The organism is Paenibacillus sp. FW507-14B1B, assembly GCF_058781425.1.
Genome location: NZ_JBYSWS010000001.1, coordinates 1,441,491 through 1,499,161, shown reverse-complemented (window position 1 = coordinate 1,499,161; position 57,671 = coordinate 1,441,491). Strand labels below are relative to the sequence as shown.

General features: G+C 44.9%; 52 protein-coding genes (1 of these 52 only partly in view). 51 read left to right on the top strand and 1 reads right to left on the bottom strand.

The window, feature by feature from the left end; genetic code table 11:
- From AC3WJJ_RS07220 to AC3WJJ_RS07050, 35 genes are all read left to right on the top strand, one after another.
- Window positions 1-1,134: the 3' portion of a peptide ABC transporter substrate-binding protein gene (locus AC3WJJ_RS07220; protein ID WP_492539214.1), read on the top strand. Its footprint begins 531 nt before the window's first position; only the last 1,134 of its 1,665 coding nucleotides appear in the window; its start codon lies beyond the left edge, outside the window; its stop codon occupies window positions 1,132-1,134.
- Between the two features lie 193 nt (window positions 1,135-1,327).
- Entirely contained in the window at window positions 1,328-2,260 is a 933-nt protein-coding gene (locus AC3WJJ_RS07215) for an ABC transporter permease (protein WP_422660362.1), read from the top strand.
- Between the two features lie 4 nt (window positions 2,261-2,264).
- Window positions 2,265-3,215 (top strand): ABC transporter permease, encoded by a 951-nt coding sequence (locus AC3WJJ_RS07210; RefSeq protein ID WP_492539212.1) that lies wholly within the window; start codon window positions 2,265-2,267, stop codon window positions 3,213-3,215.
- A gap of 13 nt (window positions 3,216-3,228) precedes the next feature.
- Window positions 3,229-4,224: an ABC transporter ATP-binding protein gene (locus AC3WJJ_RS07205; protein ID WP_422660364.1), complete on the top strand. Its 996-nt coding sequence runs from the start codon at window positions 3,229-3,231 to the stop codon at window positions 4,222-4,224.
- Window positions 4,221-5,159, top strand: coding sequence for an ABC transporter ATP-binding protein (locus AC3WJJ_RS07200; protein WP_492539209.1), 939 nt, complete (start codon window positions 4,221-4,223; stop codon window positions 5,157-5,159). Before AC3WJJ_RS07205 ends, AC3WJJ_RS07200 begins: the two co-directional genes overlap by 4 nt.
- Window positions 5,160-5,317: 158 nt before the next feature.
- Window positions 5,318-6,949, top strand: a complete 1,632-nt coding sequence (gene bshC, locus AC3WJJ_RS07195) for a bacillithiol biosynthesis cysteine-adding enzyme BshC (protein ID WP_492539207.1) — start codon at window positions 5,318-5,320, stop codon at window positions 6,947-6,949.
- An 82-nt stretch (window positions 6,950-7,031) separates the two neighbouring features.
- Window positions 7,032-8,300 carry an adenosylhomocysteinase gene (locus tag AC3WJJ_RS07190; protein ID WP_422660367.1) on the top strand — a complete coding sequence of 423 codons (1,269 nt, stop codon included), beginning with the start codon at window positions 7,032-7,034 and terminating at the stop codon, window positions 8,298-8,300.
- Window positions 8,301-8,520: 220 nt separating this feature from the next.
- Window positions 8,521-8,958 (top strand): division/cell wall cluster transcriptional repressor MraZ, encoded by a 438-nt coding sequence (mraZ, locus tag AC3WJJ_RS07185; protein WP_422660368.1) that lies wholly within the window; start codon window positions 8,521-8,523, stop codon window positions 8,956-8,958.
- A 55-nt stretch (window positions 8,959-9,013) separates the two neighbouring features.
- A complete protein-coding gene (gene rsmH, locus AC3WJJ_RS07180) occupies window positions 9,014-9,967 on the top strand; it encodes a 16S rRNA (cytosine(1402)-N(4))-methyltransferase RsmH (protein ID WP_492539205.1) in 954 nt (317 codons plus the stop codon).
- A gap of 37 nt (window positions 9,968-10,004) precedes the next feature.
- Window positions 10,005-10,406 carry a cell division protein FtsL gene (locus AC3WJJ_RS07175; protein ID WP_492539203.1) on the top strand — a complete coding sequence of 134 codons (402 nt, stop codon included), beginning with the start codon at window positions 10,005-10,007 and terminating at the stop codon, window positions 10,404-10,406.
- 21 nt (window positions 10,407-10,427) lie between these two features.
- A complete protein-coding gene (locus AC3WJJ_RS07170; protein WP_492539201.1) occupies window positions 10,428-12,656 on the top strand; it encodes a penicillin-binding transpeptidase domain-containing protein in 2,229 nt (742 codons plus the stop codon).
- An 86-nt stretch (window positions 12,657-12,742) separates the two neighbouring features.
- Window positions 12,743-14,689, top strand: coding sequence for a stage V sporulation protein D (locus AC3WJJ_RS07165; protein ID WP_492539199.1), 1,947 nt, complete (start codon window positions 12,743-12,745; stop codon window positions 14,687-14,689).
- Between the two features lie 68 nt (window positions 14,690-14,757).
- A complete protein-coding gene (locus tag AC3WJJ_RS07160) occupies window positions 14,758-16,245 on the top strand; it encodes a UDP-N-acetylmuramoyl-L-alanyl-D-glutamate--2,6-diaminopimelate ligase (protein WP_492539197.1) in 1,488 nt (495 codons plus the stop codon).
- Window positions 16,242-17,651 (top strand): UDP-N-acetylmuramoyl-tripeptide--D-alanyl-D-alanine ligase, encoded by a 1,410-nt coding sequence (locus tag AC3WJJ_RS07155; protein ID WP_492539195.1) that lies wholly within the window; start codon window positions 16,242-16,244, stop codon window positions 17,649-17,651. The genes AC3WJJ_RS07160 and AC3WJJ_RS07155 overlap by 4 nt, the downstream gene beginning before the upstream one ends.
- Before the next feature lie 12 nt (window positions 17,652-17,663).
- On the top strand, window positions 17,664-18,629 hold the full coding sequence (gene mraY, locus AC3WJJ_RS07150; RefSeq protein ID WP_422660375.1) for a phospho-N-acetylmuramoyl-pentapeptide-transferase: 966 nt from the start codon (window positions 17,664-17,666) through the stop codon (window positions 18,627-18,629).
- A gap of 2 nt (window positions 18,630-18,631) precedes the next feature.
- Window positions 18,632-20,053: a UDP-N-acetylmuramoyl-L-alanine--D-glutamate ligase gene (gene murD, locus AC3WJJ_RS07145; RefSeq protein ID WP_492539193.1), complete on the top strand. Its 1,422-nt coding sequence runs from the start codon at window positions 18,632-18,634 to the stop codon at window positions 20,051-20,053.
- A gap of 49 nt (window positions 20,054-20,102) precedes the next feature.
- Window positions 20,103-21,200 (top strand): stage V sporulation protein E, encoded by a 1,098-nt coding sequence (gene spoVE, locus AC3WJJ_RS07140; RefSeq protein WP_492539191.1) that lies wholly within the window; start codon window positions 20,103-20,105, stop codon window positions 21,198-21,200.
- 5 nt (window positions 21,201-21,205) lie between these two features.
- Window positions 21,206-22,315, top strand: a complete 1,110-nt coding sequence (gene murG / locus AC3WJJ_RS07135) for an undecaprenyldiphospho-muramoylpentapeptide beta-N-acetylglucosaminyltransferase (RefSeq protein ID WP_492539189.1) — start codon at window positions 21,206-21,208, stop codon at window positions 22,313-22,315.
- A 160-nt stretch (window positions 22,316-22,475) separates the two neighbouring features.
- On the top strand, window positions 22,476-23,381 hold the full coding sequence (murB, locus tag AC3WJJ_RS07130; protein ID WP_422660379.1) for a UDP-N-acetylmuramate dehydrogenase: 906 nt from the start codon (window positions 22,476-22,478) through the stop codon (window positions 23,379-23,381).
- Between the two features lie 16 nt (window positions 23,382-23,397).
- A complete protein-coding gene (gene murA / locus AC3WJJ_RS07125) occupies window positions 23,398-24,681 on the top strand; it encodes a UDP-N-acetylglucosamine 1-carboxyvinyltransferase (RefSeq protein ID WP_492539187.1) in 1,284 nt (427 codons plus the stop codon).
- A 64-nt stretch (window positions 24,682-24,745) separates the two neighbouring features.
- Window positions 24,746-25,513, top strand: a complete 768-nt coding sequence (locus AC3WJJ_RS07120) for a cell division protein FtsQ/DivIB (protein WP_492539185.1) — start codon at window positions 24,746-24,748, stop codon at window positions 25,511-25,513.
- Between the two features lie 198 nt (window positions 25,514-25,711).
- Window positions 25,712-26,989: a cell division protein FtsA gene (gene ftsA / locus AC3WJJ_RS07115; RefSeq protein ID WP_492539183.1), complete on the top strand. Its 1,278-nt coding sequence runs from the start codon at window positions 25,712-25,714 to the stop codon at window positions 26,987-26,989.
- A gap of 57 nt (window positions 26,990-27,046) precedes the next feature.
- On the top strand, window positions 27,047-28,180 hold the full coding sequence (ftsZ, locus tag AC3WJJ_RS07110) for a cell division protein FtsZ (protein WP_492539181.1): 1,134 nt from the start codon (window positions 27,047-27,049) through the stop codon (window positions 28,178-28,180).
- Between the two features lie 261 nt (window positions 28,181-28,441).
- A complete protein-coding gene (spoIIGA, locus tag AC3WJJ_RS07105) occupies window positions 28,442-29,419 on the top strand; it encodes a sigma-E processing peptidase SpoIIGA (RefSeq protein ID WP_492539623.1) in 978 nt (325 codons plus the stop codon).
- 116 nt (window positions 29,420-29,535) lie between these two features.
- A complete protein-coding gene (sigE, locus tag AC3WJJ_RS07100; protein ID WP_422660384.1) occupies window positions 29,536-30,258 on the top strand; it encodes an RNA polymerase sporulation sigma factor SigE in 723 nt (240 codons plus the stop codon).
- Window positions 30,259-30,335: 77 nt separating this feature from the next.
- On the top strand, window positions 30,336-31,118 hold the full coding sequence (gene sigG / locus AC3WJJ_RS07095; protein WP_422660385.1) for an RNA polymerase sporulation sigma factor SigG: 783 nt from the start codon (window positions 30,336-30,338) through the stop codon (window positions 31,116-31,118).
- A gap of 165 nt (window positions 31,119-31,283) precedes the next feature.
- On the top strand, window positions 31,284-31,592 hold the full coding sequence (locus tag AC3WJJ_RS07090; RefSeq protein ID WP_492539621.1) for a YlmC/YmxH family sporulation protein: 309 nt from the start codon (window positions 31,284-31,286) through the stop codon (window positions 31,590-31,592).
- A 96-nt stretch (window positions 31,593-31,688) separates the two neighbouring features.
- Window positions 31,689-32,537 (top strand): peptidoglycan editing factor PgeF, encoded by an 849-nt coding sequence (gene pgeF / locus AC3WJJ_RS07085; RefSeq protein WP_492539178.1) that lies wholly within the window; start codon window positions 31,689-31,691, stop codon window positions 32,535-32,537.
- Between the two features lie 7 nt (window positions 32,538-32,544).
- Window positions 32,545-33,234 (top strand): YggS family pyridoxal phosphate-dependent enzyme, encoded by a 690-nt coding sequence (locus AC3WJJ_RS07080; RefSeq protein ID WP_492539176.1) that lies wholly within the window; start codon window positions 32,545-32,547, stop codon window positions 33,232-33,234.
- A 2-nt stretch (window positions 33,235-33,236) separates the two neighbouring features.
- Window positions 33,237-33,683: a cell division protein SepF gene (locus AC3WJJ_RS07075; RefSeq protein WP_422660389.1), complete on the top strand. Its 447-nt coding sequence runs from the start codon at window positions 33,237-33,239 to the stop codon at window positions 33,681-33,683.
- 8 nt (window positions 33,684-33,691) lie between these two features.
- Window positions 33,692-33,964, top strand: a complete 273-nt coding sequence (locus AC3WJJ_RS07070; protein ID WP_422660390.1) for a YggT family protein — start codon at window positions 33,692-33,694, stop codon at window positions 33,962-33,964.
- A gap of 14 nt (window positions 33,965-33,978) precedes the next feature.
- Window positions 33,979-34,761: a YlmH family RNA-binding protein gene (locus AC3WJJ_RS07065; protein ID WP_492539173.1), complete on the top strand. Its 783-nt coding sequence runs from the start codon at window positions 33,979-33,981 to the stop codon at window positions 34,759-34,761.
- Between the two features lie 201 nt (window positions 34,762-34,962).
- Window positions 34,963-35,457 (top strand): DivIVA domain-containing protein, encoded by a 495-nt coding sequence (locus tag AC3WJJ_RS07060; protein WP_422660392.1) that lies wholly within the window; start codon window positions 34,963-34,965, stop codon window positions 35,455-35,457.
- 444 nt (window positions 35,458-35,901) lie between these two features.
- Window positions 35,902-38,988 (top strand): isoleucine--tRNA ligase, encoded by a 3,087-nt coding sequence (gene ileS / locus AC3WJJ_RS07055; protein WP_492539171.1) that lies wholly within the window; start codon window positions 35,902-35,904, stop codon window positions 38,986-38,988.
- A gap of 220 nt (window positions 38,989-39,208) precedes the next feature.
- Window positions 39,209-39,559, top strand: coding sequence for a DUF5665 domain-containing protein (locus tag AC3WJJ_RS07050; protein ID WP_492539169.1), 351 nt, complete (start codon window positions 39,209-39,211; stop codon window positions 39,557-39,559).
- A gap of 90 nt (window positions 39,560-39,649) precedes the next feature.
- On the opposite strand, the gene AC3WJJ_RS07045 is transcribed toward AC3WJJ_RS07050, so the two are convergent.
- A complete protein-coding gene (locus AC3WJJ_RS07045) occupies window positions 39,650-40,390 on the bottom strand; it encodes a TraR/DksA C4-type zinc finger protein (RefSeq protein WP_492539167.1) in 741 nt (246 codons plus the stop codon).
- Between the two features lie 206 nt (window positions 40,391-40,596).
- Between AC3WJJ_RS07045 and lspA the strand changes: the two genes are divergently transcribed.
- The 16 genes from lspA (at window position 40,597) to AC3WJJ_RS06965 (ending at window position 57,588) form a co-directional block, all read left to right on the top strand.
- Entirely contained in the window at window positions 40,597-41,097 is a 501-nt protein-coding gene (gene lspA, locus AC3WJJ_RS07040) for a signal peptidase II (protein ID WP_422660395.1), read from the top strand.
- Window positions 41,097-42,056 (top strand): RluA family pseudouridine synthase, encoded by a 960-nt coding sequence (locus tag AC3WJJ_RS07035; protein WP_492539620.1) that lies wholly within the window; start codon window positions 41,097-41,099, stop codon window positions 42,054-42,056. The genes lspA and AC3WJJ_RS07035 overlap by 1 nt, the downstream gene beginning before the upstream one ends.
- 121 nt (window positions 42,057-42,177) lie before the next feature.
- A complete protein-coding gene (locus AC3WJJ_RS07030; RefSeq protein ID WP_492539165.1) occupies window positions 42,178-42,333 on the top strand; it encodes an RAxF-45 family protein in 156 nt (51 codons plus the stop codon).
- A 107-nt stretch (window positions 42,334-42,440) separates the two neighbouring features.
- Window positions 42,441-44,435 carry a ribosomal protection-like ABC-F family protein gene (gene abc-f / locus AC3WJJ_RS07025; protein WP_492539163.1) on the top strand — a complete coding sequence of 665 codons (1,995 nt, stop codon included), beginning with the start codon at window positions 42,441-42,443 and terminating at the stop codon, window positions 44,433-44,435.
- A gap of 114 nt (window positions 44,436-44,549) precedes the next feature.
- Entirely contained in the window at window positions 44,550-45,803 is a 1,254-nt protein-coding gene (locus tag AC3WJJ_RS07020) for an LL-diaminopimelate aminotransferase (protein ID WP_492539161.1), read from the top strand.
- A 282-nt stretch (window positions 45,804-46,085) separates the two neighbouring features.
- Window positions 46,086-46,637: a bifunctional pyr operon transcriptional regulator/uracil phosphoribosyltransferase PyrR gene (pyrR, locus tag AC3WJJ_RS07015; protein ID WP_422660399.1), complete on the top strand. Its 552-nt coding sequence runs from the start codon at window positions 46,086-46,088 to the stop codon at window positions 46,635-46,637.
- Window positions 46,638-46,639: 2 nt separating this feature from the next.
- Window positions 46,640-47,551: an aspartate carbamoyltransferase catalytic subunit gene (locus AC3WJJ_RS07010; RefSeq protein WP_492539159.1), complete on the top strand. Its 912-nt coding sequence runs from the start codon at window positions 46,640-46,642 to the stop codon at window positions 47,549-47,551.
- A 117-nt stretch (window positions 47,552-47,668) separates the two neighbouring features.
- Entirely contained in the window at window positions 47,669-48,961 is a 1,293-nt protein-coding gene (gene pyrC, locus AC3WJJ_RS07005) for a dihydroorotase (RefSeq protein WP_492539157.1), read from the top strand.
- Between the two features lie 57 nt (window positions 48,962-49,018).
- Window positions 49,019-50,161, top strand: a complete 1,143-nt coding sequence (locus tag AC3WJJ_RS07000; protein ID WP_492539155.1) for a carbamoyl phosphate synthase small subunit — start codon at window positions 49,019-49,021, stop codon at window positions 50,159-50,161.
- A gap of 1 nt (window position 50,162) precedes the next feature.
- Entirely contained in the window at window positions 50,163-53,369 is a 3,207-nt protein-coding gene (carB, locus tag AC3WJJ_RS06995; protein WP_492539153.1) for a carbamoyl-phosphate synthase large subunit, read from the top strand.
- Between the two features lie 19 nt (window positions 53,370-53,388).
- Entirely contained in the window at window positions 53,389-54,126 is a 738-nt protein-coding gene (gene pyrF, locus AC3WJJ_RS06990) for an orotidine-5'-phosphate decarboxylase (protein WP_492539151.1), read from the top strand.
- Complete coding sequence (gene pyrE / locus AC3WJJ_RS06985; protein ID WP_492539149.1) at window positions 54,123-54,773, top strand: orotate phosphoribosyltransferase; 651 nt, start codon at window positions 54,123-54,125, stop codon at window positions 54,771-54,773. The genes pyrF and pyrE overlap by 4 nt, the downstream gene beginning before the upstream one ends.
- Window positions 54,774-54,957: 184 nt before the next feature.
- Window positions 54,958-55,869, top strand: coding sequence for an ABC transporter ATP-binding protein (locus AC3WJJ_RS06980; RefSeq protein ID WP_492539148.1), 912 nt, complete (start codon window positions 54,958-54,960; stop codon window positions 55,867-55,869).
- On the top strand, window positions 55,866-56,663 hold the full coding sequence (locus AC3WJJ_RS06975; protein ID WP_492539146.1) for a DUF2705 family protein: 798 nt from the start codon (window positions 55,866-55,868) through the stop codon (window positions 56,661-56,663). Before AC3WJJ_RS06980 ends, AC3WJJ_RS06975 begins: the two co-directional genes overlap by 4 nt.
- Window positions 56,664-56,666: 3 nt before the next feature.
- Window positions 56,667-57,260 carry a TetR/AcrR family transcriptional regulator gene (locus tag AC3WJJ_RS06970; RefSeq protein ID WP_492539144.1) on the top strand — a complete coding sequence of 198 codons (594 nt, stop codon included), beginning with the start codon at window positions 56,667-56,669 and terminating at the stop codon, window positions 57,258-57,260.
- Between the two features lie 163 nt (window positions 57,261-57,423).
- The gene (locus AC3WJJ_RS06965) at window positions 57,424-57,588 is read left to right on the top strand and encodes a hypothetical protein (RefSeq protein ID WP_379250027.1); all 165 of its coding nucleotides are present in this window, start codon (window positions 57,424-57,426) and stop codon (window positions 57,586-57,588) included.
- Window positions 57,589-57,671: the final 83 nt, after the last annotated feature.

Genomic DNA, 57,671 nt, shown 5'->3' with positions numbered 1-57,671 from the left:
CTGGAAGTTACACTTGAGAACCCAACACCATATTTCCTAAGTCTAACAGCATTCCAAACATATTATCCGATTCACCAATCGGCGAAAGATAACGATAAATGGGCGACAAAAGCAGATACGATCATTGCGAATGGTCCTTTCAAAATCGCATCGATTACGAAAGGTCAAAAGATCGAATTGGCTAAAAACGACCAATATTGGGATAACAAATCCATCAAACTAGAAAAAGTAGTGATGAGTATCGTAAACAGCTCTGCTACAGAGCTTTCTAGTTACCGTAACAATGAGCTAGACTATGCCGGACACCCTGTAGGAAACATTCCAACAGACCAGCTTCAAGCCGTTAAGAAAGAAATGCCGAACGAGCTTAAAATCAAAGGTATAGCTTCTACTTACTTCTATGTGTTCAACACAACGAAAGAGCCGTTTGACAATGTGAATATCCGTAAAGCTTTTGCTATGGCTATTGATCGTCAAGCGATTGTTGAGAAGATTACACAAGGTGGACAAACACCTGCATTCGGTTTCGTACCTCCAGGTATTAAAGGTGAGAAAGACGAGTATCGTAAAGAAGTAGCGGATTCCTATTTCACAGAGGACCTTGCAGAAGCGAAGAAATTGCTTGAACAAGGGATGAAGGAAAAGGGTTACACTACTTTGCCAGAAGTTACATTGATTCATAACTCCGATGATAACCACAAGAAGATTGCTTTGGCGATTGCTGATATGTGGAAGAACAATCTGGGTGTTAACGTGAAAGTTCAGAACCAAGAGTGGGGCGTGTTCTTGAAGAACCGTACAAACTTGGATTATCAAGTGGCTCGTTCCGGTTGGGGCGCTGACTACAACGATCCGATGACTTACATCGATATGTGGACTTCCGGTAGCGGAAACAATGACACCGGCTTCAAAAATGAAGAGTATGACAAACTTGTAAGAGAAGCATACGCAACTAGCGATAATGCTAAGCGTATGGAACTTATGGCTAAAGCTGAGAAAATCTTGGTTGAGGACAATCAAATTGTTATGCCAATCTATTACTACTCTAGCGTCTCATTGGTTAAACCTTGGATGAAGAACATTAATATCGACTTCAAAGGGGATCTTGATTTTACACGCGCATATGTTGAGTAATCTTAATTAGAGGTTGCGTTTCGGGATATATATGTGGGGAATTCCCTCATATATATCCCGATTTTTTATATTATGTTGACATTGCCAAATCTTGTTTTAATTGGTGGAACTTATAGAATTGATTATTCGTTCTCGTGTTTATTACAATAAAACTAGAATTGAGCATAGAACAATACATCAAGGGGGATGCGGGATGCTGAGGTATGTAGCGAGTAAGTTCTTTTACATGCTTGTATCGTTGTTCATATTGATCTCAGCCACATTTTTTCTCATGAAAGCCATACCTGGTGATCCATTCATGGGGGAAAAGAAGCCGTCGCCTGAAATATTGGCGAGGTTGATGGAGCAATATGATCTGGATAAACCGATTTTTCAGCAGTACACGAAATATTTAGGAAATATCGTACAAGGTGATTTTGGATTATCGATGAAGCAACAAGGTCAAAGTGTAACAGATATTATTACTGAGACATTTGCACCTTCTTTAAAATTAGGACTAATCGCGATTGTTGTTTCGGTTATAGTCGGCGTACTGCTAGGTATGTTGGCAGCCCTCTATCATCGAAAATTAATTGATAATGTCGCTATGATTGTTTCCGTTTTAGGAATTGCAGTCCCAAGCTTTGTGCTTGCTTCCTTGCTTCAATACGTGCTTGGTGAAAAAGCAGGCTTGTTTAACGTAATGGGGTTTGACGGTCCGCTTGATTATGTACTTCCGGTAATGGCACTTGCTGCCCAGCCGATTGCGTTTATCGCACGCTTAACTCGTTCGAGTATGCTTGAAGTTCTTCACTCAGATTATATTAAAACCGCTAAAGCTAAAGGTCTTAACTGGTTCGCTATCATGTTCCGTCATGTTATCCGAAATGGTATTTTACCTGTCGTAACCTATGTGGGTCCCATGACAGCAAATATTATTACAGGTTCCGTTGTTATTGAGCAGATCTTTGGCATCGGCGGTATTGGTAAGCAGTTTGTTGATAGTATTACAAATCGTGATTACACGGTTATTATGGGAATTACTATTTTCTACGGCATCCTGTTGATGCTTGCTCGTTTCTTAACCGATATTGTTTATGTATTAGTAGATCCGCGTATTAAACTGAGTGGCGGGAAGGAGGGCTAACATCATGGCGACAGAACAGACTATACCGCATCCCGCGGCGCAAAACTTAACACCCGAAGATTTTCAAAAAATTGGTGTAGATGAGAAACAATCTGAAGTTATTCAGCGTGAAAGCTTGTCGGCATGGCGTGATTCTTGGGAAAGATTGCGTAAGAACAAGCTCGCCATGACCGGCTTAATTATTATGATCATGATCGTCTTCATGGCCATTTTTGGACCGATGATGGTACATTATGACTATGAAACGAATGATCTCATGAACACGAACATGCCGCCTTCTTCGGAGCATTGGTTCGGTACCGATGATCTGGGACGTGACGTGTTCGTCCGTACCTGGATGGGCGCTCGAATATCCTTGATCGTTGGACTCGCTGCTGCGGCAATTGACCTCATGATCGGTGTCATTTATGGCGGTGTAATGGGTTACTTTGGTGGTCGTGTCGATGAGTTCATGAATAAATTTGCTGAAATTCTATATTCAATCCCTTATCTTTTGGTTACTATTCTGCTTCTGGTCGTATTTGAGCCAAGTTTAGGTACGATCATACTCGCTTTAACGATTACAGGTTGGATTAACATGTCGTGGATTGTCAGGGGCGAAATCATGCAGCTGAAGAACAGAGAGTTCGTGCTTGCTTCTCGTTCGATGGGTGCAGGTGCGCCAAGACTGTTATTCCGCCACTTGATTCCTAATGCACTGGGTCCAATTATTGTTACATTGACGTTGTCTGTACCAAATGCGATCTTCGCTGAATCATTCCTCAGCTTCCTCGGTCTGGGTGTCCAAGCACCGGTTGCATCATGGGGTTCAATGATCAACGATGCACTATCCGGCTGGATGTACTATCCTTGGCGGATGTTGTTCCCAGCTCTCTTTATCAGCTTGACGATGCTCGCATTTAACATTTTCGGTGATGGACTGCGTGATGCGCTGGATCCGAAACTGAAAAAATAGGAGGTGGGAAGGTATGGAACCGATTTTGCAGGTTAAAGATCTCAATGTTTCGTTCCGTGTACGCGGTGGAGAAGTTAAAGCGGTTCGCGGTGTGAATTTTGAAGTCGGCAAAGGGGAGACGGTTGCGATCGTCGGTGAATCCGGAAGTGGTAAAAGTGTTACTGCCCAAACGATTATGCGTCTGATTCCGTCCCCGCCGTCAGAAATTAAAAAGGGAGAAATTATATTCCAAGGACAAAATCTCCTGAAAAAAACAAACAAACAGATGGAAGCGATTCGTGGTAAAGACATCGGTATGATCTTCCAAGATCCGATGACTTCCTTGAATCCTACCATTAAAATAGGTAAACAAATTACAGAAGTACTCATCAAGCATCAAGGTATGTCCTCTAGTGAAGCCAAAAAACAAGCGATTGAAATGCTTAAACTCGTAGGTATTAAAAATGCGGAAGAGCGTTTTAATCAATATCCCCATGAGTTTTCCGGAGGTATGCGTCAGCGTGCGATGATCGCAATTGCTCTTGCCTGTAGTCCGGCTCTACTCATCGCGGATGAGCCGACAACGGCACTTGATGTTACGATCCAGGCACAGATTATGGATGTTATGAAAGAAATGCAGGATCGTCTGGGTACATCGATTATTCTAATCACTCATGACCTTGGTGTAGTTGCTGGTATGTGTGACCGTGTTATCGTAATGTACGCTGGTGAAGTTGTGGAGACAGGAACGAAGTGGGAAATCTTTAAGAATCCACAGCATCCTTATACTAAAGGTCTCCTACGCTCCATGCCTCGTCTGGATCAAAAGAAGGACGAGCCGCTCATTCCGATTATCGGTACGCCTCCAGACCTCATCAAGCCGCCGGTGGGTTGTCCATTCTGCGCTCGCTGTGATGAGGCGATGAGAATTTGTGAACGAATCGATCCGGGTGCAACGGAATTCAGCGATACACATGTAGCGCGTTGCTGGAACCTTCATCCGATGGCACGGGAGGCTGAGACATCATGAAGAGTAACAATCTAATCGAGGTTAAAGGCCTGAAGAAATATTTTGATGTCGGTAAGGGGCAAATCTTAAAAGCGGTAGATAACTTGAACTTCAACATCCGTGAAGGCGAAACGCTGGGAATGGTTGGTGAGTCAGGTTGTGGTAAATCTACGGCAGGACGGACAATTCTCCGCCTGTATGAGCCTACTGCTGGTAGTGTGATGTTCGGTGGAACAGACATCTACAAGTTGTCTCAGAAAAAAATGAAGGCAATGCGCCGCGATATGCAGATGATCTTCCAAGACCCTTATGCATCCTTGAATCCGCGGTTCACTGTTACAGATATCATCGGTGAGGCTTTGGATATCCACGGTATGGCTGGCAGCCGAGCTGAGCGGAAAAAGCGGGTGGAAGAGCTTCTTGATATGGTTGGCTTGAACAGTGACCATGCTACGCGGTATCCGCATGAGTTCTCCGGTGGTCAGCGTCAGCGGATCGGTATCGCTCGTGCACTTGCGGTAAATCCGAAATTTATCATCTGTGATGAACCGATTTCGGCGCTTGATGTGTCGATTCAAGCTCAGGTTGTCAATCTTTTGAAGGATCTGCAGGATCGCCTTGGATTGACATACTTGTTCATTGCCCATGATTTATCAATGGTAAAGCATATCAGTGACCGTGTAGCGGTTATGTATTTGGGTAAAATGGTGGAGCTTGCTGACAGTGAAGAGCTGTATGCGAATCCGATTCATCCGTATACGAAATCTCTTTTGTCTGCAATTCCAATCCCTGATCCAGAGATTGAAGCTAATAAAAAGCGTCTGATTATTGAAAATGATATGCAAGGACCTATTTCCGCAGCAAAAGGCGAAGCAGGTACGATTGTCCTTGAAGAGAAAGATACCGAATTGGTTGAGGTTTCAAAAGGTCACTGGGTGTCCAAAGCTTACGCTTAATAATTTGATAGGTTCTGAAAGTATTAACCGTCAGCCTGAGCGCTGGCGGTTTTTCTATTTTCCTTTGACGGAGAACATCATCATTCGGTACAATCAATATGAGCTTTACTAAAGTAAGTTAACCAAGATAGGTTGAAGTAGAATGGGAGGCATACCTCATGAATATAGTGCCCGAGCCATTATCTGGCGGATCAAGCCTGGCACAAGATTACATGGACCACTATGAACAGGTAAGTGGTTTTTACGGTGGTAATCACCGAGATGAACGAAGCTGGGAGCACCGAGTGAAATGGCTGGACCAGACCGAGGAGAAACGAATTAACCGGAAAGCGCTAACCGCGTGTCTTCGGTTATATAATGAAAGATATAATGGGCATGATGCGGTACATAAATCGCTTGATTTACTGGAGCGAGAAGGTACTCTAGTCATTACAGGTGGACAGCAGAGCGGCTTGTTTACGGGACCCATGCTTGTTGTTCATAAGGCCATTACGATCATACAAGCAGCCCAAGAGGCTGAGAGAAGACTCGGTAGACCCGTTGTTCCTTTATTTTGGATTGCAGGGGAAGATCATGACTGGGATGAAGTAGATCATACCTTTGTTATGGATGCGGAGCTAGAAGTGGCCAAGATTAGAATGGAGCGTGAGGAGGGTCCGAGGACATCGGTTAGCTGTACACCAGTTCATGCAGAACAATGGAATCAAGCTCTTGATGAAATGCAGGAACTGCTTAAAGATAGTGAGTATAAGTCTGAAATAATTCATTTACTTCGCTCAGCAGCAGCAACTTCCACTGGCCTTAGTGATGCATTTGCTCAATTAATGGGGGCGATGTTTGGGAAATACGGATTAATTCTTCTTGATTCTTCAGATCCAGATTTAAGAGTTTTGGAGGCTCCGATCTTTGAACAATTGATTCGTCATAATGACTCTCTAGGTCAATCGTACCAGTTAGCAGCAAGGGATATGACAGGTTTGGGATATGAATTGCAGGCGGATGTTCCCGAGAATGGGGCGAACTTGTTTTATCTACATGATGACAAGCGAATCTTGCTATTTAGGGAAAATGGAGTCTTTACAGACAGAAAAGGTTTGATCTCGTTCTCCGAATCCGAGCTGCTTACAGAACTTTCGCAGCATCCAGAACGCTTCAGTAATAATGTGCTTACTCGGCCGATCATGCAAGATTCTTTGCTACCGGTACTGGGAACAGTATTAGGTCAAGGTGAGATCTCCTACTGGGCTATTACACGTTATGCGTTTGCTGAGATGGGCCTTCAGATGCCGTTAATCTTGCCGCGAATGTCGTTTACACTCGTGGATGCCACCTCTCAGAAATATTTGGAGAAATACGAATTAACATTTCAAGATATACACGTTAACATGGAAGCTAAGCGTCAGGATTGGTTAGCTGGACAAAATGGAATCGATTTGGATGAACGTTTCAAAGAGACCAAAGAGTTGTTCCATCAGCTTTACAATCCTTTGTTGCAGGACATTGCAAATTTGCAGCCCGGACTCGTGAAGCTAGGTCAGAGTAATCAGACGAAAATTTTGGATCAGATGGATTTTCTCCTGAATAAAACCAAAGCTTCGTTAGAACAACAGCACAGTGCCGCGTTGAGACAATGGGATTTTCTAAGCCAGTCTATCGCACCTATGGGTCGACCTCAGGAGCGAGTTTTTAATATTTTCTACTATTTAAATCGATATGGACTAACTCTCTTGGATGATCTGATGAGTATTCCTTATGATGATTCAGGCATTCACCGAGCTGTGTATCTCTAAATTCATTTTCATACAGACACTTATGTAAAAAGCTGGGGTATGATATAGTACTGCATAATTCATTTTTTAGGGAGGCTGTTGTATGAGTTCATCGTCAATTCAGAATAGCGTTATCAAGGATTTGAAACTTGCACCAGAGGGACATTTAAAGATCGATTGGGTCGAGGCGCATATGCCCGTTCTGAATCGAGTACGGAAGCAGTTCGAAGAAGAGCAGCCGTTTAAAGGACTCAAGGTAGCAATCTCCCTGCATCTCGAAGCGAAGACAGCCTATCTTGCAAAAGTGGTTCAGGCTGGTGGTGCCGAGGTCACGATTACAGGAAGTAACCCGCTCTCAACACAGGATGATGTATGTGCTGCTCTGGTAGAGGATGGTATCACGGTATTTGCTAAATACAATCCTGAGCCAGAGGAGTACAAGGAGCTGCTTATAAAGGCGTTAGAAAGCAAACCTGACTTGATCATCGATGATGGCGGAGACCTTGTTACGATTCTTCATGCAGAACGTCCTGATCTGCTTGCAGGGATTCGTGGAGGAGCTGAGGAGACAACAACGGGCATCCTCCGGTTGAAATCACTTGAAAAAGAAGGTGCGCTGAACTTCCCGATGGTTGCTGTGAATGATGCATACTGTAAATACCTGTTCGATAACCGTTACGGTACAGGACAGTCTGTGTGGGATGGGATTAATCGGACTACCAACTTGGTTGTAGCGGGTAAGACGGTGGTCGTTGTAGGGTACGGGTGGTGCGGAAAGGGCGTTGCCATGCGCGCTAAAGGCCTTGGTGCGAACGTAATCGTTACTGAAGTAGATGCGATTAAAGCCGTTGAAGCTTACATGGATGGATTCCATGTCATGCCAATGGGTGAAGCCGCGAAGCGTGGTGATTTCTTTGTTACTGTGACAGGTAACCGTGATGTAATCAGTGGTGAACACTACGATGTGATGAAGGACGGAGCGATTTTATCCAATGCTGGTCACTTTGATGTGGAAGTGAATAAGCCAGATTTGGAATCCCGTTCGAAATCTATTCGCACGGTACGTCGTAATATTGAAGAGTACCATTTGAATGATGGACGTAAAATCTATCTTCTAGCTGAAGGTCGTCTGGTAAACCTTGCCGCAGGTGACGGACATCCAGCCGAGATCATGGACATGACGTTTGCATTACAGGCACTTTCCTTGAAATATGTAAATGATCAATATCAAACAATTGGTAATCGAGTTGTGAATGTACCTTATGAACTGGATGAGCAAGTCGCTCGTTATAAACTAGAAAGTCTTGGAATGGGAATTGATGAACTAAGTGAAACACAGAAATCATATTTGAATAGTTGGGCACAGCATTAAAACGATGCGCTGCAAGGCTTTTTGCTAATATGCATAACCCTTATTTGGATTCGGAAAGAATTCAAATAAGGGTTTTTTTGATGTATCGCATAGACATAGGGGAGAAAAAAACAATAACTTGCTTGAAGGGATTTGATTTGTAATGGCGAATCTATTATCCTAAAGTGGTGGAAAGTGGTGCAAAGTGGGGGATTCGGGGTTAAAGGAGTGAGAGTGCCTGATGTTTATGGGAGAATTTCAGCATAGCATCGACGATAAGGGAAGAATCATTATCCCTGCGAAGTTTCGTGATCTCCTTGGCAGCTCCTTTATTGTAACTCGCGGACTCGACCAGTGTCTCTTTGTATACCCCACTGAAGAATGGGCCATTATGGAACAAAAGCTCAAATCCCTCCCACTGATGAAGTCAGACGCACGTGCGTTTACTCGGTTTTTTTTCTCCGGGGCGACAGAATGTGAATGGGATAAACAGGGAAGGGTAAATTTGCCGGGCAATTTGCGTGAATTTGCGAAGCTCGACAAAGAATGCGTCGTAATCGGCGTTTCGAATCGAGTGGAGATTTGGAGCAAAGAGCAATGGCAGAAGTATTATCAGCAATCAGAAGAAGCGTTTAATGACATTGCAGAGAAGCTGGTCGATTTCGATTTCGACCTGTAACCAATCCGCATGATATCACATGTGGAATGAGTAGACAATTATGGAGGGCTGCAGCTTGTTTCATCACATCACGGTGCTTAAAGAAGAAGCGACAGAAGGGCTGCGCATCAAACCAGACGGTATATATGTTGACTGTACACTGGGAGGAGCGGGCCACAGCTCGCTGATCGCTTCCAAACTGGGTTCAGAAGGCCGCTTGATTGCGCTAGATCAAGATGATTGGGCGCTTAATAATGCGCGCGAGGCTCTGAAGCCTTATGGAGACAGGGTTACTCTGGTCAAGACGAATTTCCGCGATTTGGAGGAGGTACTCCGAGGCGAAGTCGGTCGTGACGAGGATGACCCCGGCCTAGTTGACGGTATTCTGTTTGATTTGGGCGTGTCTTCGCCGCAATTCGATGAAGGGGAGAGAGGGTTCAGCTACAATCACGATGCACCGCTCGATATGCGGATGGATCAATCCGCAGAGCTTACGGCAGCAGAAATCGTGAATGAATGGTCAGAACAAGAAATCGCCAAGATTTTGTTTGAATACGGTGAAGAGAAATTTTCGAGACGTATCGCTAGGGTCATCTGTGAAAAGCGGGCCATTAGCCCCATTCAAACTACTGGTCAATTGGTCGATATGATTAAAGAAGGAATTCCGGCCGCGGCTCGCAGAACGGGCGGCCATCCAGCGAAACGTAGTTTTCAGGCGCTGCGTATTGCAGTAAACGATGAGTTAGGGGCTTTCAAGGATGCTTTACATCAGGCTGTGAGATGTCTGGCTCCAGGAGGAAGAGTATCTGTTATTACATTCCATTCTTTGGAAGATCGGATTTGTAAGCAAATCTTTAACAGTTATATTCCGAAGTGTACTTGTCCGCCAGACTTTCCAATGTGTGTATGTGGTGGTGGCCAAGGATCTCTAAAGCTTGTGAACCGTAAGCCGATCGTACCAAGTGAATCGGAATTAGCGCTTAATCCACGTGCTCGTTCGGCCAAGCTGCGTATCGCAGAGAAGTTATAACACACTTAGAAAAACAAAAACGAAGGAGAATTCAGCCATGGCCTACACACGCGGCAATTTGGCCGTACAAGAGAGACAGAAGGAACAACAGTCCCAATATGTCGAGACAACGACAGTTATTAAACGTCGTTCTCAGCTTCCTAAGAGAGAAAAGCTTCTCTACCTAATGTCCGTGCTGTTTGTGGTTGCAGTGATGGGGTGGGTTGGAATGAGTCATGTGAAGATCTATGATATGAACCGACAAATTCAGAATGCAGACTCCCAGATCAAAACATTAAATCAAAGAATAGACACGCTTCAGGTGAAGAAACAATCGCTCGAAATGGGCATTGCAAAAAAAGCGAAAGAGCTCGGTTATGTACAAGCTGAGCAAGACAATGCGATCCATGTCTCCCCATCAGGGAAAGATGCATCCAGCACTCCGTCGGGACAAAACTAGAATAATAGTGAGGTTGTACCGATGATAAAAAAAATTAAACTGCGTACATTGCTAATAGGGGGAGTGATTACCCTCTTTTTTGCTTTATTGATTGGACGAATTTTCTGGCTACAGGTTATAGACAATGACTTTTGGGCCGAACAAGCTTCGAAGAAATGGAATCGACAAGAGACGTTAACAGCCTCTCGGGGGACGATCACAGATCGGGACGGCGACATTCTTGCAATGGACGCCCCTGCATATACGGTTACGATCAATCCTAAGGTTATTCATGCGAATGGTCTGGAAGATGATATCGTTGATGGTCTAAATCAAGTGTTAGGGAAAAACAAAGAAGCCCTCAGAAAGCTTGTAACAGCCAAAAACGATGAAGGGGAGTATCATACCTATCGTGAAATTCGTAACGAAGGCTGGAAGATGGATGAAGACAAGAGAAATAAGGTTGAAGAACTAAAAAAGAAGCTTGAACAGAAACTCAGAACCTCGGGGCAGGTTGTAGATACCGGAATTACGGTTGTCACCGAGAAGAAACGCTTCTATCCAAGAGATACGATGGCTGCCCATGTACTTGGTTACACGGATCGCCAAGGGAACGCGGTAGCTGGGTTTGAGAAGTATTTCGATGATGAGCTTAAAGGGATTGACGGGTTCGCGAAATATCAGAGTGATAAGAAGGGGGTTAAGGTCCCTTCTGCTGACGAAGTATACCAGCCTGCCAAGAATGGTAAAAATTTTAAGCTGACGATTGATGACACTATCCAGTATTATATCGAGGATGCAATGCGTGAAGCATATCAGCAATATAATCCAGTTAGTATGACGGTTATTGCTGCAGATCCCAATACCATGGAAATTTTAGGGATGGCGAATATGCCAAACTTTGACCCGAATACATATTGGGAATACAATCTGGAGAGCTTCAGGAATCATGCTATTAGTTCCACTTATGAGCCTGGATCTACGTTTAAGATCGTTACACTGGCAAGTGCTATTCAAGAGAACTTGTTCAATCCAAATGCGGAATATTTATCCGGCTCGATCCGCGCTGGAGGAAGAACGCACTATGATATTAAAGCTGGCGGATGGGGACAGATCTCTTATCTAGAAGGTGTGAAGCGATCCAGTAACGTAGCTTTCGTCAAGCTTGGTTATGAAATGCTTGGTAAAGAACGATTGAAAAATTATATTAACGCGTTTGGTTTTAGTGAAAGAACTAATATTGATCTTCCGAATGAGGCTCTCGGACGTATGAATATGGAAAGAGATATCGATATATCGACCGTTCCATATGGCTATGCGGTGTCGGTTACGCCGATTCAGCAGCTCGCAGCGATTTCGGCTGTGGCGAACGGAGGGAAATTGTTAGAGCCTCATATCGTCAAGGAATTTGAAGATCCAAATACCGGTGAGAAAACAAAGATTGAGCCAGAGGTTGTTCGCCAAGTAATATCAGCAGAAACCTCTAGAAAAACAGGCGAATATCTGGAGCAGGTCGTAGCTGACCAAGAAAAGGGTACCGGACATAACGCATATATTGAAGGTTATCGTGTAGCGGGTAAAACCGGTACGGCTGTAAAAGGGGACTATAGTGACCGTTCCAAAGCGGTAGTTTCCTTTATTGGATATGCACCTGTTGATAATCCTAAAATCGCGGTACTCGTCATTATTGACGAACCGAATCAGAAGATTGGCGGCGGAGCCGCAGCTGCACCTGTATTCCAAAAGATCGTATCCCAAACGCTTAAATATTGGGGCGTTCCAAAGACGGAGACTCAGGCGGATAAGGATGACAAAGTGAAAACAGAAACAGCTGATCTGCTCAAAACGCCAGACTTGGCTGGAATGAAGGTAAGTGAGGTCAAAGCTAAGCTGCTCGCTGAGGGATTAACCTTTGAAACATTGGGTAAAGGAAGCACGGTAAAGAAACAGTACCCACCAGCGGGTGCTTCCATGGCAGCTAGTCAGAAGATCTATCTTCTCACCGAGGAGAACACTTCGATGAAGATCCCTGATTTGAAAGGTGAATCTCTGAGGGATGCGATGGAGGTCCTCACCTTAATGAAGGTGCGGGTTAATGTGAAAGGTGAAGGCTACGTTGCAGAACAGAAAGAAATAACCGAAAAAGGTCAACGTGTGGTCTATCTTACACTCAAATCAGCAGCTGACACGGTAAAGGGAGTCAATGATTCAACCGAGTCTGTTGATCAGCAGGAGGATGTAAAGCAAGAAGAGACAGCGCAAGGCGAATAATAGCTTGTTCTAACCCCTGGTTGTCCCGAATACTCATGTGATAAACGTATATCATGAGCTTACGGGTTCGATTGGGGGGATCTTAGTTGAAGGTATCCATGGTTTCTCAAAGACGTAGGTTGCTATGGGCTCTACTTCTGCTATTTGTGTTGTTCGCCGCACTTGTTGTTCGGCTTGCCTATGTTCAGATTGGTAAGGGTGCCGAGTTGTCAGCGAAAGCAGAAGAGTCCTGGCGTCGAGAAATTCCGTTCACGGCAAAGCGTGGAGAAATTCTAGATCGTAACGGAGAAGCATTAGTGACGAATATTAGTACGCCGACCATCATGGCTATCCCGGTTCAGATTAAAGAGCCAGATAAAACAGCTCAACTCTTAGCTTCTTTGCTAGGCATGAAGGAAGCCGATGTGAAGAAGATTATTACGAAACGGGGATCCATGGTTGAACGCCTCAAACCCGGTGGACGGAAAATTACGATGGAGCTGGCTCAGAAAATTCGTGATTTAAAGCTGCCGGGTATCGTTGTTGCTGAGGATAATAAACGATACTATCCTTATGGTGGTCTTGCAGCGCATATTCTTGGTTTTACAGGAATAGATAATCAGGGACTGACGGGAACGGAGAAGAAGTTTGATGATAAGCTAATGGGCATGAATGGCAACATATCTTATCTATCAGATGCTGGCGGCAGGCTGATGCCAGGGTCTTCAGAGAAATATGTGGAGCCTAGAGATGGGCTTAACCTGGAACTCACGATCGACAAGTCCATCCAATCTATTATGGAGCGGGAATTGGATCAAGCCATGGTTAAGTATCAGGCCAATGCGAGCTGGGCGATTGCTATGAATCCGAAGAATGGTGAAATTCTGGCGATGGCTAGTAGGCCGGGATATTCTCCGGGAAAATATAATGATTTCGCACCTGAGATTTATAATCGGAATCTTCCGATTTGGATGACTTATGAGCCCGGATCGACTTTTAAGATCATCACGCTTGCTGCTGCGCTTGAAGAAGGCAAAGTGAATCTTAAAAATGATCAATTCTTTGATGCTGGTGCTGTTGAAGTTGGTGGAGCAAGGCTTCGTTGCTGGAAAAAGGGAGGACACGGAAGTCAAACATTCATGGAAGTCGTTCAGAATTCTTGCAATCCAGGGTTTGTAGCCCTCGGTCAAAAGCTGGGGAAAGAAACCTTATTCCAATATATCCGTGATTTCGGCTTTGGTACAAAGACAGGTGTGGACCTAATCGGTGAAGAGAATGGTATCTTGTTTAAACTGTCGAGAGTGGGACCCGTTGAATTAGCTACTACTGCCTTTGGTCAGGGGGTTTCGGTTACGCCGATTCAACAGGTGGCTGCGGTATCTGCGGCGATCAACGGCGGGAACCTTTATCAACCTCACGTAGCAAAAGCCTGGATTAACTCGGAGACAGGTAAGATCGTTGAAGAGATTAAACCAGAACCGGTAAAGCAAGTTATATCAGAGGGAACTTCCAAGCAAGTTAGGGAAGCGCTGGAGAGTGTCGTAGCGAAAGGTACGGGACGTCCTGCCTTTATTGATGGCTACCGGGTTGGCGGTAAAACAGGAACAGCACAGAAGGTTATTAATGGCCGTTATTCTTCGACCGAGCACATTGTATCCTTTATTGGATTTGCACCAGCTGATGATCCGCAAATTGTTGTGTACACAGCGGTAGATAATCCGAAAGGGATTCAATTCGGGGGCGTCGTAGCTGCGCCGATCGTGCAGAACATTCTAGAGGATGCGCTGCATTATATGAAGATTCCACAGCGCAAGGATCAGCTTGCTCGGGAATACAAATATGGTGAGACACCAACAGTAACCGTACCTAATCTTGTCGGTGCTACAGTTCAAGACTTATATGAAGACCTGAACATGAACTTCATGCTTGCTAAATCGGGTACCGGTGAGGTGGTAATCAACCAAGCACCGAAGCCGGGAAGTCGAGTAGAGCGGGGGTCAACGATCCGGATATATATGGGGAAAGATTCGTCTGAAGATAAGCATGGGCACTAGTCATTAAAGTATCTGCAATAACGAATTAAGATGCTAATGTCAAGTTGTGCACATATGGAGGGATGACGATGAAACTGAACGAACTGACATCCGTTTTAGCCTCAGCTGTTATTTTAGGCAATGCTGAGATTGACATCCTAAGATTGCAGACGGATTCCAGACAGGTTATACCGGGTGATCTGTTTATCTGTTTGCCCGGTCATACGGTTGATGGACATGATTACGCGAGCGAAGCGGAGAGAAAAGGTGCATCCGCTCTTATCGTTAACCGGAAACTAGAGACTACCCTGCCACAGGTCGTGGTCAAGGATTGCCGGTTTGCAATGGCTATACTTGCAGATGCTTTTTACGGACATCCCAGCCAGCGGATGACCGTTGTAGGTGTGACAGGTACGAATGGTAAGACAACAACGACCTATCTTATCGATAAGATCATGAGCGATTATGGTCTCAAAACCGGATTGATAGGTACGATTCAGATGAAGTATAACGGTAAGAAGTTCCCCATGTCGGGAACGACACCAGAAGCACTAGAGTTGCAGAAGAGCCTGAACGATATGCTGGAGACAGGTACGGAGTTCTGCGTGATGGAGGTATCCTCACATGCACTTGAACAAGGGCGGGTGAAGGGCACCGATTTTCGAACCGCTGTCTTTACAAATTTGACACAGGACCACTTAGATTACCATAATTCTGTAGAGGAATATCAGAATGCCAAGGGGTTGTTTTTCTCACGACTGGGCAATGCTTTTGCCAAGGATCCCAAACAACGGAAGTATGCAGTTTTGAATGCAGATGATAAAGCATCTGAGCCATTCACAAAATTAACAGCAGCCGAGGTTATTACATACGGTTTAAACGATAAAGCGGATGTTCGTGCTACTAACATTGCTATAACTGCGAAAGGAACATCTTTTCATGTAGATACCTTTCGCGGCAGTATCGATATATCCTTAAAGATGATAGGCAAGTTTAATGTGTATAACACTATGGCTGCGATTGCTGCTGCACTTCTTGAAGACGTACCACTGCATGATATTAAGAAAAGCCTCGAATCGGTGCCTGGCGTAGAGGGACGGGTTGAAGCCGTGGATGAGGGCCAGCCGTATGCGGTCATCGTGGATTATGCACATACACCAGATGGACTAGATAATGTACTTCGCACGTTACAAGAGTTTGCTCAAGGTCGCATCATAACCGTATTTGGATGTGGTGGAGATCGAGATAAGACCAAGCGCCCGATCATGGGGAGGATTGCTGCTGGCCTCAGTGATATAGTGATTATTACGTCGGATAATCCACGAACGGAGGATCCGCAGCTTATTTTGAAGGATATAGAAGCAGGTCTTCTTACGAACGATGTTCCAGAAGGGCGATATCAGCTTATTGTGGATCGCAGGCAGGCCATAAAAAAGGCTATTGAAATGGCAAGCCCGGGAGATGTAGTATTGATTGCGGGGAAAGGTCATGAGACCTATCAACTGATCGCGGGAAAAGTATTTGATTTTGACGACCGCATCGTTGCAAAAGAAGCGATAAGGGGCAGAAAATTGTGATTCATAAACCATTACTAAGCATCGCCGCTATGTGCGGCGGTGCGCTTACGCGTAAACAAGATGAGGAATTGAAGATTCAAGGAGTATGTACTGACACCAGACAAATACGGAAAGGCTGTTTGTATGTACCGTTAGTTGGTGAACGATTCGACGGTCATGATTTTGCGGCCCAAGCGCTTGCGTCTGAAGCAGGTGCTATCTTATGGCAAGAGGACCATGGCACTCCGCCAGACGGTCCAGTAATTAAGGTGCAAGATACACTCATCGCCTTGCAGATGCTAGCTACATCGTATTTGGAACAGAGTGGAGCCAAGGTTGTAGGTATTACCGGCAGTAACGGTAAAACTACGGTTAAGGATATGGTTACTGCTCTGCTAGAAACGAAATTCAAAGTGCATAAAACACAAGGTAACTTTAATAATCAAATCGGACTTCCGCTTACGGTGCTAGACATGCCGGAGGATACGGATATTGTTGTGCTCGAAATGGGAATGAGTGGGCGACATGAAATCGAGCTGTTATCTACGATTGCACGTCCTGATACGGCAGTCATTACCAACATAGGGGAATCGCATCTGCTGCAGCTCGGCTCAAGAGAGGAAATTGCTAGAGCTAAGGTTGAGATTATCAGCGGTATGAAGCCAGGTGGTCTGCTAGTCTATCATGGGGATGAGCCGTTGATTCCTATGGTTCTTGCTGAGGCAGATACGAAGAAGCCGGATGATCTCCGAACATTTACCTTTGGTACAGGGAAAGATAATGATGATTATCCAACAGGGATGATGTTTCATCCCAAAGGAATTATTTTTACGTCTCATGTGCATTCAGGTGAGGGGTTCAGCCTGCCTTTGTTAGGAAGACATAATGTTGTGAACGCACTGGCGGCTCTTGCAGTAGCTGAGCACTACGGTGTAAGCGATGAGCAGATTCGCGAGGGCCTTTCAGGTCTTCGTCTGACAAGTATGCGTATTGAGTGCATAGAGACGGAGCATGGGGTGACCGTACTAAACGACGCTTACAATGCGAGCCCTATATCTGTTAAAGCTGCACTGGATGTATTAAGTGATATGAAGGGTTATCGCCGTAAGATTGCCGTGCTCGGGGACATGCTCGAACTTGGTTCTGATGAAGAGGAGTTTCATGCAGAGATTGGGCGTTATGTGTCATCGGATAATGTTGATCTGTTGTTTACATTTGGCCCATTATCCACTCATATCGCGGAAGCTGCTACACATACTCTATCTGAAGGACAGGTAATGGCCTTTACAGATAAAACATCATTGATCGAAGCAATTGTTAAAGAGGTTACCAATAAAGATGTCGTATTGGTCAAAGCCTCCCGTGGCATGAAATTAGAAGAAGTTGTGGATGCTCTAAAAAGCTTGCACAACGGAACAACGAGGTAAGGGGGTGATTTCATGGACTTTCAACTGTTATTGCTGACGATCGGCGTATCGTTCGTACTTGCTGTCATATCCGCACCGCTGCTTATTCCGCTGCTTCGCCGGATGAAATTTGGTCAGCAGGTTCGGGACGATGGTCCGCAAAGTCACCTTAAAAAAGCAGGGACCCCAACCATGGGCGGGGTTATTATCTTACTTGCATTTACTTTGACCTTTCTGAAGTTTTCACCTGTAGATACGAACTTCTATGTATTGCTTGTAGGTACACTAGGGTTCGGTCTGATTGGATTTTTGGATGACTATGTGAAAATCGTGTTCAAACGTTCTTTGGGATTGACTGCTCTTCAAAAATTGTTTGGTCAGCTATTGTTTTCTGGTATTATGTGCTGGCTTCTTATTGCCAATGGTCATAGCACGGCTATTGGTATTCCAGGGACCGATTGGTCTTTTGACTGGGGAGGCTGGTTTTACTATCCTTTCATCATTATTATGATGCTTGCTATTAGTAATGCGGTTAACTTTACGGACGGACTTGATGGACTGCTTTCCGGTGTGAGTGCAATTGCATTCGGAGCTTATGCGCTGGTTGCAATTCAGTCTACTTCGTTTGCTGCTGCATTTTGTGCTGCTGCCATGATCGGTGCTGTACTTGGCTTCCTCGTATTCAATGCCCATCCGGCTAAAGTATTTATGGGGGATACAGGCTCGCTCGGAATCGGAGGCGCCATCGGTGCTATCGCAATCGTAACGAAGAGTGAATTGCTCTTTTTGATCATTGGTGGGGTATTCGTTATAGAGATGCTGTCGGTCGTTCTGCAGGTGGCTTCATTCAAGACCAGAGGCAAACGGATTTTCAAAATGAGTCCGATCCACCATCACTTTGAGTTATCAGGTTGGTCAGAGTGGCGTGTGGTCATTACATTTTGGGTAGTAGGTATCGTACTTGCGGGTCTAGGACTTTATATTAACAAGGGGTTGTAAAGATGAAGCATCCAGAATTTTACCGAGATAAGGAAGTTATTGTCTTAGGACTGGCCAAAAGCGGAGTTCAGGTGGCTAAAGTTCTCCACGATGCGGGAGCGATCGTTACCGTTAATGATAAAAAAGAGCGGGAAGAATGTCCCGAAGCTTCGGAACTCGAAGCTTTGGGTATTTCTGTCATCTGCGGAGAGCATCCGGAAGGTCTAATCCATGAGGGTGTTGCTCTTTTGGTGAAGAACCCGGGTATTCCTTATCATGTATCACCTGTGTTGAGAGCTGAAGAACTGGGTATTCCGGTTGTGACAGAGGTAGAGGTTGCCTCTCATCTATGCCGTGCACCGATGATCGGGATCACAGGTTCGAATGGTAAGACGACGACTACGACATGGGTAGGTAAACTTCTGAAGGCTGCAGGCATGTCTCCTATTATTGCTGGGAACATTGGAACTCCACTGTGCCAAGCTGCGCAGGAAGCATCGGAAGACGATTGGATGGTTGTTGAACTTAGCAGCTTTCAGTTGAAGGGAACGGAGGACTTTCGTCCACGTATTGCCTGTCTTTTGAATTTGGCGGAGACACATTTGGATTACCATGGTGGTATGGAGGATTATGTTGCCTCCAAAGCTAAGTTGTTTAGCAATCAGACAGCAGAAGACACTGCTGTACTCAATTGGGATGATCCGGTATGCCGGAGCCTCGTGCCGTATATAAAAGCTCATATTGTGCCTTTTTCGCTGAGTGAAAACCTTCAAGAAGGTGTGCATGTGGTTCCGCCATACTTGCCTGGTGTAGAAGATGAACTGAGTCGTAAGGTGGTATATACGGACGATAAAGGCATCAGCCATGAGATCATCTCGGTCGAAGAGATAGGCTTGCCTGGTAGATTTAACGTTGGCAACGCACTTGCAGCATGTGCAATCGCGATTGCAGCTGGTGCAGATATGGATTCGTTTGCAGAACCGTTACAAAATTTCGGGGGGGTAGAACACCGTCTTGAATTTGTAATGGATAAAAATGGAGTCTCTTACTATAACAACTCTAAAGCTACTAATTCTAAGGCTACCAATATGGCTTTAACATCGTTTAAGCGTCCAATTGTTCTTATCGGTGGTGGACTTGATCGAGGATCCGACTATGAAGAGCTTGTGCCTTCTTTAAGAGAACGTGTCAAATCCGTAGTACTCATTGGCGAAACAAAGGAAAAAATAGCGAAAGCTGCAGAACAAGCGGGATTAAAGCAAATTATACTCGTCGATAATGATGAGGACGCCGCCGCAGTACTTACTGACGCTGTGAAGAAAGCTGCTGCTCTTGCTGAGCCAGGAGACATCGTTCTTCTCTCTCCAGCATGTGCAAGCTGGGATATGTTTTCTTCTTATGAGGTACGTGGAAGCATTTTTAAAGAGGCGGTGCATAATCTGTAAGTAGGGGGGTGGATAAGCCCCTACTTCGTATGCTAAAGGTGGCCTCTTCATGAACAAGAATCGTCCGGCGCCTGATTTATGGCTCCTGATTTGTATTTTGGCTCTGCTGACTATCGGTATCGTTATGGTATATAGCGCAGGGTCCGTACTCGCTTTTCACGATTACGGAGATCGGTTTTATTTTGTGAAGCGGCAGTTATTGTTCGCTGGACTTGGACTTGCTGCCATGTATTTCACGGCCAATATGGATTTTCGCGTGTGGAAGAAATATGCGAAATTTGGCTTGCTGATTTGCTTTTTTATGCTTGTAATCGTATTGATCCCGGGTGTAGGTGTTGTCCGAGGCGGAGCGAGAAGCTGGCTTGGTATTAGTTCGTTCGGTATACAGCCCTCGGAATTTATGAAGCTAGGTATGATCCTGTATTTATCCAGATGGCTCAGCCGTGAAGATTATGATATCACTTCGTTCTCGAAGGGGTTAATCCCACCTCTTGGGTTAATTGGTCTTGCGTTCGGATTGATCATGCTCCAGCCGGACCTTGGTACAGGAGCTGTCATGCTAGGAGCAGCTCTTATGATCGTGTTTACAGCTGGTGCGAGAATGAAACATTTGGGGTTTCTCGCTTTGGGCGGAGTTGCGGGGTTCATTGGACTTATCCTTACCGCACCGTATCGGTTGAAACGGATTACAGGTTTCTTAGATCCTTGGTCTGATCCTCTTGGAACAGGATATCAGATTATACAGTCCCTCTATGCGATTGGACCAGGTGGGCTTGGGGGTTTAGGACTTGGAATGAGTCGCCAGAAATACAGTTATGTCCCAGAGCCTCAGACCGACTTTATCTTTGCTATCTTGGCTGAAGAGCTTGGGTTTATCGGTGGCTTAATCGTACTACTCTTATTTCTTACACTCGTGTGGCGTGGAATGAGAGTGGCGATGACCGTGCAAGACGGTTTTGGAAGTCTGCTAGCTGTAGGAATTATTGGTATGGTTGCAATACAGGTCGTTATTAACATCGGAGTTGTTATTGGTCTAATGCCAGTAACAGGTATTACGCTCCCACTGATCAGCTATGGAGGCAGCTCTTTGACGCTGATGCTGACCGCGCTAGGCATTTTATTAAATATATCCCGTTATGCGAGGTGAACGGCATGCGTGTCGTATTAACCGGCGGCGGAACAGGGGGACATATATACCCTGCTGTCGCTATTGCTAGACAATGTGAAGCGGAGGATCCGAGCACCGCTTTTTTATATATCGGAGGCAAGCAAGGCTTGGAAAGCAAGCTTGTTCCTCAGGAAAACCTTCCATTTGAAAGTATTGATATTACCGGTTTCCGCCGGAAACTGTCATTTGATAATGTAAAGACAGTCATGCGCTTTCTAAAAGGTGTTTCTACAAGTAAAAAAATGCTTAAAGAATTTAAGCCAGATGTCGTTATTGGGACAGGTGGTTACGTCTGTGGACCTGTCGTTTATGCAGCTTCTAAACTCGGCATCCCAACGATGATTCATGAGCAGAATGCGATTCCAGGGTTGACGAATCAATTTCTAAGTCGCTATGCTTCAACGGTTGCTGTTAGTTTTGAAGGATCAGAGAAATCTTTTCCCAAAGCGAAGAGAGTGATTTACACAGGCAATCCTCGGGCCACTACCGTTCAATCCGCTAATCGTGAGCGTGGCTTTGCATCACTTGGAATTCCGATGGACAGTACTGTCGTTCTCGTTGTTGGAGGAAGCCGCGGCGCAAGGGCTATCAATACGGCGATGATCGGTATGGCTCCTATGCTTAAGAGGTTACCGAATGTACATTTTGTTTATGTAACGGGAGAATTGTACTTTGAAGGGACTCGTGAAGCCGTGAGAAGTGAGTTAGGTACGATGCCGAATCAACTTCATATCGTACCTTATATTCACAATATGCCAGAAGTGCTTGCTTCCACATCATTGATTGTGAATCGAGCGGGTGCTTCATTTTTAGCAGAAATCACGTCACTCGGCATTCCTTCCGTGCTTATTCCTTCCCCGAATGTGACCAATAATCACCAAGAAGCTAATGCACGACAGCTCGAAGACGCGGGGGCGTCACGAATGATTTTGGAAAAAGAACTTTCTGCCGAAACACTGTTCACTCGTATTGAAGAAGTTATGGGTAATGAGAAAGTACGTCAAGCGATGTCTAAAGCGTCAAGGCAGCTTGGAAAGCCTGATTCAGCTGCTGTAATTGTTGAGGAAATACGCCGGTTGGTAAGCAACCGTTAAAACGGCTGGGCGATTGTCACACACCTATAGAGCCTTACATAAGATACTCTATAATCGTGACAATCTCACCCAAGAGGCCGGAATCATCCAGAGCGGCCATCTCCTTGCTAAGCCGAGGAATGGCCTTTTCGGTTTTGAAGTTAAGGGAGGTTTTTGTAAGATGCAGCAGTGGGAATCACAGCTATCGCAATCAAATGTTGGAGCAATATTTAAGAATGAACCGCTGGCAAAGTATACAACCTGGAAAATAGGCGGTCCTGCCGATGTTCTGATTGTCCCGGAAACGAAGGAACAATTGGCGGAATTGATGTCCATTCTCCATATCCACCGCATTCCGTGGACACAGCTAGGGCGCGGATCCAATATGCTTATATCCGATAAAGGGATTCGTGGAGCCGTCATCAAGCTGGGTCAGGGATTTGACGAGGTAGTGTTTGACGGGGACATGGTAACAGCCGGAGGAAGTATGTCTTTCGTTAAACTCAGCGTTCTAGCCGGTAAAGAAGGATTGACTGGACTGGAGTTTGCTGGAGGGATACCTGGGTCTGTCGGAGGGGCTGTTTATATGAATGCCGGTGCCCACGGGTCTGATGTGTCACGCATATTTAAGTCCGCTGACATTGTACTGGAATCAGGTGAATTGGTGAATTATGCTGCGGAAGATATGGAGTTTGATTATCGTCATTCTGTTCTTCATGATCGGAAGGGAATCGTAACCCAAGCGGTATTCAAGCTTCAGCATGGAGACCGAAAGGAAATTTCAGCAGCTATGGCGTCCTATAAGGACCGTAGACGTCGTACACAGCCTCTCCAATCCGCGACAGCGGGTAGTGTGTTCCGAAATCCACCGGGTGATCATGCCGCAAGGTTGATAGAGGCGGCGGGACTAAAGGGGCTTCGAATCGGAGGCGCAGAGATTTCCAAGCAGCACGCCAATTTCATTGAGAACACCGGTCAAGCGACAGCAGAGGACGTGCTCGCCCTAATGAAGCAAGTTCAGGAAACCATTGCTGAGAAAAACGGAATTACACTGGTACCTGAAGTTTACGTCATGGGGGAGCGGTAAACTCGGAGGTGATACATTGGACAAATTGGTGATTGAGGGCGGAAGCCCCTTATCAGGAACCATACGTATCCATGGAGCGAAAAACGCTGCTTTACCGATTCTAGCGGCAAGTCTTCTTGCCGAAGGAAATGTTCGGCTAAGTAATGTTCCACATCTGCTGGATATTGAAGTAATGTTGAACATACTAAGTCGTCTAGGTTCAAAGTGTAAGCATGAACTAGAGACAGTCACTGTGGATACTTCATCTGCCAATTCGTTTCATGTACCAGAAGATTTAATGAAGCAGATGAGATCCTCCATTTTTTTGATGGGGCCTCTGCTTGCTAGGTTCGGTGAGGTTACGATTTATCAGCCTGGAGGCTGCGCAATTGGTGAACGTAAAATTGATCTACATCTTCAAGGTCTTCAAGCGCTTGGTGCCGAAATCGAAGAAAGTGATCAAAAGATTCATTGTAGAGCAAGCCGTTTAATAGGTGCTGATATTCATCTTGATTTTGCCAGTGTAGGAGCAACCGAAAATATTATGATGGCGGCTGCAACAGCGAAAGGCACTACCGTGTTGTCTAATGCAGCTAGGGAGCCGGAAATTCAAGACTTACAACACTTCTTGAACAAGATGGGGGCTAACATCATAGGGGCTGGCACGGACACGATTACCATTCAGGGTGTCGAAAGGCTTGAGGCTTGCGACTATGAAATAATTCCTGATCGTATTGTTGCCGGGACTGTCATGATTGCAGCTGCTGCTACACGTGGCTCCGTGACGATGACTAGGTGTAATCCATCGCATTTAAATTCTCTTATTCACGTGCTTAAGCGCGCTGGTGTTCAAACTAGTATCTGCAATGATATAATGAATATAAGCTGTATGGGTCGTCCTAAAGCGGTTGAGCGGATTGTAACATCTCCGTACCCATCGTTTCCGACAGATCTGCAATCTCAAGTGATGGTACTCTTATCACTTGCAGATGGCTTCAGTGTAATGAAAGAGACGGTATTTGAAGGACGCTTCAAGCATGTAGAGGAACTATCTCGTATGGGGGCGGACATCTCTACAGATCTAAATTGTGCATTTATCCGTGGAGTACAGCGCATTTATGGTGCTACTGTGGAGGCAACCGACCTTCGGGCCGGTGCTGCGTTAGTTATTGCAGGGCTTGCTGCTCAAGGAACAACGGTAGTGGAACAAATTCACCATATTGATCGTGGCTATGACCGGATTGAGAATATGTTCCAAGGTTTAGGGGCGAAGATTATTCGTCAATCACCCGTACCTAAACCACTAGATTTAGCCAATTGACGATGTCCTGAAGCATCCCTCCCTCTGATGGGAGGGATGACAGGTCTTTCTGGAGAGAGAGGATATGCCAAAGAATCAAATTCCTGTTCTGAAAGAGGACAGGCCTAAAATGAGAAGTGGTAGAAAGATTATATTTATTTTAATGCTTCTTTTTCTAGCTTTACTAATTGTGTTATTTTTCCGTTCACCTGTCAGTAAAATTAGCGAGATTCACTTTACAGGAAATACGTTTAATACGGAGGAGCAACTCAAGGAAAAAGCGGGGCTTGCTATTGGAGTGCAGTACTTCAGTGTGGATGCGGAGAAAGTGAAAGAGAATTTAGCAGCGTTAGGAACCATTGAAACGGTGGAAGTAGACAAGCAGTTTCCTGGGGTAGTTAATGTTAATGTTGTTGAATTTCCGACGGTAGCCTATGAACTGGCTAACAATGGAAGTTTGCAGGCGATATTAGCTAACGGCAAGTCAATTCCAGTTTCCGCCAGCGGAATTGCTGTTGAAAAGCCTATTTTGACGCAGTGGGATCCGAAGGATCCAAACAAAGCTAAACTAAGCAAAGTATTAGCCGATATACCTAACAGTATGACTTCTGACATTTCTGAGATTTTACCATCGCCAACTCCTTCTTTTCCTGACCGTATTAAACTATATACTCGTTCTAAATTCGAAGTGATTACTGCGGTCTCTCTGTTGCGTGACAAAGTCGAATATCTTAATCAGGTGATTGAGATGGAACAGCCCGGCATTATTACGATGCTCGAGGCAGATTCCTATGAGCCTTTTAAGCCAGAGAAACTAGAGCAGGGGGCCGAAGAGCCCCCTACTCAGGAGTAGGAAGAAATGTTACAATTAAACGTATTAACACCTCAACCTGCTCCCTCTTTTTTCTCTGACTTTTTGGGCATATTCTAGCAGATGTTGGCACTAAAAAAATTGTAGAAAAAAGAGGGAAAGCCCCGTGCGTGTTGAATAAGTAGAAAAGTGTTATTATATTAATAATTTACTAATGAGAGAAACAGGAGGTGCCAGAGCTTGAGCAACAATGACATCATTGTTAGTTTGGACATCGGTACATCCAAAGTTCGTGCTATTATTGGGGAAATTAATAATGGAACCTTTAATATTATTGGAGTTGGATCTGCCGACTCGGAGGGAATTCGAAAAGGTGCAATTGTAGATATCGATCAGACCGTACAATCCATTCGCAGTGCCGTTGACCATGCGGAGCGTATGGTTGAAATTCAAATATCCGAAGTGTACGTCGGCATTTCTGGGAATCATATTGGACTTCAATCGAGCCACGGTGTAGTGGCAGTATCGAACGAGGATCGGGAAATTGGTGAGGATGATATCGATCGGGTGCTTAAAGCAGCCGAAGTTGTTGCATTACCTCCGGATCGGGAAATTATCGATGTAGTTGCAAGACAGTTTGTGGTAGATGGATTAGAAGGGATTTCTGATCCACGTGGAATGATTGGCGTACGTCTTGAGGTAGAAGCAACAATTATTACAGGTGCCAAAACGGCCATACATAATTTGTTACGCTGTGTGGAAAAGTCTGGCCTTAAAGTGAAAGACCTCGTACTCATTCCACTCGGAGCGGGACAGCTTGCACTATCGAAGGACGAGAAGACGATGGGATCTGTTCTGGTTGATATTGGAGCAGGATCTACAACGCTTGCCGTATTCGAGGGAGGAAGCATATCAGCAACATCTACACTGCCAATTGGTGGAGATTTTGTAACAAATGATATTGCTTATGGACTTCGGACACTTACAGACCAAGCTGAGAAGGTAAAGTTGAAATACGGATGCGCGTTAATGGATAACGCAGCTCCGGAAGTGATGTTCAAAGTAACACGGATTGGAAGCAATGTGGATAAGGAATTTACTCAAGAGGATCTCGCAGCAATTATTGAGCCTCGTGTCCAAGAAATTTTTCAATTGGTACGCCAAGAAATTAAGCGCCTAGGTTACAGTGAGCTTCCAGGAGGTTATATACTTACTGGTGGTACAATGTCCATGCCTGGAGTGCTAGAGGTGGCACAAGCCGAACTGGCGACTTCTGTCCGGATTGCTGTTCCCGATTTTATCGGCGTACGCGACCCAGGATATTGCAGTGGAGTCGGAATTCTCCATAATGCGATTCGGAACGTACGAGTACGTCCGAGTGGAGGAAACAGTAGCAATAATACAAAAAAACCGGTGAACCGCGTGAAGCAAAATCCTGCCGCAGCAACACAGGAAAGCAGCAGCCAGAAGCCGGGATTTATCGAACGTTTAAAAAATATGTTCAGCGAGTTTATATAGCGGGTTCATTTGACAGTGGACGTGCCATCCGCGCACATTGAGGGGGAGATGGATTAGATGTTGGAATTTGATTTTGAAATGGAGAGCCTGGCCCAGATTAAAGTAATTGGGGTAGGTGGCGGCGGTAGTAATGCAGTTAACCGCATGATTGAAAACGGCGTCCAAGGCGTCGAATTTATAACGGTGAATACGGATGCGCAAGCACTACATCTTGCGAAGTCCGAGCATAAATTGCAAATTGGAGACAAGCTGACACGTGGACTTGGTGCTGGTGCGAATCCTGAAGTAGGTAAAAAGGCAGCAGAAGAGTCTCGCGACCTGATCATGAACACACTGAAAGGTGCTGACATGGTTTTTGTCACAGCTGGTATGGGTGGCGGAACAGGTACTGGTGCAGCTCCAGTTATCGCTGAAATCGCGAAAGAGTGTGGCGCATTGACAGTAGGTGTTGTCACTCGCCCGTTCACATTTGAAGGCCGTAAACGTTCTTCTCATGCAGAGCTTGGTATAGAGGCTCTGAAAGAGAAAGTTGATACATTGATCGTTATTCCGAATGATCGTTTGCTAGAGATCGTAGACAAGAAGACGCCTATGCTCGAAGCATTCCGTGAAGCGGATAATGTTCTTAGACAAGCGGTACAAGGTATTTCGGACTTGATCGCTGTACCCGGTCTCATCAACCTTGACTTTGCCGATGTTAAGACTATCATGACTGAGCGTGGTTCAGCGCTCATGGGTATTGGTATGGCTACGGGTGAGAACCGTGCGGCTGAAGCTGCGCGTAAAGCGATTATGAGTCCACTCCTCGAAACTTCGATCGAAGGTGCACGGGGAGTCATTATGAATATTACAGGTGGGGCGAATTTGTCTCTCTATGAGGTCAATGAAGCTGCAGAAATTGTCACTTCTGCGTCCGATCCAGAAGTGAATATGATCTTCGGTGCGATTATCGAAGAGAATATGAAGGAAGAGATTAAGGTAACGGTTATTGCTACTGGCTTCGAAAGCAAGCCTATGCAAGCACCACCTCAACCAGGACGTCGTCCTGTATCACAAGGTGAAGGCCAAAGCCAACCTCAACAACAGACCGACAAGAGTAATGTGAACCTGAGACCATTCGGAAATCAGGGAAACAATGATCAACTGGATATTCCGACATTCCTTCGCAATCGCTCCCGCAACAACGATTAATTTATCGAAAGCCCGTTTCTCTCTTAGGAGAGAGCGGGCTTTTTTCGATTTTTCATACCGATTTGATGTCCCTTCCGCCCATCTTTCTATATCTAAATTCTGAAAGACCTCTATAAACTGCCTCACATCGACAAAAATAGTCGGTGGACAACCCACAGGTTTAGACAGACTTTGATTTCTATTCTTCTTATACTAAAATCATCTCCCACAGCTCAGAACAACAATAACCCCGGAAAGATTCCGGCTAGGCGGGTGAAGACCCTGGTTGTTTATATCGATTTAATCTTTCTAGCAAACCTGCTCATCGATGGTATATTGCTTGCTCTCACAGCTTGGATGAGGAGATTAAAGCCGAAGTGGTGGAGACTCTCTCTATCGGCAGCAGTAGGTGCACTGTACGTGGTGATGATGTTCGTGCCGGATTTGACGTTCTTATTTACTTTTCTGATCAAGTTCGGGCTTTCTTTAATGATGTTGTGGATTGCCTTCGGGTTTATCAGCTTGCAAAGTTACATGCGAAACTTAGCGTCATTCTACATGGTAAACTTTGCAGCCGCTGGAGGTATTATTGGTATTCATTATTTGATGCAAAATTCGGGAGAACTTTTTAGCGGAATCTGGTATACAGCCTCGGGCGGGCTTACGTTCGAATTAAAGGTTGGATTTTGGTTTGCTTGTATTGCTTTTTTTGTTGTGATTTTAGTCTTTAAAGCTGTGCAGACCAATCGGCGTCAAGTTGAAAATCGCGAGCATCTAATGGGACACGTCACTGTATGTATTGGTGATAAGACGATTATGTGCACTGGATTGCTTGATACTGGAAATCAGTTGAGTGATCCGTTAACACGAACGCCAGTGATGGTGATGGAGGCTATCTTATGGGAATCTGAACTTCCTGAAGCGTGGTGTAAAAAGCTGGCGGAGGGTGAACCGGACAAACTCATTATGGAACTCGGGGATAATGATTTCATCTGGCAGGATCGGTTAAGGCTCGTACCGTATCGCGGAGTGAATCGCGGAGCGGCATTTATGCTAGCGATTAAACCTGACACTGTACGGATTGAACTCGGGGGCAAGGAGTATGTTTCTACGAAGGTGCTTATTGGGTTTGATGGGGGCACACTCTCAGGAGAAGGAGCCTACCAGGCAATCATTCATCCGAGTCTAACAGAGGGAGAGGGAAGGTTGGTTGAATGCACGGACACAGAATATCTCGATATGCAGGAGAATCTCGTGTAGCCCTGCTTTGAGAGATGATCTGTGGATAACGCTTACGAAGTTAGTTTCCCCTTGGGAAACTAGGATTACGCTTACGAAGTTAGTTTTCCTTCGGAAAACTTTTAGGAGGATAAGAGATGCCTGTAAAATGGAGATTAACGTTACAGCTGCAGTATTATCGTGTTTTATTCTTACTGGGATTAAAAAGTCAGGAAATCTATTATATCGGTGGTAGTGAAGCACTGCCTCCTCCACTGACTAGAGAAGAAGAGGAGTTTCTCCTTCAAAAGCTTCCGTCCGGAGACGCTGCTATTCGCGCAATGCTCATTGAACGGAATCTCAGACTAGTCGTTTATATCGCTCGTAAATTCGAGAACACAGGGATTAACATTGAGGATCTGGTCTCCATCGGAGCTATTGGATTAATAAAAGCGGTAAATACTTTTGACCCAGAGAAAAAAATCAAATTAGCTACATACGCTTCGCGTTGTATCGAGAATGAGATCCTAATGTACCTGCGAAGAAATAGTAAAACACGTAGTGAGGTATCGTTCGACGAACCCTTAAACATAGATTGGGATGGAAATGAGCTCCTTTTATCTGATGTGTTGGGAACGGAAAATGATACGATTGGCCGGAATATCGAGGAACAGGTAGATCGTAAACTTTTGCAAAAAGCACTTGATAAATTGAGCGACAGGGAACGCATGATTATGGAGCTTCGTTTCGGTCTTCAGGACGGGGAAGAAAAGACGCAAAAAGACGTGGCAGATATGCTTGGAATCTCACAATCCTACATTTCCCGATTGGAAAAGCGGATAATAAAACGACTGCGTAAAGAATTCAACAAGATGGTTTAACTGGAAAAGGTCAGGAATAAAATAAAGACCCAGGGAGATAATGTACAGTAATGTTTCTCCTTGGGAGGTTAGTCATCATGACCCGAAACAAAGTTGAGATTTGTGGTGTGGATACGGCAAAATTGCCGGTTCTGACGAATGTGGAGATGAGAGAACTTTTTCATTCCTTACAGCAGAACAACGAACTTTTGGCTAGAGAAAAATTGGTTAACGGTAACTTGAGATTGGTGCTTAGTGTCATTCAGCGTTTTAATAATCGCGGTGAATTTGTGGATGACCTGTTCCAGGTGGGATGCATCGGCCTTATGAAAGCCATTGATAATTTCGATCTATCACAAAACGTTAAGTTCTCCACCTACGCTGTACCGATGATTATCGGAGAAATACGCCGCTACTTAAGGGACAATAATCCGATTCGTGTATCAAGGTCCTTAAGAGATATCGCTTATAAAGCGCTGCAGGTTAGGGATCAGCTTACGAATTTGAATTCACGTGAACCGACCATTTTTGAAATTTCCGAGGCACTGAATGTTCCGAAAGAAGACGTTGTGTTTGCACTTGATGCCATTCAGGATCCTGTTTCTTTATTTGAACCGATTTATAACGATGGTGGAGACCCTATTTTCGTAATGGATCAGATCAGTGATGATAAGAACAAAGATATTTCCTGGATTGAGGAGATTGCACTCCGTGAAGCAATGCATAAGCTGGGACAGCGTGAAAAAATGATTTTGTCCATGCGTTTTTACGAAGGAAAGACTCAAATGGAAGTCGCTGACGAGATCGGTATTTCGCAGGCTCAAGTTTCACGTCTTGAGAAATCAGCTATCAAACAAATGCAGAAACATGTTAAAACGTAATGTGTCGTAACTGGAATGGAACTACAACACGATCCCTTTTATAGGGGTCGTTTTTTCTTTGTCTTAAAAAAGTAGTTATTTTGCGGGCTGCCTACATATATTGAAATATAGTACATCTAGGGTGTGATGACGGTGATATCCGATAATCAGATGGTGGGGAAAATGATGAAAATTTCCGACTTTCAAACTAAAGATGTCATCAATATTATTGATGGCAAAAGACTTGGTCAGGTAAGTGATCTGGAGCTTGATTTAAGGCAAGGGCGCATTGAAGCCATTGTTGTACCGAGTTATGGGAAATTCATGGGGCTGTTTGGGGGCGGAAGCGACCTTGTCATCCCATGGCGGAATATCGTGAAGATCGGTTCAGACGTGGTGCTGGTGAAGATGGAGGAAGTCAGGAAAGTATCTGATGAGCAGGAGCCTATAGGATATCTTGAGCGTCCTGAGCGTGGAGACCGAAGAACTTATTAAAGCTGTTGTCAGTAATGGACCCTTGGAGGAGAGCTTTTAGCTTAGAAAATGTATCGGCGGACGCTTTTCTGTTACACTGATGTAGAGGTGAATAACATGGAACCGTTTGTGAAGCAAGACCAGCAGGGACCAAGCTTGTTTATGCTGGAATCGTGGAAAGATGAAAGAGCCGGTCTCACGGCCGGCTTTAGTGGGCGAGATGGCGGTGTAGGCGCGGCTCCTTATAATAGTCTTAATTTGGCTCTCCATGTAGGAGATAATCAGGAAGACGTGATCGAGAACCGGAGACGTACAGCTGAAATGCTTGGTTTCTCGCTTGAGGATTGGACCTGTGGTGAACAAGTTCATCGTAGTGAAATTGCTGTGGTTGGGCCATCCGAGCGTGGAAGAGGGAGTCTGGATCGGCAATCAGCGATTCAAGATACAGATGGATTGCTAACGAATACTCCGGGTGTGCTGCTGGCTTCCTATTATGCTGACTGTGTGCCTTTGTATTTTTGGGATCCGGTTAAAGAGGTCGTTGGACTGGCTCACGCAGGCTGGAAAGGGACTGTAGCAGGCATAGCGAGCCGGATGATCGAGGAGATGACGAGTGAGTTTGGAAGTTCTCCTAAAGACATTAGAACAGCTATAGGACCTTCTATTGGCCAGTGCTGCTATGAGGTAGACGATAAAGTGATGTCCAAGGTTAACGATTTAGGGTTGACTGTAGAGGGTAATAACATAGACTCAGCTTTACTTTACGTCGACAAGGGAAACGGTAAATATATGCTCAACTTGAAAGAAATAAACAGACACATTATGATAAAAGCAGGAATAATGACGGATCATATCGAATGTACTTCTTGGTGTACAAGCTGTCGTAACGATTTATTCTTTTCATACCGTAAGGACGAAGGTACGACAGGGCGTATGGCGAGCTGGATTGGAATGAGAAAGAGGTGAGTCTCCCTTGAGTTTGAAAGAGCGCATTAGTCAAGTGGAACAGCAGGTGTCGGAAGCTTGCCGCAGAAGCGGAAGGAACCGGGATGAGGTGGGTGTGATCGCAGTAACCAAATACGTCTCGGTTGACATGACCGCAGCTGTATTGGATCATGGCATTCGTCATATCGGGGAGAATCGCTGGCAGACTGCCGAAGAGAAATGGCGTGCTCTTGGTGAACGAGGGATATGGCATTTTATCGGTCATCTCCAGACGAATAAGGTCAAAGATGTGATCGGTAAATTTCAATATATTCATTCGCTAGATCGACTATCTCTTGCTAATGAACTGGAGAAGAAAGCAGCTGCCCTGGATGTACAAGTCTCTGCATTTATGCAGGTGAATATTTCAGGTGAAGCAACGAAGTATGGTCTGCAGCCTGAACAGGCGGCTTCTTTTCTTAAAGAAATCAACCGCTTGAAGCATGTCAATGTAATCGGGCTTATGACCATGGCCCCTTTTGAATCATCTGCAGAGGATACGAGACCCGTATTCCGTGGATTAAGGCAACTAAGAGATGAGCTGAACCTTCAGGCGCTTACGCCGGAGCCGATTACTGAATTATCCATGGGGATGTCTAATGATTTCGAAGTGGCTATTGAAGAAGGGGCAACCTGGGTGCGTCTGGGCTCGATATTAGTTGGAAAAGAGGAGGAGTGACAATGGGCGTGATGAACCGGTTTATGAATTTCCTTGGATTGCAGGATGAAGAAGAGGTTGTCGAACGAGAAGTACTTGCTTCGCAAGAAGAGCCGGTGGAAACACCGCCGTTCGAGAATCGTAAAAATGCTAAGGGTGGCAATGTGGTAAGTATACATTCACAGAAAAATGTAAAGGTTGTCCTCGTAGAGCCCCGTTCTTATGATGAGGCTCAGGATATCGCGGATCATCTGCGGTCTTTCCGCACGGTTGTCGTTAATCTGCAACGTGTCCGTAACGATCAAGCACTGCGTATTATAGATTTTCTTAGTGGAACTGTATATGCACTTGGTGGAGGCATTTCCAAAGTGGGTGGCAACATCTTTCTTTGCACGCCGGATACCGTTGAGATCCAGGGTTCGATCACCGAGATTTTAGCAGACGAGCAAGATTACAACAGAATGAGGTGACTTAGGCTTTGACGGCTAATATTTATGCTTTAGTAGGTGTTTTATTTCAGATTTATTTTTACATGATACTTGTGTATGTGTTAATGTCATGGCTACCGAATGTACGTGAGAGTTTTATTGGAGAGTTGCTTGGTAAGTTGGTAGAGCCTTATCTCGCACCATTCCGCCGTTTCATCCCACCAATCATGGGTATGATTGACATTTCTCCAATCATAGCGTTATTCGTACTTCAATTGGCACAAAGTGGCGTATACGGCGTACTCGGTTTCTTCTTGCGCTAGAAAGGATTTAAGCGATGCAACTAGAAATATACGAACACTTTCACCGGGATGAACGGGAGTTTGTTGACAGAGCATGGGAATGGGTCGTGAACGCGGGGCAGTACCATGAGATGAAGCTGACAGATTTCCTGGATCCCCGCCAGCGGTTTATTTTAGAAAGCCTCGTTAACCGTCATCCGGATGTTCATGCGGTTTATAGCGGAGGGTATCCTGATGCAGAGCGTGTACGAGCTTTAGTTGCTCCAGATTATAGGGATCTCAGTGATGAAGATATGGGACTTAAAGTACTGGGTATTACTTCAGGAGATCAGAAGTTTCTTGCTCTGGAGCATGGGGATTACATGGGATCGGTGCTTGGTCTTGGTATTAAACGATCAAAGATTGGGGACATTCATGTATTAGATGATGGTTGCCATGTCGTTGTAGCTGAAGACATAGGTAGTTATCTTCACATGAATCTTAATCAGGTACACCGTGTGCATGTGATGACAGAGCTTCTGCCTATACAGGAATTGAAAGTGAAAGAATCTAATCTTGAGGTAATGGAGCTGACGGTAGCATCACTTCGTCTGGATGGTATAGCAAGTGATGTGCACCGAATGAGCCGCACGAAGATGGTTGTCCCCATCAAGGCAGGCCGTTGCCGTGTCAATTGGAAAGTAGCAGAGGATCCTTCGACCATGCTTAAGGATGGAGATATGGTTTCCATACAAGGCTTCGGCCGTTTTAAAGTATTGGAAACGGGAGGATTGACAAAGAAAGGGCGATACCGCGTCAAGGTCGGTAAATTTACCTGAATCGTTTGAAGGATTTGCCGTTTTTTTGTCGAAACGTTCTACAATGAATATTAATGTAAGGTTTTTCAATATTTTGGTAGTAATCATTTTGTGAGATTATGCCGATACATCTGTTGACCGCTTGTGTTACAGGCGGGTGGTTCGGCTTCGAGCAGCGGTTCAAACCGTCATGCGAAGCCATATTCTTAGGAGGTGCACATCATGCCATTAACACCGCTGGACATACATAATAAAGAGTTTGCCCGCCGTATCCGTGGTTACGATGAGGACGAGGTTAATGAGTTTTTGGATCAAGTCATTAAAGATTATGAAAGTGTAATCCGTGAGAACAAGGAATTGCACAACCAATTAATGTCTTTGCAAGAGAGATTGGATCATTTCGTTAACATTGAGGACACACTATCCAAAACCATTATCGTCGCACAGGAAGCGGCAGATGAGTTGAAGAACAACGCGAAGAAGGAAGCACAGCTGATTGTTAAGGAATCCGAGAAGAATGCAGACCGGATCATTAACGAGGCTCTAAGCAAATCACGCAAAGTTTCGCTTGAAGTGGAAGAACTCAAGAAACAAGCATCCATCTATCGGACACGCTTCCGCTCTTTGGTAGAAGCTCAATTGGAACTGTTGAAGCATGACGGTTGGGAGTCACTAGAGAGTCGTGAGCCAAGTCTGGAGCCTAAAGAAGTTTACTAAGGCAATGGGCAATACCATGTTGACTTTTTTTCAGAAAGAGTCTATAACTAATAACATATTATGATTTGCATACGAATTCGTTGATGGGAATAGTACGTCAGGAAACTGTATCCTCAGAGAGTTGGCATCCTGCTGAAAGCCAATGTTCAGACCTTACGGAAGATCCTCCCGGAGAAGTGAAGCTGAAATCGCCCCTAAGCGTGAGTAGGCAGAACCGTCAGCCGAACGTTATATCGGCTCCGTGTCTTAGAAGACATGGACTTGAGGTGTCGTCTTTTGTGCAGAGTTCGATAGGAACTGACTGTACGAAAGCGAAATTAGGGTGGTCACGCGAGCTAGGTTCTCGTCCCTTTGGGGATGGGGCCTTTTTTATTTGCCAATTTTTCTCCCGAGGAAGGCAAGAGGGTTAGATCTAACCCTCAGCATAAAGAAAGGAAGATCATGATGAACAGAGTAGATGTCAAAGAGAAAGCGCGGGTAAGAGAGCTCCGCATCCTACAAAAATGGAATGAAGAAGATACGTTTAAGAAAACAATGCAGTACCGCGAGGGGAAACCGAATTATGTATTTTATGAAGGTCCTCCGACGGCGAATGGAGCTCCTCATATCGGGCATGTACTTGGCCGTGTAATCAAAGACTTTGTTGGTCGCTACCAGACGATGAAGGGCTATCACGTTATTCGTAAAGCAGGCTGGGATACACATGGACTTCCAGTTGAGCTTGGTGTTGAGAAGCAGCTCGGTATTTCTGGTAAGCAAGAGATTGAGAATTATGGCGTTGAAGCATTCATTAAGAAGTGTAAGGCAAGTGTGTTCGAGTATGAGCACAAGTGGCGTGAACTTACAGAAGCGATCGGCTACTGGACAGACCTTGATAACCCATACATTACACTAGAGAATAATTATATCGAGAGCGTGTGGAATATCCTTGCTACGATTCACGACAAAGGCCTGCTCTATCGCGGTCACCGTGTAAGTCCATATTGCCCTTGCTGTCAGACGACTCTTAGCTCCCACGAGGTTGCTCAAGGGTATGAGGATGTTAAAGACCTGAGTGCTACAGCGAAGTTCAAGCTTGATGGTACTGGTGAATATGTACTGGCTTGGACGACAACACCTTGGACACTTCCTTCTCACGTTGCACTGGCCGTTAACCCAGATATGGATTATGCCCGTGTTCAGCAAGAAGATGGTGTGTACATCGTTGCAAGTAATCTGGTAGAGAAGGTTATGAAAGGTGATCATACAGTCCTTTCGACACTAAAAGGATCAGAGCTTGTAGGTCAGACTTACACTCCACCATTTACGTTTGTTAAGGCTGAAAAATCAAACGTCATCGTTGGAGCTTCGTTCGTAACAGATGCAAGTGGTACGGGTATCGTGCATTTGGCACCTGCACATGGTGAAGATGACTATCGTGTCTGCCGTGAGAATGGCATTAGCTTCGTAAGTGTTGTGAACGCTCAAGGCCGTTATACCGATGAGGTAACCGATTTTGCGGGACGTTTTGTAAAAGATTGCGACCTTGATATCGTGAAGTCTCTTTCCGAAAAAGGCTTGTTGTACAGCAAAGAGAAATACGAGCACAGCTATCCATTCTGCTGGCGTTGTAAATCTCCGCTTCTCTATTATGCGATGGAGAGCTGGTTCATTGAGACGACTGCGGTTAAGGACCAACTGATTGCGAACAATAACGCTGTTACCTGGTATCCAGGGCATGTGCGTGATGGACGTTTCGGTAAGTTCCTAGAGGACCTCGTAGACTGGAACATTAGCCGTAACCGATACTGGGGAACACCGCTGAACGTATGGGTATGTGAATCCGGCGAGCACCAGTTTGCACCACATAGCATTGCAGAGCTTCGTGAGCATGCAATCGGTGATGTACCCGAGGATTTAGAACTGCATAAACCTTATGTGGATGAGGTTAAGGTGAAATGCCCTCACTGTGAAGGCGTCATGGAACGTACATCAGAAGTAATTGATGTATGGTTTGATTCCGGCTCCATGCCTTTTGCACAGTACCACTATCCGTTCGAAGAAGAGAGCAAGTTTGATCAGCAATTCCCGGCAGATATGATCTGTGAAGGAATCGACCAGACACGTGGCTGGTTCTACAGTCTCTTGGCGGTATCCACACTCTTTACAGGCAAAGCGCCGTATAAAGCAGTTATGGCTACAGGACATATTTTGGATGAGAATGGACAGAAGATGTCCAAATCCAAAGGAAATGTTATCGATCCTTGGGAAATCATTAACGAGTACGGAACAGATGCATTCCGTTGGGCTCTTCTCGCTGATAGCGCTCCTTGGAACAGCAAACGTTTCTCCAAAGGGATCGTAGGCGAAGCGAAGTCTAAAGTCATTGATACATTGGTTAACACTCACGCTTTCTTGACGCTATATGCAGGCATCGACGGCTACGATCCAGCCGAACATGAGTTTAAGCCATCAAACAACAAGTTGGACCGCTGGATTCTATCTCGTCTGAACAGTTTGATCCAAGGCGTGAACAAAGGTCTTGAAGTGAATGACTTCTTGAATACTGCAAAAGCGATTGAGTCCTATGTGGATGAGCTGAGTAACTGGTATATCCGCCGGTCGCGTGATCGCTTCTGGGGCAGTGGACTTGGAGAAGATAAATTGGCAGCATACGGAACACTTACGCATGTGCTTCTGACGTTGTCGAAGCTTATGGCTCCGTTCACACCAATGCTCTCCGAAGATATTTTCGTGAATCTGGGTGGAGGAGAAAGCGTTCATTTGGCTGATTATCCACAAGCGGATGAGTCCATGATCGATAAGACGCTTGAGCAGAACATGGAAACGGCTCGTCAGATTGTAGAGCTTGCTCGTAACGTTCGTAATGAAACAGCGATTAAGACACGTCAGCCATTGTCTGAGCTTATCGTTTCAATGGACCGTGACTTTGATCTAGCAGATTATGAAGACATCATCAAAGAAGAGATCAATGTAAAACAGATTATCGTTGAGACTAGCGATAGCGGTTTTGTAGACTTTACGTTGAAGATGAATTTGAAAATCGCAGGTAAAAAATACGGAAAGAATATTGGCTTCCTACAGGGCTTCCTTAAAGGCATGTCCAGTGAAGAAACTCGCACTGTCGTTCAAAATGGTGGTGTCAATGTGACTTCACCAGAAGGAGAAGAGCTGCAGATTACAGCTGAAGAGCTTCTAATCGAGAAGCAGGCGAAGGAAGGTTTCGCTTCTGCATCTGGTTATGGTTTGACCGTAGCTCTCAATACTGATATCACGCCTGAGCTAGAGCAAGAAGGTTGGGTGCGTGAAGTGGTCCGTGCTGTGCAGGATACGCGGAAAAAGCTTGATCTGCCGATCGAGAAACGTGTAGTTTTGACCCTTCATGCTGATGAAGAGCTTCAAGCATCCATTACCGCATATGACAGCGTTCTGCGCGATAATGTGCTTGTGACAGAGGTTCATTTTGGACAAAAAGAAGGTATGGAGATTGTTGAACTGGGCGGTAAAACGATCGGTATTCATATCGGCTAGTAGACAGATCGCTATTTAAGTAGCATCTAGATATAAGATTAACTAAAGCCATCGGCTTCGGGATATTATCTCGGAGCTGATGGTTTTTTTATGTTGTAATTGAATGGTAAGAATGATTTTGTTGCATAATATCAAAAATATGGGGAGAACGAGAGGGATTTTGCGAATATGGTCACATGAGAATAAATAAAGATTTAGTTAGAAAAGGAGTCGATGAACCATGGGGAAGAAAATCGATAAACCGCAAAAGCTTGAGAATGAATCCCATCAACTTGAGGAGGAAAAAGATCAACTCAGTAAAATGTATATACTTACGGAGAAGATTGCAGCACAGTTAGAGAAATCTCGCATTGCAGACTATACCCAGTTGCTAAACAGACCGTGGAAGCTGATCTGGTTGAATCTACTGGCAGGATCGGCAAAAGGCGTAGGGATCGCGATTGGTTTTACTTTTTTTGCTGCGACCATTATTTATTTTCTTCAAGCGCTCGGTGCGTTGAATCTTCCAATAATCGGTGATTATATTGCCGATATCGTACGTATTGTTCAAAGACAGCTGGAGTTGGGATAAACGGAGCGAAATTCGACTTAGTAAAAATGAAAAAGCGGAATCAGCCGAGAAACTGAAACCGCACTTAATAATGAAAAAGCCACATTGTCCTTATTCTAAAGGATCGTCATCTCCTGGATCCGCATAAGGGTCGAGAAGGAAGGTTCCCTCGCCTTTATTCAAGTAATCGTAGTATTGATCGCCGCGGACGATGAATACTTCTGTATTATCAATATTTGTAGCTACAAAGTTCTCGTAGATCTCTACAAATCCGCCCTGGTCATCGTTATCTTCAAAGTCCATCTCATTGTAGCTAGATACATTAGGGTTCTCAGCCATTGCTGGTGAATTGGAACTGCCCATGCTTTCAAGGATTTGAAGTGCATCCTCCCCATCAAATCCGGAATACTCATGTTCATCCAGACTGGAACGTCCAAATGGAGGGTGAAGAAACTCTTCTTCAACCGGTCGATTATGCGATAGCTCCTTGCGAGGTGTATCCTTGATACAGTACATCGTATCAGGAATTGCTTGCAAACGTTCGAATGGAATGGGTTTTCCACAGACAACACACGTCCCGTACTGACCATCATCCATCGACTCTAATGAGGACAGAACACGCTGCAATTGAAGTTCGGCCAGATCCTGAAGCCCGACATCTTTTTCCCGTTCGTATAGCTCTGTTGCAAGATCGGCAGGATGATTATCAATATGTGACAGTTCGCCGGTAGTATCGCGTTCGGCTACACTTAAGCCATGATTATCATTGCTATTCAGACGTTCTAGTTCGGCTTTACGGTCAAGTAGTTGGCGATGTAGCTGTTTCATTTGCTTTTCTGATAAGTGTGACATGGACAGCTCCTTTCAGGTCTTGTTGCAGACCGCTTGATCCTATCTATATAGTGCGCGTTAATGGACAATTTTAGAGACGGAAAATGTTCACCTTATTGGACGGGAATGGACGATTTCAAAGTTGCTGTGCTACAATAAGGGCAAACTCCATTTGAATGGTGGGGTGTTTTTTTTCGCACTAGACAAGATCGGAGTGACAAGTTACTGTGGCCTATTATTTAATTGCGCTTATTGTATTCCTCGTCGATCAGGGAATTAAATATTTGATCGCAACCCGGCTTGAATTGTATGAGCAGATTCCAGTGATCGGAGATTTTTTCGTCATCACATCAAGTCGTAATCGCGGGGCAGCATTTGGCATTTTGCAGGATCAGATATGGTTCTTCATTGTTGTGACTGTTCTGGTCGTTGTCGGTATCATCTGGTATATGAGAAAAGTGACTGCTGAAGGTCGCAAATTGCTACCCGTAGCGCTTGCACTTGTTCTGGGTGGTGCACTAGGGAACTTCATTGATCGCCTTGTGATGGGAGAGGTTGTAGATTTCCTCCAATTCACGTTTGGAACTTATACGTTCCCAATCTTTAATATCGCTGATTCTTGTATTGTCATTGGTGTGGGATTGATCATTTTGGACACCATACTGGATGGGAAGCGCGAACAAGCACGTTCAGGTCAACAGAGTTCCGGTAAGGAAGGGAATGAATAATTTTGCACGATGGCAAAAGACTAGAAGATGAATTTCAACAAGATATAAATGACCATGAATGGACTGTAGAATCCGAAGATGCTAAAGCAAGAATTGATAAATACATAGCGGAGGCGCTGGGTGAAGAGGCGTCACGCTCACAAGTTCAGTTATGGATAGCCGATGGGCATTTGAAGGTCAATGACAATCAAGTGAAGTCGAATTATAAACTGAATGCAGGAGATCGAATTTCACTTGTCATTCCTGAGGTAGCGGGGGTCGAAATTACACCGGAGGATATACCACTTAATGTTGCTTATGAAGACAGTGATCTGATCGTTGTGAATAAGCCTAGAGGTATGGTTGTACACCCTGCTCCAGGTCATCCATCAGGGACACTCGTCAATGCGCTTATGCACCATTGTAAAGATTTATCCGGTATTAATGGAGAGCTTCGCCCTGGTATTGTCCACCGAATCGATAAGGATACGTCTGGATTGATTATGGCCGCGAAGAATGATAAAGCCCATGCATCACTTGCTGCTCAATTGAAGGAGCATAGTGTCACCCGACGCTATTATGCATTAGTGCATGGTAATATCAGTCATGATCAGGGAACGGTGGATGCACCTATAGGTAGAGATCCCCATGATCGGAAGCTTTATATGGTGACTGATCGAAATAGTAAACATGCGGTAACCCATTTTACTGTCGTAGAGCGATTCGGGGACTATAGTTTGCTTGAATTAAAGCTGGAAACGGGTCGGACTCATCAGATTCGTGTGCATATGAAGTATATAGGACACCCACTAGTGGGAGATCCGGTGTATGGTAAGAGTAAGGGGCTTAAAATGAACGGACAGGCACTTCATGCTGCTGTTCTTGGATTCATCCACCCAACCTCGAACGAATATATGGAATTCACGGCACCTTTGCCGGAAGAGATGGAGGAACTGTTAGCGGTGCTACGAAGCCGCTAGCGGTTTTTTTTTTTGACTGTCATTAGTTAATGTCTAATTCTTAAAAGCATTTCCACTTATTGCATCTGATTTATATTTGTGCTATATTCAGAACAATTATGATATGGGGAGGTGAGGTAGGATGAATATCGAGATGGTTAACAACTGTATTAGCCGGCTGCCGCTTGCTATGGCTGGCATTGTTCACACTTTTTCTTACAACGGGAGAAGTCTGTCCAATTTGAATAATACGGATTGTACCATTGCGAGAAGTCACCTACCTGCCCACACGGAGTAAACCCTTAGAAAGGTTTACGTCTTGTTTGGAAAAGGCCGCGGAGCTTGCTCTGCGGCCTTTTTTGTGTTGCAGTAAGGTCTTCTCCATAAATAGGAGGAACCTCAATTATGATATTAATAAACGCTAAGGAATTAACACAGTACTATGGCGCGAACCTTGTGCTTGACCATATTCATTTTGAAATTAAAGAAGGTGAGAAGGTCGGGTTAATAGGCTGTAATGGAAGCGGGAAATCAACCCTTATGCGTCTTATTGCGGGTAAGTTGGTCCCAGACGAAGGACAGTTGATGATTAGGAGAAATACAAAGATCGGTTATCTAGCTCAAGTTCCATCCATTGATGAGCATTGTACCGTATTCGATGTTTTGACAGAGGGCCTAAAGGAATTAGGTGAGTGTCGCTGCCAAATATCGGAGCTGGAACAGATGATGGGCGATCCTCTCTATGTCGGAAATGATAATAAGCTTGAACAACTGCTTAGGAAATATGCCTCTCTTCAAGAACGCTTTGAACGTGAAGGTGGATATGAGATGGATGCGATCATCGATCAAGTGGCTTCAGGACTAGATATTTCGAAAGATGCATATCAACTTCGGTTTAGTTCCTTATCTGGAGGTGAGCAGACCCGTGTGATATTGGCATCTCAGCTGATCGTAAAGCCAGAGCTGTTGTTGCTTGATGAACCGACGAATCATCTCGACTTGGCCCGGACTGAATGGCTGGAATCTTATTTACAAGATTATAATGGGACATGCGTCATTATTTCTCATGACCGTTACTTTCTCGACCGTGTAATCTCAAAGACTATTGAAATAGAAGATGGAGAAGCATTCACTTCGGATGGTGGATATACAGATTATATGAAGGAGAAGGAAGAGAGGCTGTTACAACAATTCAACGATTATCAAGAACAACAAAAGAAGATCAAAAAGATGAATGAAACTATTAGGCAGTTAGAAGAATGGGGTAGAAACGGTGACAATGAAAAATTTTTCAAGAGAGCAGCTTCCATGCGCCGATCACTGGAACGAATGGAAAGGATCAAGCGTCCCATTTTGGAGCGGCGTCAGGCAGAATTTGCAGTTGATTCGCTGGATCGGTCTGGACGCCGAGTAGCCGTCTTTGAACAACTTGAAAAGTCCTACGGAAGAAAGTCTGTACTTAAAAATGCAAACGGCTTATTGCAGTATGGGGATAAGTTTGTCTTGATGGGTCGTAACGGCAGTGGTAAGACCACATTGTTTAAGATGCTGCTTGGCGAAGAGAAGCCTGACTCAGGATGGTTGGAATTGGGGGCGCGGGTTAATGTTGGCTACTTGCCTCAGCAGGAGGAGCCAACTGACTCAAGAGCAACCGTATTGGATTTCTTCAAGAAAAATGCGAGAGTCGAAGAAGGTGAAGCACGTGGGATGCTGGCCAGGTATTTATTCTTCGGTCCCGACGTGTTTCAAGCGGTAGGGCAGCTATCGGGTGGTGAATGGACGCGACTTAGACTGGCACTGATAATGCATCAAAAACCGAACCTACTCTTACTTGATGAGCCGACGAATCACTTAGATATTGCCTCAAGAGAAGCGTTGGAAGAAATGCTTATTGATTATACAGGAACGGTTCTGGCGATATCACATGACCGTTATTTCGTTAATCGATTGGCACAACGAATATGGGAAATTGAAGAGTGCCGGCTAAGTGTTTTCCTTGGTAACTATGATGCTTATCGTGATAAGAAGGCAGAGCAACTAGCAAGGATCCAATTACAATCACAAGAAACTCAAATCCAAGAACACTCAGGGCGATTATGTAGAGGGTCTTATCATGATGTGGATACATCACGGGCTTCCTTAGCTAAGGGTTCAGCCAAGGAACGACAGAGACAGTCCAAGGATAAAAGGGAATTAGTAACAAATAAACTTCAGCGGCTCGAACAAGATATATCTTCATTGGAAGCTAAAATTCATGCGCTTGAATTAGTGATGAAAATCGAAACGATCCAGACTGAGGAAGTGGATGATCTGCTTAAGCTGGAACAACAATGGAATGAGCATGAAGCTCTTGTACTGCAGCGCGATAAGCTTCTCGCTGAGTGGATAGAGCTATCCTAGGATGGATATTACAATAGTACAAATCATTTGATATAAAATACATGGCTCATCTTGCGTTTTTACGGCATATTTAACAATATCAGTGAACGCTATAGTGGGAGATGAGTGCAAATCATGAACATAGAACAATATCAAGATACATTTATTCAGCACAACTTTGCAGATCGAATCGGTGGGTCAAACTATGGTAAAGATACAGCTATTTATAAATTCGAGAAGATTAAACGTGCTAAAGCCGCAGCCAAAAAGGAATTTCCACATATAGAGTTAATCGATATGGGGGTTGGAGAACCTGACGAAATGGCCGATGCGGGCATCGTAAGAAAGCTCGCAGAAGAAGCGGCTAAGCCAGAGAATCGTGGGTATGCGGATAACGGAATATCTGAGTTTAAAGAGGCTGCGGTTCGTTATTTAGAAGAGGTATTTAACGTGGAAGGATTGGATGCTGAAACCGAAGTTCTCCATTCTATTGGCTCCAAACCAGCGCTTGCCATGCTTCCATCTTGCTTCATTAACCCAGGTGATGTGACGATTATGACTGTACCTGGTTATCCGATTCTTGGTACGCATACGAAATATCTGGGTGGTGAGGTATACACGGTAGAGCTGAGGAAGGAGAATGCCTTCTTGCCTGATTTAAATGCCATACCTGAGGAAATCGCCAGACGAGCGAAGCTTCTCTATTTGAACTATCCGAACAATCCGACAGGGGCTAGTGCGACAGTAGAGTTTTTTGAAGAAGTGGTGGCATGGGCACGTAAATACAATGTAGTTGTTGTCCATGATGCTCCCTATGCTGCTCTTACTTATGACGGAAGGAAGCCTCTTAGCTTCTTATCTGTACCTGGGGCCAAAGATGTAGGTGTTGAGCTGCATTCCTTGTCTAAGTCTTACAATATGACAGGATGGCGTATTGGGTTTATCGCGGGTAATCCACTCATTGTAAAGGCATTTGGTGATGTGAAGGATAACAACGATTCGGGTCAATTTATTGCTATACAAAAGGCGGCTGCTTATGGTTTGCAACATCCTGAGATTACTGAGAAAATTGCCGCCAAGTATTCACGTCGTCACGATATGCTGGTTGCTGTACTTAATGAACTGGGATTCACAGCGGAAAAGCCAAAGGGGTCATTCTTCCTCTATGTTGAAGCTCCAAAAGGTATTAAAGGTGGTCGCAGGTTCGAATCTGGAGAAGAGTTCTCCCAGTACCTTATTCGAGAAAAACTCATCTCTACAGTGCCTTGGGATGATGCAGGACATTTTGTACGATTTTCTGTTACATTTATTTCTAATGGTGAAAAGGATGAGAAACGTGTGATATCGGAAATTAGGGATAGACTTAGTGAAGTTGAGTTCGAATTCTAGTCTGTTTTGTAGGCAACTTTGGTTGACAACCTTCTATAGGTCTGTCATAATTTAAATCAGTCGAATAGCACCTTTAAATCAGTCCCGTGAGGCTGGCAAGGTAACGTGAACCAAACGTTCATGTATGGGAGCATCATTTCATCTGCGGATGGAAATGAAATGCTTCAACACAATCTCTTTGTGTCTACATGAGATTAACTCCTTGCCTAACACGGCAAGGAGTTTTTTTGTGTAAATACGCAAGATTGATGTAGAGGGCTATATCTAATAGGAGGGTTTATGATGAGCAGTGAACAGCATGTGATTATGGACGAAACGGCAATCCGGCGGGCTCTGACAAGAATCGCTCATGAGATATTAGAGAAGAACAGAGGCATCGAGGACTGCGTTCTTGTCGGTATCCGCACCCGGGGTGTGTTCCTGGCACAGCGGATCGCAGAGCGCATTCAAGAGATTGAAGGCAGACCGATCCCATACGGTGAAATTGATGTTACCTCATATCGGGACGATCGGGAAGAAGGGCTCGGTAGAGTTGAGAAGACAAAGCTTAGTCCAGAAAACCTGAATGTCCATGAGAAAAAAGTGATTTTGTTCGATGATGTGCTCTATACGGGCCGTACGATCCGAGCCGCGCTAGACGCGCTGATGGACTGCGGTCGACCACGGATGATTCAGCTGGCTGTACTTGCAGATAGAGGACATCGAGAGTTGCCAATCCGCCCGGATTATATAGGTAAGAACGTACCAACCTCCAAACACGAAGAGATAACAGTCGCGCTTTCGGAATATGACGGTAAGGATGAAGTTACAATCTCGCAGAGAGAGGAACGATGAGCATGACGACAGCAACTTCCATTAAAGAGCGAAGCCTGCTGGGACTTAAAGACATCAGCCGAGATGAAATAGATTCAATACTAAATCGGGCCGCCTACTGGGAGGCTCAACCGGATAAAGTCATTCCGGTACTAAACCAGAAATTCGCAGTGAACATGTTTTTTGAAAATAGTACAAGAACACGCTTTTCCTTCGAGATGGCTGAGAAAAGGCTTGGAGCTGAAGTGATGAACTTTACAGCAGCGGCATCCAGTGTGGAAAAGGGAGAGTCAATTTATGACACCGTGCGTACACTGGAATCGATGGGCGTGGATGCCGGAGTTATCCGATTGAAGCCGTCAGGTGTTCTTCAAGAACTTGCTAAGCAAGTGTCGATTCCACTCGTAAATGCAGGGGATGGAAACAATGAGCACCCAACGCAAGCGCTTTTAGATCTATACACGATGAAGAAGAACTTTGGTGAGTTGAAAGGTTTAACCGTCTCAATCATCGGAGACATCAAACACAGCCGTGTTGCCAGATCAGACCTCTGGTCACTACAAAAGTTCGGTGCTAAAGTTCAATTCTGCGCACCGCCTTCTATGCAAGCACCTGAGCTTGCGCAGTATGCACCGTATGTCAGTATGGAACAAGCACTAAAAGCGGATGTAGTCATGATGCTACGAGTACAACTAGAGCGGCATCACGAAGGTTTGATTAGCTCGAATGCGGAATATCGTGAACATTATGGATTAACGGAAGAGAGAGCCTCTAAGCTTTCAGGACATACAATCATTATGCATCCAGCTCCAGTGAACAGAAATGTGGAGATTGACGATGCAGTGGTCGAATGCTCAAGGTCTATGATATTCAAGCAAATGGCTAACGGAGTGCCTGTTCGGATGGCGGTAATGGAACGAGCCATGAAAGGATAGATAGACTTAGTTATCATCAGTGTGAGTTGGAATTATTAATAAATATACACAAAAGTGAATTAATATTATACAATATACAAGAAGCGGACCGTGCTTCTACAGCGGGGGGATAACTACGTGCTACAGATAATTAAGAACGCTAATGTAATTAATGAAGAAGGACAACTGGAACTTAAGACGATCGTCATCGATAACGGAGTCATTCAATCCGTAACAGATGAAAGTCACGAACTGCCAGATCAGGGCAGCGTGATCGATGCGGAAGGAAAGTTGGTCACACCTGGATTCATTGATATGCACGTACACCTAAGAGAGCCAGGGTTTGAGCATAAGGAGACGATCGAAAGCGGCAGTCGCTCTGCGGTCAAGGGTGGATATAGTACAATCGCCTGCATGCCTAATACCAAACCTGTGATGGATAATCCTGATACGGTAGCACTTGTACTTGAGAAGGCGCGGCAAGCAGATATGGCCAAAGTACTTCCATATGCAGCAATCACTAAGAATGAGCTTGGAAGAGAGCTTACGGATTTTGAAGCTTTGAAAGCAGCAGGAGCGATTGGCTTTACAGACGATGGTGTCGGCGTACAGAATGCACAGATGATGAAGGACGCGATGAAGAAAGCGGCTTCGATGGGCATGCCGGTTATCGCTCACTGTGAGGATGATTCCTTGGTAAAAGGTGCTTGTGTAACCGAAGGGAAATTCGCTGAGAAGCACGGACTTAAGGGGATTCCGAATGAATCGGAAGCGATCCATGTTGGACGCGACATTTTGCTCACAGAAGCAACTGGGGTTCACTATCATGTATGCCACGTAAGCACAGAACAGTCTGTAAGACTTATCCGTCAGGCAAAAGCGATTGGGATCTCTGTAACTGCTGAGGTATGTCCGCACCACTTGGTACTCTCTGATGAAGATATACCTGGACTAGACGCAAATTGGAAGATGAACCCGCCGCTACGCTCTCCACGCGATGTGGAAGCATGCATCGAGGGCTTGCTGGATGGAACGCTCGATATGATCGTAACGGACCATGCTCCTCATAGTGAAGAGGAGAAAGCGAAAGGGATGGAGCTCGCACCATTCGGGATTGTCGGTTTTGAGACGGCCTTTCCACTGCTCTACACCAAGTTCGTTGCTACAGGTAAATGGGATCTCTCCTTGCTTGTACAGCGCATGACTAGCGATCCTGCAAGAGTATTCGGACTGGATAACGGCGTATTGAAAGCTGGAGCGCCAGCTGATCTAACCATGATTGATCTGGAGAGCGAGAAGGAAGTCAATCCGGATCAATTCGCAACAAAAGGCCGGAACACACCATTTACAGGTTGGAAGCTGAAAGGTTGGCCGGTTATGACTTGGGTAGATGGCAAGATCAAATGGTCCGAAACGAATGGGTTTGAATAGAACAATCACTAGCAATAAATAACAATTACTTACACATAGATGATAGGAGTGAATGGAATGCAGGCACAGGCAAGATTATTACTGGAGGACGGCACACTGTTCAGCGGAAAGGCTTTTGGTGCAGACGCTGAAATGACTGGAGAGGTTGTTTTTAATACAGGAATTACAGGTTACCAAGAGGTGTTGTCTGACCCTTCTTACTGTGGACAGATCGTAACAATGACTTATCCCTTGATCGGGAACTACGGTATTACGCGGGATGACTTTGAATCGATCAGACCATACGTAAACGGATTTGTCGTTCGTCGTCATGAGCCTGTGCCAAGCAACTGGCGGGCTGAGTACAGTGTTGATAACTTGCTGAAAGAATATGGCATTCCAGGCATCAGCGAAATCGACACTCGGATGCTTACTCGGATTATCCGTCATCACGGTACAATGAGAGCGGTTTTGACAACTTCCTCTAAGCCGGTTGAAGAGCTTATGGAAATGCTGAACGATACTTCAATTCCACAGCTTCGGAATCAGGTTGCACGTACTTCTACTCCTCAAATGTTCACAAGCCCTGGTCAAAAGGAGCGCATTGTGCTTGTTGACTTCGGTGCAAAGAGCGGAATTTTGAAAGAACTTACATCCCGTGGATGTGACGTGACGGTTGTACCTCATGACACAACGGCAGATGAAATTCGTCGCTTGCGTCCTGATGGCATTCAGCTGTCGAACGGCCCTGGGGACCCGAAAGATGTTCCTTACGCAGTAGATATGATTAAGGAACTGCTCGGTGAATATCCAATCTTCGGGATCTGCCTCGGTCACCAGCTGTTCGCACTTGCATCCGGTGCTGACACCGAGAAGCTGAAGTTCGGACACCGCGGAGGAAACCACCCGGTTAAAGAATTGTCTAGCGGACGCTGCTATATTACTTCACAGAACCATAGCTACGCCGTGAATGAAGATTCTATAAAGGGTACGGATCTTGAGATTACACATATCAACAATAACGATAAGACCGTTGAAGGACTAAAACATACGAAGTATCCGGCATTCTCGGTACAATACCACCCAGAAGCTGCTCCTGGTCCACATGACAGCAGTTATCTGTTCGATGAATTCCTTGAAATGATCGCACAACACAAGAACAATGAAATCCAGAAACCACGTCAAGCGGTTCTGGCTGCAGCCGTGAAAGGAGCTCGCTAATATGCCTAAAAATGAACAGTTGAAAAAAATTCTCGTCATCGGCTCCGGCCCGATCGTTATCGGTCAGGCAGCAGAATTCGATTATGCTGGCACACAAGCTTGTCAGGCTTTGCAAGAAGAGGGTATTGAAGTTGTACTGATCAACAGTAACCCAGCTACAATCATGACAGATACGAACATGGCAGACAAAGTATACATCGAGCCAATTACACTCGATTTCGTTACACAAATCATCCGTCAGGAACGTCCTGATGGCCTGCTTCCTACGCTTGGTGGTCAAACAGGTCTTAACATGGCAGTTGAACTTGCTCGTGCAGGTATTCTTGAGCAGGAGAATGTAAAACTGCTTGGTACACAGCTTGACTCTATTGAGAAGGCAGAAGATCGTGACTTGTTCCGTGATCTCATGCGTGAGTTGGAGCAGCCTGTTCCAGAGAGCACGATTGTAACAACGCTTGAAGAGGCGCTTGATTTCGCAGGTGAAATTGGATATCCACTGATTGTTCGTCCTGCCTATACACTAGGAGGAACAGGTGGAGGTATCTGTGCGAACGAAGAGGAATTGCGCGAAACAGTTTCCTCAGGTATTCGCTACAGCCCAATCAATCAATGTCTGATTGAAAAGAGTATCGCAGGTATGAAAGAAGTAGAATACGAAGTTATGCGTGATGCTAACGACAACTGTATCGTTGTCTGCAACATGGAGAACTTTGATCCAGTAGGCGTTCACACGGGTGATAGTATCGTTGTGGCTCCTAGCCAGACATTGTCTGATCGTGAGTACCAAATGCTGAGATCTGCTTCCTTGAAAATCATTCGTGCACTGAACATCGAAGGCGGTTGTAACGTACAATTCGCACTCGATCCGAACAGCTATCAGTACTATGTAATCGAAGTTAACCCGCGTGTGAGCCGCTCCTCTGCGCTTGCTTCCAAGGCAACAGGATACCCGATTGCCAAAATGGCAGCAAAAATCGCTATGGGTTACACACTGGATGAAATCGTGAACCCGGTTACTGGTCAAACTTACGCATGCTTCGAGCCAACGCTGGATTACATTGTTAGCAAAATCCCACGCTGGCCGTTTGATAAATTTACATCTGCTAACCGTAAGCTCGGTACTCAAATGAAAGCGACAGGCGAAGTTATGGCAATCGGCCGTACGTTCGAAGAGTCGATTCATAAAGCAGTCCGCTCCCTGGAAATCGGAGTGCACCGCCTTTACTTGAAAGGCGCAGAAGAGCTTAGTGAAGAAGTGCTGAATGAGCGATTGGTTAAAGCTGATGATGAGCGTATATTCCTGATCGCAGAGGCTTTCCGCCGCGGTTATGAATTGCAAAAAATTCAGGATCTGACCCATATTGACTGGTGGTTCCTCGATAAGATCGAAGGACTTATCAACTACGAGAAACATATTCGCAGCGAAGCTGCACTGACATATGAAACATTGTATCAAGCTAAACGTCTTGGCTTTACAGACCGCGCAATTGCTGAACTGCGCGCTGAAGGTAAAGCAACATCACATACAACAGAAGAATCGATCCGATTCCTTCGTCATGAACATAGTCTTCGTCCGGTATACAAAATGGTTGATACTTGTGCGGCTGAGTTCGAATCTACGACGCCTTACTACTATTCAACTTATGAAACAGAGAACGAGGTTATCGAAACTTCAAAAGAGAAAATCATCGTACTCGGCTCTGGACCAATCCGGATCGGTCAAGGTATTGAGTTCGACTACTCTACAGTGCATGCGGTGTGGGCTATTCAAAAAGCGGGTTATGAAGCGGTTATTATCAATAACAACCCTGAGACGGTTTCGACAGACTTTAACACTTCCGACCGCCTGTACTTCGAACCTCTCTTCTTCGAAGATGTAATGAATGTCATCGAACAAGAGAAACCGGTTGGCGTTATCGTCCAGTTCGGTGGACAAACTGCTATCAACTTGGCTGCTCCTTTGAAGAAAGCCGGGGTAACCATCCTTGGAACAAGCCTGGAAAGCATTGATGAAGCGGAAGACCGTAAGAAATTCGAAGCACTGCTCTCCAGATTGAACATTGCACAACCGAAGGGTAAGACGGTTATTACAGTAGATGAGGCTGTAGGTACAGCTCAAATGCTCGGTTACCCTGTTCTTGTGAGACCTTCTTATGTACTCGGTGGTCGTGCGATGGAAATTGTATACTCTGACAGCGAATTACTGAGCTATATGGAGCAAGCTGTGAAGATCAACCCAGAGCATCCGGTTCTGATTGACCGTTACATGCTGGGTAAGGAAGTGGAAGTTGATGCGATCTGTGATGGTGACACAGTCCTGATCCCAGGCATCATGGAGCATGTAGAGCGTGCAGGGGTTCACTCCGGTGACTCCATCGCAGTGTATCCACCACAGTATCTTACAGAAGAACTGAAAGTGAAAATTACAGAAATTACAATCAAAATCGCTAAAGAACTTAAGACATTCGGACTTGTAAATATCCAATTCATTATCTATGAAAATGAAGTTTATGTTATCGAAGTGAATCCGCGGTCATCTCGTACCGTTCCATTCCTGAGTAAGGTAACGGGAATTCCAATGGCGAACTTAGCTACACAAGCGATTCTTGGAACAAAACTGAAGGATCTTGGTTATGAGGAAGGCATGTGGCCTGAAAGCGAGCACGTATCGGTTAAAGTACCGGTATTCTCCTTTGCGAAGCTGCGCCGAGTTGAGCCTACGCTTGGACCTGAGATGAAGTCAACAGGCGAAGTTATGGGACGCGATGTGAAATATGCTAAAGCATTGTATAAAGGTCTAATCGGTGCTGGTATGAAGATTCCTTCAACGGGGGCCATCATTGCTACTGTAGCTGACAAGGACAAAGCAGAAGCGGCAGCCTTGTTGAAAGGCTTCCAAAAGCTCGGATATAAGATCATTGCAACGGGTGGAACAGCTGCAGCACTAAAAGAAGCTGGACTTATTGTAACGACAGTTAACAAACTGTCCGAAGGTACGCCTAACATTCTAGATATGATTCGCACGGGTGAAGCGAACTTTGTCTTCAATACACTTACAAAAGGTAAAACGCCAGAGCGTGACGGATTCCGTATCCGCCGTGAAGCGGTAGAGAACGGTGTAGTCTGCATGACTTCTCTTGATACAGTACGTGAACTTCTCACGATGCTGGAGACGATCAACTTCTCCTCAGAAGCAATGCCAGTATAATTTTTAAAGGGGGAGTACGATGAACACCGATTATAAAGAAATGTCGGGTCGCCTGATGGTGGCCCTGGATTATCCGGATGCCGCTCAGGCATCCGAACTGGTCCGTAAGCTTGAGGGTATTCCTTGCTATATGAAAGTGGGAATGCAACTCTTTTACACAGCTGGACCTGATTTTGTAAGAAGTCTTAAAGAAAGAGGTTACTCCGTCTTTCTGGATGTGAAAATGCATGATATTCCGAATACGGTAAAAGGCGGCTCCCATAGTGTGACACGACTCGGTGTGGATATGTTCAATGTCCATGCCGCAGGCGGTGTCAGCATGATGCAAGCGGCAAAAGCCGGGGCAGAGGCCGCAGTTGCGGAGACCCCGGGTCTTGTCATGCCTACTATCATTGCAGTAACCCAGCTTACGAGCACAAGCCAAACAGTAATGAATGAAGAAATCGGAATCGATGGTTCTGTTGAAGCATCCGTTGTCCGTTATGCGAAGCTAGCGAAAAAAGCGGGGCTTCACGGTGTTGTTGCCTCTTCACTAGAGGTAGAAGCGATCTCAGCAGCTTGTGGATCAGAGTTCAAAACGGTAACCCCTGGCATTCGGCCATCTGGAGCAAGTATTGGAGATCAATCTCGTGTATTAACGCCTGGACAAGCTATTTCGCGGGGAAGCCACTACCTTGTTATTGGTCGTCCAATCACGGCATCGCCGGACCCTAGAGCGGCAGCAGAACAGATTATAGAGGAGATGATCAGAGCATGAGCACAATAGCCGAAATTCCACAACAAATTGCGTCTTATCTATTAAAAATCGAAGCGGTAGCTTTGCGACCGCATGAACCGTTCACTTGGACATCAGGGATTAAATCTCCGATCTATTGTGATAACCGTCTAACGATGTCTTATCCTGAAGTTCGTGACTACATTGCCGAGTCATTCGCATCTATTATTCGGGAGCAATATCCAGATGTTGAAGTGATTGCAGGTACAGCTACAGCGGGTATTCCGCATGCTGCATGGGTAGCTCAGAAGCTGAATCTTCCAATGGCTTATATACGTGATAAAGCTAAAGGCCATGGTAAAGAGAATATGATCGAAGGTCATATTAAACCAGGTCAGAAGGTTGTTGTCATTGAGGATTTGATCTCGACCGGGGGGAGCTCGCTTAAAGCAGCGCAAGCGGTTCAAGCTGTAGGCGCAGATGCACTTGCCGTCCTTGCCATATTCAGCTACCAATTGGATAAAGCTGTACAAGCTTTCTCTGAAGCAAATATCCCTCTACAGAGCTTGTCCAACTATACTGCACTCACCGAAGTGGCAGTGCGCGAAGGACACATTCAAGAGGAAGATTTGGAACTACTTCAATCCTTTAGAGCTAATCCTGCTGCATATGGTGACTCTCTAAAGTAATATCTCAGATAAAGGCTGTTGCTATCGTCGAATGACGGGGCGGCAGTCTTTTTTTGTACAGTTGAAAGTATGATTATTATACTCACAGAAATATAAAAGTAAATAATAACCTTGACAATGTCTGGAAATGACGAAATAATATGTACTATAAGTGATTTTGGAGTATAAAAAGGGGTGTGAATCCATGTTAGCTGTAGAAGCTGTTGGAATCGGTAAGATGTATGGTTCTAAAAGGGCTGTAACGGATTTGAACTTAAAAGTACAGCAGGGTGAAGTATTTGGGTTTATTGGACCCAATGGTGCTGGAAAGTCTACAACGATTCGAATGATCATGCAGCTTTTGTATCCCACGCAAGGAACATTGAAAGTACTTGGATGCACACTTAATCATGAGAAGCCACAGTTACGGAGACGAATTGGCTACCTCCCCTCCGAGATTGTTTCCTATCCCTATATGAGCGGCAAGCAGGCTTTAGAATTGACTGCAAGGGCATACGGACTAACCTTGAAACAAACGCCTGCTATGGAGTATGCAGAACGGCTGCAGTGGGACCCTTCACAGAATGTGAAATCCTACTCGCTTGGGAATCGGAAGAAGCTGGGCCTCATTATGTCCTTATTACACCGCCCAGAATTATTAATCTTGGATGAACCTACATCAGGGCTTGATCCATTAGTACAGCGAGAGTTATTTACACTATTGAAAGAGTTGAATAAGAAAGATGGTATGACGATTTTTTTCTCAACGCATGTTCTCTCTGAAATAGAGAAGCTGTGTGAACGTGTTGCATTTATACGTGAAGGACGTCTTATCCGTGTATCCCGACTAGATGATCTTTCGCACAGTCGTACTCACAAAGTTTCTATCCAATTCGAAGCAGCAGGTAATCAGATTGAGACCTATGGATTAACCGAGCTTGATCCCTTTGTTAAATTCGACGGAATACATCATCTGCTTCATACGGGAGATTCACTTCAAACAGCCTTGCTTAAGCTCTCTGGGCTTCCTATTCTGGATTTATCCATTCGACGTCCGACAATAGAAGAGCTATTTATGGATGATTACAGAGCATCTGAAGAGGTGGGAGAACAATGAAATGGAATCTTATTGCGCACGAACTCCGTCAGAATCGCCGTGGATTTTATAGTTGTTTATCTGTCACTTTAATCTTCATTGTCTTGTTACTCGGAAAGGCAGATGCATTCGTCAACAATCCTCAAATGGAGCAACTCATACAAGGAATGCCAGATGGTCTCCTCAAAGCCTTTGGCATTCAGGTGGAGAGCTTTCAGACTTTTGAGGGTTATATGGCGACGCAAGTATTTCCTTATTTCATAGTGATATTATCTTCGTTTGCAGCGGCTTGGGCGGCTGGGAGTATAGCAAAGGAACGTGACCGTGGAACGGGAGAGTACTTATTTACACTGCCGTATAGTCGCTCTTCGATCTTCTGGTCGAAGGTAGCTGCACATTTAATGTACATGACGATGGTGTTCTTATGTGGTACTGCTCTTTTGTTAGTGCTAGCTCAGTCATCAGGGCAAGAAGTACGGTTCGGAGATATGCTCCGTCTTCTTCTTGCTGGATATCAGCTTGTATTATCTTTCATGGGGATTTCTTATGGATTTACATCATGGGTTACTTCGGATCGAACTGCCGTCTCGATCGGTGCAGGGATCGCAGTATTAGCCTTTCTTCTTAACCTCCTGTCTGGAAGTAGTGATCTAATGCAGAAGATTTCCACTATTTCACCTTATCGATTGTTTGACACGTTGGAGATTGTAAAGGGAAGCGGGTTGACAGCATATGGATGGATCGTTACATTAGGGTTGTATGCGGCTGGAACAGTAGCAGGTGTAGTTACGCTAAAAAGAAGGGATTTAGGCTGAATCATGAGCGCTAAAAAGGACGCGGTGCTTGAAATGGGTAGACGCCTGTTTCTTGAACGAGGAATACTCCAAACAAGTATGGAGCAGATAGCTGAAGCTGTACCCGTTTCTAAGATGACGATTTACAATTATTATCAGAGTAAAGAAGGGTTACTTGATCATGTGGTTGACAGCTTAATTGAGGATACGTGGAATCTTTATCGCGAGGTTATGGATAATGCGAAGGACCCACTTGAAGCATTAACTCTATTTTATGAAGAGAAGGATCGTTTTTCGTTAGATGTGACACAGCAGTTTATTACTGACCTTGTGAAGTTTCCTGATCAGATGGCGAAGTTTCTGACGTTTAACCGTGAGAAGATTATTCCTGAGTTTGAAATGATGATCTTCAAGGGGCAGCAGTTAGGACAGATTCGAAAGGATATTTCTCCTCATCTGCTGGTAGCCTTTCTTACGTTCATTAAGGAATTTACCGCTAAATCTGAATGGTATGATGGATTAGGTAGCTTGACTGCGGTTAGTGAGCAATTGATGATTATTTTGTACCACGGCATTCTTGAACAGGGTGCTAATCATACGGAATTGCAGGAACAATAGAAGGACTTACACAAAAGTCCATACAGTAAAATTCAACAACTCCCTTGGGAATCAAGGGGGTTATTCTTCATTTATAGAGGAGCACATTTTATAGAATGATTATGAGCTTGCCGGGTATAATAAGCAACGGATGAATATTATTACTTTTAAGGGGCGTTTAGTTATGAACTGGGTATATTACGGTAAGCTGTACACAACCAAATTTCAAGCTGGATGTTTTGCCAAACGTTTGGAACAAGACGCTTGGTTATTCGGTTATGGGGATCCCCAGGTTGTGGAAGTGTACCGTTCTAGAAAGGGTAGATACGGCATTCGATATATCCCTTGATATTTTTTTGTAAAATATCTTGACTTACATGCCACAAATGCTGTATATTTATTCTTGTCGCTGTTTACGGCACTAAATGACGC

What these genes read in the sequence shown, in the direction of transcription:
- AC3WJJ_RS07215 (WP_422660362.1), top strand. Translation starts at nt 1,328, where the DNA reads ATGCTGAGGTATGTAGCGAGTAAGTTCTTTTACATGCTTGTATCGTTG.
- AC3WJJ_RS07210 (WP_492539212.1), top strand. Translation starts at nt 2,265, where the DNA reads ATGGCGACAGAACAGACTATACCGCATCCCGCGGCGCAAAACTTAACA.
- AC3WJJ_RS07205 (WP_422660364.1), top strand. Translation starts at nt 3,229, where the DNA reads ATGGAACCGATTTTGCAGGTTAAAGATCTCAATGTTTCGTTCCGTGTA.
- AC3WJJ_RS07200 (WP_492539209.1), top strand. Translation starts at nt 4,221, where the DNA reads ATGAAGAGTAACAATCTAATCGAGGTTAAAGGCCTGAAGAAATATTTT.
- bshC (WP_492539207.1), top strand. Translation starts at nt 5,318, where the DNA reads ATGAATATAGTGCCCGAGCCATTATCTGGCGGATCAAGCCTGGCACAA.
- AC3WJJ_RS07190 (WP_422660367.1), top strand. Translation starts at nt 7,032, where the DNA reads ATGAGTTCATCGTCAATTCAGAATAGCGTTATCAAGGATTTGAAACTT.
- mraZ (WP_422660368.1), top strand. Translation starts at nt 8,521, where the DNA reads ATGTTTATGGGAGAATTTCAGCATAGCATCGACGATAAGGGAAGAATC.
- AC3WJJ_RS07175 (WP_492539203.1), top strand. Translation starts at nt 10,005, where the DNA reads ATGGCCTACACACGCGGCAATTTGGCCGTACAAGAGAGACAGAAGGAA.
- AC3WJJ_RS07170 (WP_492539201.1), top strand. Translation starts at nt 10,428, where the DNA reads ATGATAAAAAAAATTAAACTGCGTACATTGCTAATAGGGGGAGTGATT.
- AC3WJJ_RS07160 (WP_492539197.1), top strand. Translation starts at nt 14,758, where the DNA reads ATGAAACTGAACGAACTGACATCCGTTTTAGCCTCAGCTGTTATTTTA.
- mraY (WP_422660375.1), top strand. Translation starts at nt 17,664, where the DNA reads ATGGACTTTCAACTGTTATTGCTGACGATCGGCGTATCGTTCGTACTT.
- murD (WP_492539193.1), top strand. Translation starts at nt 18,632, where the DNA reads ATGAAGCATCCAGAATTTTACCGAGATAAGGAAGTTATTGTCTTAGGA.
- spoVE (WP_492539191.1), top strand. Translation starts at nt 20,103, where the DNA reads ATGAACAAGAATCGTCCGGCGCCTGATTTATGGCTCCTGATTTGTATT.
- murG (WP_492539189.1), top strand. Translation starts at nt 21,206, where the DNA reads ATGCGTGTCGTATTAACCGGCGGCGGAACAGGGGGACATATATACCCT.
- murB (WP_422660379.1), top strand. Translation starts at nt 22,476, where the DNA reads ATGCAGCAGTGGGAATCACAGCTATCGCAATCAAATGTTGGAGCAATA.
- AC3WJJ_RS07120 (WP_492539185.1), top strand. Translation starts at nt 24,746, where the DNA reads ATGCCAAAGAATCAAATTCCTGTTCTGAAAGAGGACAGGCCTAAAATG.
- ftsZ (WP_492539181.1), top strand. Translation starts at nt 27,047, where the DNA reads ATGTTGGAATTTGATTTTGAAATGGAGAGCCTGGCCCAGATTAAAGTA.
- sigE (WP_422660384.1), top strand. Translation starts at nt 29,536, where the DNA reads ATGCCTGTAAAATGGAGATTAACGTTACAGCTGCAGTATTATCGTGTT.
- sigG (WP_422660385.1), top strand. Translation starts at nt 30,336, where the DNA reads ATGACCCGAAACAAAGTTGAGATTTGTGGTGTGGATACGGCAAAATTG.
- AC3WJJ_RS07090 (WP_492539621.1), top strand. Translation starts at nt 31,284, where the DNA reads ATGAAAATTTCCGACTTTCAAACTAAAGATGTCATCAATATTATTGAT.
- pgeF (WP_492539178.1), top strand. Translation starts at nt 31,689, where the DNA reads ATGGAACCGTTTGTGAAGCAAGACCAGCAGGGACCAAGCTTGTTTATG.
- AC3WJJ_RS07075 (WP_422660389.1), top strand. Translation starts at nt 33,237, where the DNA reads ATGGGCGTGATGAACCGGTTTATGAATTTCCTTGGATTGCAGGATGAA.
- AC3WJJ_RS07065 (WP_492539173.1), top strand. Translation starts at nt 33,979, where the DNA reads ATGCAACTAGAAATATACGAACACTTTCACCGGGATGAACGGGAGTTT.
- AC3WJJ_RS07060 (WP_422660392.1), top strand. Translation starts at nt 34,963, where the DNA reads ATGCCATTAACACCGCTGGACATACATAATAAAGAGTTTGCCCGCCGT.
- ileS (WP_492539171.1), top strand. Translation starts at nt 35,902, where the DNA reads ATGAACAGAGTAGATGTCAAAGAGAAAGCGCGGGTAAGAGAGCTCCGC.
- AC3WJJ_RS07050 (WP_492539169.1), top strand. Translation starts at nt 39,209, where the DNA reads ATGGGGAAGAAAATCGATAAACCGCAAAAGCTTGAGAATGAATCCCAT.
- AC3WJJ_RS07045 (WP_492539167.1), bottom strand. Translation starts at nt 40,390, where the DNA reads ATGTCACACTTATCAGAAAAGCAAATGAAACAGCTACATCGCCAACTA.
- AC3WJJ_RS07030 (WP_492539165.1), top strand. Translation starts at nt 42,178, where the DNA reads ATGAATATCGAGATGGTTAACAACTGTATTAGCCGGCTGCCGCTTGCT.
- abc-f (WP_492539163.1), top strand. Translation starts at nt 42,441, where the DNA reads ATGATATTAATAAACGCTAAGGAATTAACACAGTACTATGGCGCGAAC.
- AC3WJJ_RS07020 (WP_492539161.1), top strand. Translation starts at nt 44,550, where the DNA reads ATGAACATAGAACAATATCAAGATACATTTATTCAGCACAACTTTGCA.
- pyrR (WP_422660399.1), top strand. Translation starts at nt 46,086, where the DNA reads ATGAGCAGTGAACAGCATGTGATTATGGACGAAACGGCAATCCGGCGG.
- AC3WJJ_RS07010 (WP_492539159.1), top strand. Translation starts at nt 46,640, where the DNA reads ATGACGACAGCAACTTCCATTAAAGAGCGAAGCCTGCTGGGACTTAAA.
- AC3WJJ_RS07000 (WP_492539155.1), top strand. Translation starts at nt 49,019, where the DNA reads ATGCAGGCACAGGCAAGATTATTACTGGAGGACGGCACACTGTTCAGC.
- carB (WP_492539153.1), top strand. Translation starts at nt 50,163, where the DNA reads ATGCCTAAAAATGAACAGTTGAAAAAAATTCTCGTCATCGGCTCCGGC.
- pyrF (WP_492539151.1), top strand. Translation starts at nt 53,389, where the DNA reads ATGAACACCGATTATAAAGAAATGTCGGGTCGCCTGATGGTGGCCCTG.
- pyrE (WP_492539149.1), top strand. Translation starts at nt 54,123, where the DNA reads ATGAGCACAATAGCCGAAATTCCACAACAAATTGCGTCTTATCTATTA.
- AC3WJJ_RS06980 (WP_492539148.1), top strand. Translation starts at nt 54,958, where the DNA reads ATGTTAGCTGTAGAAGCTGTTGGAATCGGTAAGATGTATGGTTCTAAA.
- AC3WJJ_RS06975 (WP_492539146.1), top strand. Translation starts at nt 55,866, where the DNA reads ATGAAATGGAATCTTATTGCGCACGAACTCCGTCAGAATCGCCGTGGA.
- AC3WJJ_RS06970 (WP_492539144.1), top strand. Translation starts at nt 56,667, where the DNA reads ATGAGCGCTAAAAAGGACGCGGTGCTTGAAATGGGTAGACGCCTGTTT.
- AC3WJJ_RS06965 (WP_379250027.1), top strand. Translation starts at nt 57,424, where the DNA reads ATGAACTGGGTATATTACGGTAAGCTGTACACAACCAAATTTCAAGCT.